The following is a 57,671-nucleotide window of genomic DNA, read 5'->3' on the forward strand; positions in this document are numbered from 1 at the left end:
CTGGCCCGTCTGCTTCACTGCCATCGCGATTCCCTCAGACCGTCCACCTCAGAGAATCACAATCAGCGAATTACGCAACAGGCCCCTTGTGGGAGAAGGTGGATCGGCGCGCAGCGCCGAGACGATTGAGGGGTGTTGGAAGGAACTCCAACGCCTCATTCCGTCTAGCACCTCTCATCTGACCGAGCTTCGCTCGGCCACCTTCTCCCGCAAGGGGAGAAGGAAGAGGGGCGCTACTTCATCACCTTGCCATCCGCTCCAAACCGATAGGTCTTTACCGGATCCGGCGTCGCATAGAGCGTGGTGCCGGGTTCGGCATTGTAGACGCCAAAAATGCGCACGGTGATCAAGCCGGCCTTCTCGCAGTCGAGATAGAGGTTGGTGTCGGCGCCGAGGTGCTCGGCATGCACGACCGTGCCTTTCCAGGCGCCGGATTTGGGATCGACGGTCAAATGTTCGGGCCGGACGCCGATGGTCTTTGCCGTTTCGCCAAGCCTGGTGCCGTCGACGAAATTCATCTTCGGTGAGCCGATGAAGCCGGCGACGAATTCATTTGCCGGCGAATTGTAAAGCTCCATCGGGCCGCCGATCTGCTCGATCTTGCCTGCGTTGAGGACCACAATCTTGTCGGCCAGCGTCATCGCCTCGACCTGGTCGTGGGTGACATAGATCATCGTCGCCTTCAGCCGACGGTGCAGCTGGGCGATCTCCAGCCTGGTGTTGACGCGCAGTGCGGCATCGAGGTTCGACAGCGGCTCGTCGAACAGAAAAAGCTTGGGTTCGCGCACCACGGCGCGGCCGATGGCGACGCGTTGACGCTGGCCGCCGGACAATTCGGCCGGGCGCCTTTCGAGGTAGGGCTCCAGCGACAGCATCGACGAGGCGATGCCGATGCGGCGGTCGATCTCGGCCGCCGGCGTGCCCGCCTGCTTGAGGCCGAGGCCCATATTGTTCTTCACCGTCAGATGCGGGTAGAGCGCATAGGTCTGGAACACCATGGCGATGCCGCGCTTGGCCGGCGGCGTGGCGGAAACGTCCGCCCCGTCGATGACCACGCGGCCCGAGGTCGAGTCCTCCAGCCCGGCAATGACCCTGAGCAGCGTCGACTTTCCGCAGCCGGATGGACCGACGAAGACGACGAACTCGCCATCCGTCACCTCGAGGTTGATGCCCTTCAGCACCTCGACCGGCCCAAAGGCCTTTTTCACGTTCTCGATGTTCAGCGAGCCCACGGCTTCGTCCCTGTTCTAGAGTTTCACGGCGAGGCCGCTGCGCACGCTCTCGTCGGCGGCAAGGCAGACGGCGAGCGACTTCACCGCGTCGTCCATGTGGCGGCCAAGATCGAGGTCCTCGCGGATCGCCTTCAGCACAAACGCCTGTTCGAGGTCACAGAGGTCCTGATGGCCGGGCTCGCCTTCCATCGACAGCATCTCGTCCGGTTTGGCGAACTTGCCGTCCGCGCCGGTTGCAGCACTGTGCAGGCGGATGGTCGAGGTCTTGGTGTGGGTGTCGATGTCGTCGGACCTGACGCCCTCCTTCATGACGATCGACACGCAGCCGTTGGGCGAGATCACGTCTTTGACGAAGAAAGCCGTCTCCGAAATCATCGGCCCCCAGCCGGCCTCGTACCAGCCGACCGAACCGTCGTCGAACAGCACCTGCAGGTGGCCGTAATTGTACATCGTGGGCGCAATCTCGTCGCTCAGCCGCAGCCCCATACCGCGCACCTCGACCGGCCTGGCGTCGGTGATCTGCAGCATCACGTCGAGATAATGCACGCCGCAGTCGACGATCGGCGACGTCGTTTGCATCAGCTGCTTGTGCGTCTCCCAGCTGTGTCCGGAGGATTGCTGGTTGAGATTCATGCGGAACACGTACGGGCCGCCGAGCTTCCGCGCCTCGGCGATCAGCCTGATCCAGGACGGGTGGTGGCGCAGGATGTAGCCGATCACCAGTTTCTTGCCGTTGGCCTTGGCCGCGGCTACGACGCGTTCTGCGTCCGCGACCGTCGTTGCCAGCGGCTTTTCGACAAAGACGTGGCAGCCAGCCTCGAATGCCTTGACCGCATAATCGGCATGGCTGTCGGAATAGGTGGCGATGCAGGCGACGTCAGGCCGTTCGTCACGCAGCGCCTCGTCGAATGAACGCAGGATGCCATAGCTCGAAAGCCCTTCCGGCAGCGGCACATCCGAGCGGTTGACCAGTGCGGTAATCTGGAAGCCCGGGTTGGTGTGATAGGCCAGCGCATGGCTGCGCCCCATATTGCCGAGCCCGGCGACGACGACGCGAAGGGGTGTTTGCGAACTCACTTGACCGCTCCCGAAGTGATGCCGCGGATCAGCTGCCGCGAGAAGATGACGTAGAGGATCAGCACCGGCATGATCGCCAGCGACAGTGCGGCCAGAATGGCGTTCCAGTTGGTGACAAACTGGCCGAGGAACAGCTGCGCGCCGAGCGTCACCGTCTTGGTCTCCTCCGACGGCGCCAGGATCAGCGGGAACCACAGGTCGTTCCAGATCGGGATCATGGTGAAGACCGCGACCGTCGCCATCGATGGCCGCACAAGCGGCAGCACCAGCCGGAAGAAGATGGTGTATTCGGACAGGCCGTCGATCCTGCCGGCATTCTTCAGATCGTCGGAGACTTGCTTCATGAATTCCGACAGGATGAAGACGGCGAGCGGCAGGCCTTGCGCCGTGTAGACCAGGATCAGCGCCGTCAGCGTGTTGACCAGCCCGCTCGCCACCATCAGCTGCAGGATGGCGACGGTGCCGAGGCGGATCGGGATCATGATGCCGAGCGCCAGGTAAAGCCCCATCAGCGAATTGCCGCGGAAGCGGTATTCCGACAGCGCGAAAGCCGCCATGGCGCCGAACAGAAGCACGAAGAACAGCGAGGCGACGGTGACGACAAGGCTATTCTGGAAATAGTGGATGAAGTCGCCCTGGCCGATCACCGTGGTGTAGCCGATCAAGTCGAAGGTCCCTGGCGTCGGCGGCGTCAGCGGCGCGCCGAAGATACCGGCACGTGATTTGAACGAATTCATGATCACGAGGATCACCGGAAACAGCGCGATCGCGGTGTAGGTCAGAAGGATCGCATGCGCGCCGATGGTGCGGGGCAGCGAACGGGTTGCGGTGCTCATGGTCACGCTCCCCTAAAACTGGTAGCGACGCAAGCGCGTCTGCACGAGGAATAGGTAGACGCAGACGCCGCCGAGGATGATCAGGAACATCATCGTGGCGATCGCCGCGCCCATATTGGGGTCGCCGACCTGCAGCTGGAAACCGAAGAAGGCGCGGTAGAGGAAGGTGCCGAGGATATCGGTCGAATAGTTCGGCCCGGCCAAGGCGCCTTGCGCCGTGTAGATCAGGTCGAAAGCGTTGAAATTGCCGACAAAGGTCAGGATCGAGATAATGCCGATCGACGGCAGGATGAGCGGCAGCTTGATCTTCCAGAATTGCGCCATGCCGGTGATGCCGTCGCATTCGGCGGCCTCGATCACCTCTTCGGGGATGGACAGCAGTGCCGCATAGATCAGCATCATCGGGATGCCGACGAACTGCCACACTGAGATCAGGCTGAGCGCGGTCAGTGCATATTGCGCCTTGCCGAGCCAGGGCGTGAACAGGCTTTTCAGGCCGACAAGGTCCATCATATGCGGCGCCACGCCCCATAGCGGCGACAGTATCAGCTTCCAGGCGAAGCCGACGATAACGAAGGACAGGATCGTCGGCACGAAGATTGCCGTGCGGTAGAAGGCGGAAAACCGCAATCGGGGGCTGGACAGAAGTGCTGCCAAAAGGACGCCGATCGGGTTCTGCACCAGCATGTGGATGATGAAGAACCAGACATTGTTCCGCAGCGCGTTCCAGAAATTGACCGACCAGTTGGGATCACCGAACAGCATGCGGAAATTTTCCAGTCCGACGAACACCTGCGACTGGTTGATGTTGCGGAACAGCGACAGCTGCAGCGTGCCGGCCAGCGGCAAGATCATGATCGCCGTGTAGACCAGCAACGCCGGTGCCAGGAAAACGCCGATATGCCAGCGGAACGGTCTTTTCGGTGCTGCGGCCATGCGTTCGGTCCCCGCCGATCAGGTCTTGCTATTGCCGTCAAAAGCCACGGCGCCTCCCTCCCCCTCGAGGGGAGGGTGCCTCGCGAAGCGAGGCGGGTGGGGTCGGCCGAGGCAGCGCGCCATCGTCGTTCGACCGTGCTTTCCAGCAACGATCAAGCTGCCGCCTGCCTCGACCGACCCCCTCTGTCGCCTTTGGCGACATCTCCCTTCAAGGGGGGAGATATCGCTTCGCCGCGCCTTACTTCGCCGGCTTGTACCAGCTGTCGAGGCCGTCCTGCAGCTTCTTGGCGGCAGCTTCCGGCGTGTCGGTGCCGTTGATGACGTTGGCCGATTCAACCCACGTCTCGTTTTCGAGGTTCGGCGTGCCGCGCGACAGGATCTGGTAGGTCGAGCGGATCGTCGACTTGCACTTGCCGCGCCAAGAGACGAATTCCTGGGCCAGCGGGTCTTCCATCTTCACCGGCGTGTTGTTCAGGCTGAAGAAGCCGGGCAGCGCGTTGGCGTAGATGGTAGCGAAATCCGGCGAGGCCACCCAGGACAGGAAGGTCTTGGCCGCATCCGCGTTCTTCGAGGCCGCATTGAGGCCCATGCCGATATCGGTGTGGTCGGAGATGTAGCAGGTGTCGCCGGCCTTCTGCACCGGCGGCGGGAAGGCGCCCATCTTGAATTGCGCCTGCGTGTTGAACAGGCCAATTTCCCACGAGCCGGCCGGGTAGATGGCGGCGCGGCCGAGCGTGAACAGGTTCTGGCTGTCCGGATAGGTCTGCGCCTCGAAGCCGTCGCCGAGATAGTCCTTCCACTTGGCCAGTTCCTTGTAGGGCTCGACCCACTGCGGATCGGTCAGCTTCTGCTCGCCCTTGATCAGCGCCAGGCGGCCTTCCTCGCCCTTCCAGTAATTCGGGCCGATGTTCTGGTAGCCCATGGTCGCGGCTTCCCAGAGATCCTTGGTGCCCATCGCCATCGGGATGTAGGTGCCGTCGGCCTTGATCTTGTCGAGCGCAGCGTAGAACTCCTCATTGGTCGTCGGCACCTTGATGCCGAGCTTGTCGAAGGCGTCCTTGTTGTAGATGAAGCCATGGATGACCGAGGCCATCGGCACGCAGAAGCTCGACTTGCCGTCGTCGGTCCGCCAGGCGGCCTTGGCAACATCGGAGAAGTTCTCCATGCCGGGCAGCGTCGAGATATCGGCGAGATTGCCCTTCTTGAAGAGTTCCAGCGATTTGTCGAACGGGCGGCAGGTGATCAGGTCGCCGGCCGAGCCGGCGGCGAGCTTGGCGCCGAGGGCGGCGTCATATTCGGTCGGCGCCGACGGTGCGAACACCACCTTGATGCCGGGGTTCTTGGCCTCGAAAGCCGGGATCAGCTTGTCCTTCCAGATGGCAAGGTCGTCGCCGCGCCAGCTTTCGATGTTGAGCGTTACGTCGTCGGCATAAGCCACCCCGGCGGTGCCGAGAATGCTGGTGCCGAGAAGAAGTGCCGTCAGTAGCTTCGTTGTCATGCTCAGTCTCCCTGTTGACCTTTTTCAGGTTCGGTTTTGATGAGAACGGAGGCATTGCGCCCCTTGCTCCCCTCGATCGCGGAAAGGGCTGGTCGCAGCTTGTGGCCGGTCCCTTCCAGTATCTTCTCGGCCGCATCGGCGCTGGCGGCGCCGGCGGCGAGCAGAATAGCGGTCTTGACGACGCCGCCGCTCTTATCGAGCAGGCGCGCCGCCTCGTCCTTGTCGCGCCCGCTGACGGCGGCAACGATGCGTGCGGCGCGGTCGCGCAGCTTGATGTTGTCGGCCGTGAGGTTGACCATGTAGCCATCATGGACATGGCCGAGATGGATGGCTGCCAGCGTCGACAGCATGTTGAGTGCGATCTTCTGGGCGGTGCCGGCGCCCATGCGCGTCGAGCCGGCAATCAGCTCGGGCGGCGTTTCGAGCAGGATGGCGATGTCGGCCAGCCGCAGCAGCAGCGCATCCCCGTTGTTGGCGACAGCAATGGTCGCCGCGCCGCGGCGCCTGGCATCCTCGATCGCCCTGACAGCATAAGGCGTCGAGCCGCTGGCCGAGACGGCGATCAGGCAGTCGCCCTTGCCAACGCCGGCGGCGGCGACCGCTGCCGAAGCTTCGTCAGTGTCATCCTCCGGCCCGCCGGCCAGTGTCTTGAAAGCTTCGTCGCCGCCAGCGATCAGGATGGCGATACGGTCGCGCTGGATGCCGAAAGTGCCCGGCAGCTCCAGCGCATCGGCCAATGCCATCAGGCCCGAGCTGCCGGCGGCCGCATAGGCGAGCTTGCCGCCGCTTTTCAGTCTGCTTGCGATGATTTCGGCTGCCGCGGCAATGGCAGGAATGGCGCCGTGAACGGCCTTGGCGGCCTCGATCTGCGCGTTGGCCAAAGAGGAAAGGACGGCTTCCGGGGCCTGGATATCCAGTCCCTCGGCATTGTGGTGAAGCGCTTCGGTGCGCGTTTCGGCCATCCGCTTTCCTCCAATCGAGAAAACCATACCAAAAAAATACCACTTGTCCACACGCATTAATCAAATCCTTGCGGTGGCGCAGGCTTGCGGACGAAATCAGCTGATTTTCCAACAAACTACGCCTTAACTTTTTTGAAACGGAAATTAATCCTTGGCTATTGGTATTTTATTGGTATTATCCGTCTGGAGGAGAAATCGCGTGAAATTCGTGCTCGGCATCGATGGCGGCGGCACCAGCTGCAGGGCGGCCCTTGCAACGGCCGATGGCAGCGTCCTCGGCCGCGCCAAAAGCGGCGCCGCCAACATCCGAACCGATCTCACCGGCGCCAGGGCCAACATCGTCGACGCGGCGCAGCAGGCCTTTGTCGCCGCGGGCAGAGATCCCGGACTGATCCCGCAAACTCCGGCCATTCTCGGCCTAGCCGGCGCCAATGTCGGCACCTACAGGCAGCAGCTCGAAGCGATCTTGCCGTTCCGCATCAGCCGTGTCGAGACCGACGCCGAGATCGCGCTGGAAGGCGCGGTCGGCTCCGGTGACGGCGCCATGGCCATACTCGGCACCGGCACCGCCTATATGGCGCGCAAGAACGGCCGATCGCGTGCCATCGGCGGCTGGGGGTTCCAGGTCGGCGACCAGGGCAGCGGCGCCCGCATCGGCCGCGACCTGCTCGAGCAGACGCTGCTCGCCTATGACGGCATCCGCGAAGGATCGCCACTGACGCAGGCCATGCTCGCCATCTTCCGCAACAATCCCGAGGATGTGGTCGAATTCACCACCAATGCCAAGCCCGGCGATTTCGGCGGCTTCGCACCCAAGGTGTTCGAACATGCCGAAAAAGGCGACGTCGTCGCTATCTGGATCCTCGACAAGGCGGTGGCCGATGTCGAGGCAGCACTTGGCGTGCTCGACCTTGGTGGCGACGATCCGCTCTGCCTGCTCGGCGGCCTGGCGCCGCTTTACGCGCCGCGCCTGTCGGCGCGCTACCGGGCGCTGCTGAAGCCGCCGCTCGACGACGCGCTGGGCGGCGCGGTTCAGATGGCGGTTCGGATTTTTACGAAGGCGGAGGCGGCGCGATGAGCGACGCCGCCGACCAGATTTTCGCGGCGCTGAGACAATCGTCGCAGAGTGGCGCGCCACTCTATCTGCAGCTGAGGAAAAGCATCGAGGACGCCGTCAAACGCGGGCTGATCGGACCGGGCGATGCGCTGCCTTCCGAGCGCGACATCGCCAGCAAGGCCGATATTTCGCGCGTCACCGTGCGCAAGGCGGTGCAGGACCTGGTCAAGGGCGGCATCCTCGTCCAGCGTCATGGTTCCGGCACCTTCGTTGCGCCGCGCATGGAGCGCGTCGAGCAGTCCCTGTCGATGCTGACCTCGTTTACCGAGGACATGGCACGGCGCGGCATGGCGGTGCGTTCGGCCTGGCTCGACCGCGGCCTCTATCCGCCATCGCCCGACGAGATGATGGTGCTCGGCCTAGCGTCGAACGAATTGGTGGCGCGCGTCGCGCGCCTGCGCATTGCCAACGACACGCCGCTGGCGATCGAGCGCGCCTCACTATCGACAAGCGTGCTGCCCGATCCGGCGGCGATCGGTTCGTCGCTCTACGCGGCGCTGGAAAAGACCGGCAACAGGCCGGTGCGGGCGGTGCAGCGCATTTCCGCCACCAATCTCGGCGATGGCGACGCGCATCTGCTGGAAGTGCCGCCGGGCATTGCCGGCCTGCACATCGAGCGTATCTCCTATCTGGCGAGCGGCAAGGTGATCGAGTTCACCCGCTCCATCTACAGGGGCGACGCTTATGATTTTGTCGCCGAACTCCGGCTGAGCGGGCCGGGCGAAGAGGGCAGGCCATGACCGCAACAATGACCCATATGCGGCGCGAGATCGAGGAGATCCCCGAGGCCACCGCCCGCCTGCTCGACGGCTCGGCCGCGGTGCTGACGGAAGCCGGGCGCGGCATTCGCGAGCGCGATCCGAATTTCATCGTCACAGTGGCGCGCGGCTCGTCCGACCATGCCGCGACCTTCATGAAATATGCCGTGGAGCTGACCGCCGGGCTGGCGGTCGCATCGGTCGGCCCGTCGATCGCCTCGATCTATGGCGCCAAGCTGAAGCTGGGCGGCTCGGCCTGCCTGGCGATCTCGCAGTCGGGCAAGAGCCCGGACATCGTTGCGATGGCGCGAGCGGCGCGGGCCGGCGGTTCGCTGACCGTCGCCATCACCAACACCGCCGATTCGCCGCTCGCGCGGGCTTCGGACTACGCGATCGACATCCTTGCCGGACCGGAGCGCAGCGTCGCAGCGACGAAGACCTTCGTCAATTCGGCGGTCGCAGGGCTCGCTCTGATGGCGCATTGCACCGGCGACGACAAACTTCTGGCAGCACTTGCCCGCTTGCCGGAGCATTTTCGGAAGGCGATTGCTTGCGACTGGATGGCGCTGGCCGGGGCACTCGAGACGCCGAACTCGCTGTTCATCCTTGGCCGGGGCCCGTCGGCGGCGATCGCCAACGAGGCGGCGCTGAAATTCAAGGAAACCTGCGCCATGCATGCGGAAGCCTATAGTGCCGCCGAAGTCATGCACGGCCCGCTGGCGCTAGTCGGTCCCGGCTTCCCAGTGCTGGCGCTGGCTGCCCGCGATGCGTCCGAACCATCCGTCGCCGAGGCCGCCGACAGCCTGGCCGGCAAGGGCGCCGCTGTCTTTGTGACTTCGGACAAGGCAAAGAAGGCGCAGCCTCTGCCGCATGTCGCCACCGGTCATCCGCTGACCGACCCGCTGACACTGATCGTGTCGTTCTATGGTTTCGTCGAGGCTTTTGCCCGCCATCGCGGCCTCGACCCAGACACGCCGCCCAATCTGCGCAAGGTGACGGAAACGCTATGAGCGATCGCTTTGCGCTGACCGGCGCCCGGATATTCGATGGCGATGACTGGCACGACAATGCGGCGCTTGTCGTGCGCGACGGCCTCGTCGAGGCCATCGTTGCCGCCGGCGCCGTCCCATCCGGTGTTGCGCCTATCGAGACCGGCGGCGGTATGCTGGTTCCGGGTTTCGTGGATTTGCAGGTCAATGGCGGTGGCGGCGTCATGCTCAACGACCATCCCGACGTCCCCTCGATCGAGACCATCTGCCGGGCGCACGCGCCCTTCGGCACGACGGCGCTATTGCCGACGCTGATCACCGACACGTCCGAGATCACCGCCGCGGCGGTTGCCGCCGGAGCAGAGGCCGCACAACGGAAGGTGCCGGGCTTCCTAGGCCTGCATCTCGAAGGCCCGCATCTGTCGATCGCCCGCAAGGGCGCACATGACCCGGCCTTGATCCGGCCGATGCTAGATCCCGACCAGGCGATGCTGATCGCGACGCGGAAAAACCTGCCGGTGCTGCTGACTACGGTGGCGCCCGAATCCGTCGAGCCCGACCAGGTATCGGCGCTCAGCAATGCCGGCGTCATCGTCAGCATCGGCCATTCCGATACCGACTATGCCACGGCCCGCACCTTTTCCGAGGCCGGCGCAACGGTGGTCACCCATCTTTTCAACGCGATGAGCCAGATCGGCAATCGCGAGCCGGGGCTGGCGGGCGCGGCAATCGATACCGGCACATTCTATGCCGGCATCATCGCCGACGGTATCCATGTCGATCCGGCCACCATGGCCATCGCCTTGCGCGCCAAGCAGGGGCCGGGCAAGATCCTGCTCGTCACCGACGCCATGGCGACGATCGGCACCGACATGACCTCGTTCACGCTGAACGGTCGCACCATCCACCGCAAGGATGGCAGGCTGACACTTGCCGACGGCACGCTGGCGGGCGCGGATCTCGACATGATTTCCGCGGTGCGCTTCGTGCATCGCGTGGTCGGTCTCGACCTCGACGAAGCCTTGCGCATGGCCTCGCTCTATCCGGCGCAGGCGATCGGCCAGTCGCACCGGCTCGGGCGCTTCGCCAGGGGAACCGCCGCCAACATCGTTTCGTTGTCGGACGATCTGGACATGAAAAGCGTCTGGATCGACGGCGCCAGGGTTTTTGCAGCCAGCCCTGCTTGTTAGGGTTAGCCGGCTTTGGACGTATAGAGGTCTTTGTAGGCTTCGCGCAGCAGGTTCTTCTGCACCTTGCCCATCGTGTTGCGCGGCAGTTCGTCGACGAAGATCACCTGTTTCGGATGCTTGTACCTGGCGAGGTGCCCAGCGATGGCCTCGATGATCGCGGCGGCGCTGATCGTCGAGCCCGGCGCCCTCACCACGATCGCCGTGACACCCTCGCCGAAATCCGGATGGACAACGCCGATGACAGCGCTTTCGGCAACACCGGCAAGAGCGTCGATCTCGCTCTCCACTTCCTTCGGGTAGATATTGTAGCCGCCGGAAATGATCAGGTCCTTGCCGCGGCCGACGATGTGGACATAGCCGTCGGCATCGATCAGCCCGAGATCGCCGGTGATGAAGTAGCCGTCGTCGCGGAATTCCGCCCTGGTCTTTTCCGGCATGCGCCAGTAGCCGCAAAAGACGTTCGGGCCCTTGACCTCGATCATGCCGACCTCGCCCCGGGCAAGTGTTTCGCCGCCATCGGGATCGGAGATGCGCAGGCAGACGCCGGGCAAAGGGAAGCCGACCGTGCCGGCACGCCGCTCGCCCTCGTACGGGTTCGACGTGTTCATGTTGGTCTCGGTCATGCCGTAGCGCTCGAGGATGGCGTGGCCGGTGCGCTCGCGCCACGCTCTGTGCGTCTCGGCCAAAAGCGGTGCCGAGCCGGAAATGAACACCCGGATGTTTTTCGCCGCTTGCCGGTTCAAACCGTCCTGCTGCAGCAGGCGGACGTAGAAGGTCGGCACGCCCATCAGCGCGGTGGCGCGCGGCAGTAGCGAGACGATGCGGGTCGGGTCGAATTTGGTTTCGAACAGCATCGAGGCGCCGGCCATCAGGACGACATTGGTGGCGACGAAAAGGCCATGCGTGTGGAAAACCGGCAGCGCGTGAATCAGCACGTCTGCGGCAGTGAAGCGCCAGAGGTCGACCAGCACCCGCGCATTCGAGGCGAGGTTTTCGTGGCTGAGCATGGCGCCTTTCGAACGGCCGGTGGTGCCGGACGTGTAGAGGATCGCGGCAAGGTCGTCCGGTCCGCGCGCCACATCGTGGAAGTCCACGGCCGCCTCAGAGGCTCGATCAGTCAACGAACCCTCGCCCTTGCTGCCGAGTGTCGCGACCGCAGCGCCCGAGGTCTGCGCCAAAGCGCCGATCTCGCCCGCTCGCGCCGGGTCGCAGACGACCAGTCGCGGCTCGGCATCCCTGAAGAAATAGTCGAGCTCGGTCAGCGTATAGGCGGTATTGAGCGGCAGGAAGATCGCGCCGGCACGCAGGCAGGCGAGATAAAGGAAAATGGCCTCCGGGCTCTTCTCGACCTGAACGGCGACGCGGTCGCCGGCTTCGACGCCCAGCTGCGACAGCGCATGCGCCAGTTGAGCGGAGCGCGCCAGCGTCTCGCCATAGCTGATCGAGCGCCCATCCTCTGTCTCCATCAAAAGGCGTTCGGGCGCGGGCATCCGGGCACGGAAAGCATCGAACAGATGGTTGCTCATATTTCCCCCCGAGCGGCTGGTCCGGCCGGACGGCAGCGGTCAGCCGGCCGCCTTGTCCGCCGCTGCCCTGATTGCCTCGATGTTTGCCCGGTAGGCGTCGACGCTGCCGCCCTTGAAGATAGCCGCGCCGGCGACCAGCACGCTGGCGCCGGCCGCGGTGACAAGGGGCGCAGTTTCAGGCGAAATGCCGCCGTCGATCTCGATCCGGATCGGCCGGTTGCCGATCAGCGCCTTCACCCGCTTCACCTTGTCGACGATCGCTGGAATGAAAGCCTGGCCGCCGAACCCCGGATTGACCGTCATGATCAGGACCAGATCAAGCCGGTCGAGCACGTATTCGATCATCGTTTCCGGTGTCGCCGGGTTGAGTGACACGCCGGCCTTCTTGCCAAGGTTTTTGATCGTCTGCAGCGAGCGGTCGAGATGTGGCCCGGCTTCGGCGTGCACCGTGATGCCGTCGCAGCCGGCCTCGGCGAAGGCGGCCAGATAGGGGTCGGCCGGCGCGATCATCAGATGGCAGTCGAAAAACGCCTCGGTGCGGTTGCGGATCGCCTTGATCACCGGTGGCCCAAACGTGATGTTCGGGACGAAATGCCCGTCCATGACGTCGAGGTGGATCCAGTCGGCGCCGGCGGCCGTCACCGCCTCGACCTCGTCGCCGAGCTTCGAGAAATCGGAAGCAAGCACCGATGGCGCGATCAGGGTTTTTTTGCTCATGATGCGGCCTTCCCGTACGCCCCGGTTTGCGGACCCTCTGTCTGTATCGACTGCCTAGACCATGAGTCCGGAAAGTGGAAGCCGGTTTGTCCTTCCGCCGATGCAGCGGCTTCAGGTTTGCGCTGCCTTCTCATCTGCCCGCTGAAGAAAAACCCCGCCGGATCGCTCCGGCGGGTATTGGGTGACGAGTACGGTCACTGTTTGAAGTTCTGGATTTCCCGCGCCGTATCCTATTGCTCCGGCTGCGGCTTGCGCCTTGGCACGACCTGCTGAGGAACATTCGGATTCAGCAGCAGGTTCGGCTCAAGCGTCGATTTCCTGCGGACCGGGACGCAGTCCGGATATCGTCCGACCGTTCCGATAGGGCAGCGCCGCTTGATGATCGGCTGGCACTGGCCATTGATCGGCCGCGCGCCCGGTGCGCATTCCAGCCGTGGTTTGCGGCAGGCGCCGTCGCGCAGCTCTGTCCCACGCGGACAGACGCAGGCGCCGCGCTTGTTGTGGATCTGGCCAGGTATCGGGCACTCCACCACAACCGGCTTCTTGCGCCTGCAGGCATTGCCCTGCAGTTCCGTGCCCCGGGGGCAGACGCAATCGCCGTTGGCGTCGTGGATCTGACCACGGATCGTGCACTGCTTGGGCTGCGGCCGAATTGGCCGGCAGGCATTGCCCCTGACTTCCGTGCCCCTCGGGCAGATGCAATCGCCAGCGGCGTTATGGATCTGGCCCCGAATGGTGCACTGTTCGGGCTTTGGCTGGATTGGCCGGCAGACATTACCCCTGACTTCCGTGCCCCGCGGGCAGACGCACTCGCCGTTGGCGTTGTGGATCTGACCACGAATGGTGCATTGCTCGGGCTGCGGCTTGTTGCCCACGCAAGCGCCGTTCTCCAGCTCGGTCCCGCGCGGGCAGACGCAGCGTCCGTCCTCGGTACGGATCTGGCCTTTGAGGAGAACGCAAGGTTTTGGCTTCGGCACGATGACCGTGCCGCCGCCGGATGAGCATTGGCCGTTACGGAAGGTCGTGCCTGGCGGGCAGACGCAGTTGCCGGCGTCGTTCATGACAAAGCCTTGCGAGCATTCCTTCTTCACCTCATGCGTGATGATGAAGGGATGGCAGGCATAGGCCTTGCCGCGATCGCCCTGCACATTGGCGGCACCACGAGACAACACGTCGCCACCGCCTTGCACCGACGTGTTCGGAGACAGCACGCCGACGCAGTTCTGGCCGTTGACAGTGCCCTGCAGATTGGTCAGACGGCCATCGTCGGGAATGATCACGGTCACATTGTGCACATGGCTTTCCCCGGCGCCGAGCGTCAGTTGGGCGATGCAGGACAGAGGCAAGGTTGCCGGCTCCGGCGAGCAGCCGAAGGGCGGATCGATCGAGGTGATCGCAACGCCTTCCAGCCGGCCGAGGCCTTCGACGCCGATCGCATCGCCGATGCGAACCGGACCGGAGAAGGCGCTCGTCCCATCGTTCGTGATGGTGATCTCGAACGAGCAGGGCTGGCCGGGCTTGCACTCGGCGTCGCCGGTCTTCTCGACCCGGATGGTCGAGGCACCGCCGCCCTTGGCGCAGGCCTGGCCGATCGGATAGACGATATCGTCTCCCGGAGCCGGGCCGTAGGAGCCGCGTGCGCAGTTCTCGAATTCGCCGTTCGCAGCAACCGTCACGTCGAAATGGCGGCTGGTTCCAGGCGTCATAACGGCGCCGGGAATCTGGCACGACAGCGCATTGGCCGGAACCGGTCCGCAAGCCCATTCCGCGCCGTCTGGGGTGACGCTCTGGATCTGGACCGGCGCTCCGCCGGCTATCAGCGTCGCGGCATCGTTGACCCGCACCGGACCGGTCGGGGCTGTGGCGCCGAGGCTGATGACGGTAATGCGGCAGGAAACGACCGCAGCACCGGCCAGCGAGCCATTGCACACCTTGGTGATGCGCATGGCCGGCTGCCCGCCATTCGGATGACGGATGCGTTCCTTGGCGCAGGCCCTGTTGTTGGTGATGTCGTTCTCACCGGGAATGGCCTTCACCTCGGCGCAGTTCTCGACACTACCGGGCCGGAAGTTGGCCGGCATCACCGCCCTGACGAAGATCGGCGTCGAGGCGCCCGGCATAAGCGCGATGCCGGGATTGTCGCAGCGGAACTTGCCGGAACCGTTCGGTCCGCACGTCCATGGCGGCGTCGGGCCGAAGGTCGAGGATGCCGGCGCGCCGCCCGGATAGCTATCGACGACCGTCAGCGGCCCATTGTAGGGGACGCTGCCATTGTTGATGATGTCGATCACGAAGGTGCAGACGCCATCGGCCGAACAGAATTCGGTGCGGGCGCGCTTCTTCAGGATCAGGTCGACCTTCTTCTCCACCGGTGGCCGGCAGTCGCGGTCACGATCGCCACGGCGGCAGACCGGGATCGACGCACAGCCGCGGTCGTTTAGCTGGCTGCCGAAAAGCGGCTTGCCGCTGGCGCCGTAATTGTAGGTGGCGCAGTTGCGCAAAACGCTGCCTTGCCAGCCTGCGGCCGGCTTGAAGCCAAGCTTGAGGTCGACTGAGGCGCCCGGATTGAGCGTGGTCACCGGATGAGTGCAAATCATCGGGGTGATTCCAGGCGCGCAGACCCAAGGCGGGTTCGGCCCTGAATCGAGGGTGGAGCCGGCCGGCAGGGTGACTTCGTCGAGCACGATCTTGCCGTGGTAGGGCGCATCGCCGACATTGGTGACCCTGATGGTGAAGTCGCAGCCGCCCGCCATCGTGCAACGTTGCACGTCGGCACGCTTTTCGACTTTCAGATCCGGTTCCTTGTCCTTCGGCGGGCACCTCTGGTCACGCGGGATGACGATGTCGACGGTCTGCGTGCAGCACAGGCCCCAGCCCTCCTTCGGGCCGGCATAGGTTTCGATACCGGTGACGATGATGTGGATAACGTCGCCGGGTGAAGCACCGACGATCTTCCAGTTGAGCACACCGCCGCCGGCCGGCACCAATTGGGTGTCGGGAATGATTGTGATGCCGGGTGTCGTCGTCGAAAGCTGCACCCATTTGCCAGCCATCTCTGGGCCGACCGGCATATGGTAGATGAAGGCGCCGCCGCCGGGCACGCAATCGACCGTGCCTCGCTCCACCTTGAAGCATTCACGATTGCCAGGAGGTGGAGGCGGTGGGTTGCACTCGGTGACGTCGATCTTGATCGACGTCTTTGCACCCGTGAGATAGTTGCCGTCGTCCGGCTTGCCCGGGTCCTGCGACGGAATTTCGACGCCAGCACCGCGGTCGCCGCGGCTCACCTTGATCAGCCCCTGGTTATCGACGATTGCCGGCGACGGAAACGCCGCATGGTCGATCTTGGCGGTGATCTGGAAGGTGATGGCGCGCTCGTTCGCAGCGCCGATGCCGTCGAGGTCGCTGGCGGAAATCCGGAAATCGGACACCGTCGCCGTATCGTCCGGGCCAGCCGAGCTGCTGATCGCAGCGCCGGGCAGCGGTCCGCCGGATGCGTCGGTGCCGTCGCCGGTCACATGCACGCCGACAATCCGCAGGCCGTGCGGGAGTTGGTCCCTGAAGTCGAGCCTGACCTTTTTCAGCATGGCCGCGAGGCCCGGGCCGGCAAAACCCTGCGGATTGCCGCGCAAGCCAAAGCTCAGCGAGTATACGACATAGTCGCAGCCTCTCTGGCCGCCTTTCTTGGTGAAGAAGGGCACGATCCGGCCCGGCTCCGGGTTGACGATGCGAGGATTGTCGAAATCGAGCTTGGGATCTGGAATGACAGTGCCTGCATCGGCAGGCTTGGCCTTGGCCGGAGCAAGGTCTTCAGCGAAGCCTTGCAGCGGGCTCAGCATGGCGACCGCGATACCGGCCGCCATCAGCCAGCGCGCGCCGCGCCTGGCGAGTGACAGGGGTTTCATGATGGTCTCCATGACGAATGATTGTTTGCCGGTTGATTGGCTGCTCGTCGCAAGCGGGGACTGTGCAAGATTGCTCATCTTCCCCTTCTCACGGTTCGCAGCTGACGGCTGGGGTTCTGAGCGGCAAGGTCATCTTGCAGCAAGGGTAGTAGCCACCCTTGTCGCGGTCGGACTGCCTGTAGAAGCAGAGCCCGACATCGACCCTGTCGCCAGGATAATGGCCGGTGATACCGATCGTGAATGGCGCGCCGGGCGCATGCGACAGGGGCGAAGTCACCCCGACGCCAGGCGTCCTGGACAGAGCCTTGATCGAATCGCCGCCGAAGCCGGTATGGTCATGAAGATAGAGATCGGCCTCGAGGCCGGAGGGCGTGCAGAAATACTCGACATCCTCGACATCAAGGCAAGGAGGCAGATTGCCGGGGGGCGGGAAGTCCGGCGGATAGAACGGTGGCAGATAGCCGCCCGGCACCTGCTCGTAATAGCCGGCACGGCCTTCGCAGGGGCGCCAGACCTCGACGTCGCCGACATGGCCTTCCACTTCCGGGTCTTCGAAATAAGTGTCGAAATCGACGAACCACGAGCCGAAAGGCGGCACGTTGGCCGGCCTGACCAGCGCCGTCGGCGTGATCTGCACGCCGTGCACGGCAAGCGGCCCCCCGGCTGCGAGCTGTTCGGCGAGCGCCGGGTTGTCGCGCAACTTGTCGCCGGTATCGACCAGCGTGTCGGTGCAGATGCCGGTATCGAGATTGCCTTCGGAATCGTAGCCATATTGCAGGTCGAGGCCGCCGGCCGACTGCCGGTTGTCTTGCGGGAAGCCGACCGCATATTCCTGCGGCACTTCCACCCAGACCGATTCCGTTGCCGGATCGTCCGGATTTTCGCGCCAGTAGCGGATGACCTCACCCTTGCCGGAATCGGCGAACTGGCTGTAGTCGTAGCGGTTTTCCACCGGGCCGCGCTGAGCCAGATACATGAAGCCCTTGTTGTCAAAGGCGATGTCGGTGACCGCGTAATCCTTGTCGGCCTTGACGGTCAGCTCCCAGCGCGGGTCGCCGAAGCTGCCGTCGCCGGCAATGCCCACCGACCAGATCTCCGCCTTTTCCCCGACCGAGTAATAGAGCCGGCCGCCACGATAGGCGACCGACCAGACGCGGCGCTCGTCCTGTGTGTAGCCCCAGCTATCGGGGTCCTCGCTGTCGAAGGCAGCACCCTGGATGTCCATCACCGAGCCGTCGTCGGCGACTGGGGGCAGCCCGTGCGCCGGGCGGCCGGCGACGCCGTGGTCGAACGTGTCGACTAGCGCGCCATTGGCGTCGATGCGGTGGATAAGGCCGGTGTCGAGATCGCTGGCGAAGAACTGGCGGTGGATATTGTCGAGAGTGACGTCGCCGATGCCGGGACCGCTATTGGCGTCGATATCGGCGAATTTCGAGACGGCGCCGGTGATGCCATCGATCTTCCAGATCGTTCCGGGGCCGCCGCCGTTTTCGGTGCCGAACTGGCCGTCCATGAAGACCGCGTCAGCCGTGCCGCGGCGCTGCCGCTCCGGCCGGCCGTCGGCATCGCCGTCTGGTGTGACGATGCGGATGCCGTGCAGCGAGGTGGCGCCGGCATAGAGGTTTGGAATGGCCGAGGGAACGCCGTCGCGCACGCCGTCGTCATAAGTGATGCCGAACACCTGGCCGATTTGCTCGGCCGTGACCTCGAAGGGTGGCGGGGTGAAGACCAATTGGCCAGACGCCGGCCCGCCCAGCCTTGAAACGTCGAAGACGCGCAAGGTTGCGCGCGCCGTGTCGATGAAGGTCTCGTCGACCGGATCGACGCCCGGCGGCAGGCCTTCCTCGAAATTGGGGATGATGGTGCCAGAGAATCCGGTCACTGCCATCGAGCCGGGATAGATGATCTGGGTTTCCTGGGCCTGTGCCGAGCCGCCGAGCCAGAGCCCAGCGGCGAGTGCCAAGGCCGATAATCCGCTGGCAGCCTGGATTGCGCGGCGCAAATGGCCGGCACGAGAGCGCACGGACGCGCCATGGTCGCAAGACATGGATCTCCCCCCACAGGTCATGGGAGAAACATCCGGTCTCGGCGCGCAAATCAGGGCAAGGCGCGGCGTTCCGGCACGTTCATCCCTGATCGAATTGTCTGCTTTCCTCACCGTCATGATACGCCGGCGTCCGCGCAGGGTCAACGGAACCAGCGGAAAGCCCAGCGCATCGACCCGGTCCCGAAGGCGACTGTCGCGCTGAGTTCCTGCTGTTCCCGGAGACCATCGAGCCTCTGGATCTGTGGTCATGGGGCTTTCCTTTCCGGGGCCGCACCACGCGGCACCTGAGCGTCAGTCGCGAGGTGAGGCGGAAAGGTTCATGGACCGGGGCCGGGCCGGCTGGATCACGGCCGGAAAATACGGGCCTGCCGGTCCCGAATCCGATCAACCGCGATGAATGGTGAACGCCTTGCGCAGGAATGCTTGCGCGCCACGCAGCCTGTTCTTATATACGCGCCAAGCCGTCCAGCGCCGAATGCCGGTTGCCGGAGCGGAATTTCTTGTGAACAGGGGCTTTCGTCGGAACGCCTGTACGGGTCCTGAGAGCCTGCTTAGCGGAGAGATTAGAGAAATGGCAAAAGTAATCGGTATCGATCTGGGAACAACCAACTCCTGTGTCGCCATCATGGACGGCAAGGAATCCAAGGTCATCGAGAATGCGGAAGGCGCGCGCACGACCCCTTCGATCGTCGCCATCAACAGCGACGGCGAGCGCCTCGTCGGCCAGCCGGCCAAGCGCCAGGCGGTCACCAATCCTGAAAACACCATTTTCGCGGTCAAGCGCCTGATCGGCCGCCGCTATGACGATCCGGTGACGGAGAAGGACAAGAAGCTTGTCCCCTACAAGATCGTCAAGGGCGACAATGGCGATGCCTGGGTCGAGGCCGGCGGCAAGAACCAGTCGCCCAGCCAGATCTCGGCGATGATCCTGCAGAAGATGAAGGAAACGGCGGAAGCCTATCTCGGCGAAAAGGTCGAGAAGGCGGTCATTACCGTTCCGGCCTATTTCAACGACGCCCAGCGCCAAGCCACCAAGGATGCAGGCAAGATCGCCGGCCTGGAAGTGCTGCGCATCATCAACGAGCCGACGGCGGCAGCACTTGCCTATGGCTTGGACAAGAAGGAAGGCAAGACGATTGCCGTCTATGACCTTGGCGGCGGCACGTTCGACATTTCGGTGCTCGAAATCGGCGACGGCGTGTTCGAAGTGAAGTCGACCAATGGCGACACCTTCCTCGGCGGCGAGGATTTCGACATGCGTTTGGTCGAATATCTGGCGGCCGAGTTCAAGAAGGAACAGGGTATCGACCTGCGGAACGACAAGCTCGCCCTGCAGCGCCTCAAGGAAGCGGCTGAAAAGGCCAAGATCGAGCTGTCGTCCACCACGCAGACCGAGATCAACCTGCCCTTCATCACCGCCGATGCCAGCGGCCCTAAGCACCTGACGCTAAAGCTGACGCGTGCGAAGTTCGAGAGCCTTGTCGAAGATCTCGTCCAGCGCACCATCGAGCCCTGCAAGGCGGCGCTCAAGGATGCCGGCCTCAAGGCCGCTGAGATCGACGAGGTCGTTCTGGTCGGCGGCATGACCCGTATGCCCAAGATACAGGAGATCGTGAAGCAGTTCTTCGGCAAGGAACCGCACAAGGGCGTCAACCCGGATGAGGTCGTCGCACTTGGCGCTGCCATCCAGGCCGGCGTGCTGCAGGGCGACGTCAAGGACGTGCTGTTGCTCGACGTGACGCCGCTGTCGCTCGGCATCGAGACGCTGGGCGGCGTATTCACGCGGCTGATCGAGCGCAACACGACGATTCCGACGAAGAAGAGCCAGGTGTTCTCGACGGCTGAGGATTCGCAGTCGGCGGTGACCATCCGCGTCTTCCAGGGTGAGCGTGAAATGGCCGCCGACAACAAGGCGCTCGGCCAGTTCGACCTGGTCGGCATCCCGCCTGCGCCGCGTGGCGTGCCGCAGATCGAGGTCACGTTCGACATCGACGCGAACGGCATCGTCAACGTTTCGGCCAAGGATAAGGGCACCGGCAAGGAGCACCAGATCCGCATCCAGGCGTCTGGCGGCCTTTCGGACGCTGACATCGAGAAGATGGTCAAGGATGCCGAGGCCAATGCCGAAGTCGACAAGAAACGTCGCGCACTGGTCGAGGCCCGCAACCAGGCCGAGGCTCTGGTGCATTCCTCGGAGAAGTCGCTGAAGGACTATGGCGATAAGGTCTCGGAGACCGACCGCACGGCGATTGCCGATGCGATCGCGGCGTTGAAGACCGCTGCCGAAGGCGATGATGTGACCGAGATCGAGGCCAAGACGCAGACGCTCGCCGAAGTCTCGATGAAGCTCGGCCAGGCGATGTACGAGGCTTCGCAGAAGGAAGCCGCCGAGGCCGACGCCAAGGCTGATGCCGCCAAGGACAGCGATGTGGTCGATGCCGATTTCGAGGAAATCGACGAAGACGACGAGAAGAAGAAGTCGGCCTGAACCGCCTGACGGTACAGGTAAGCAAAAAGCCCGGCGCACAGCCGGGCTTTTTTGCAACCCTTTGCCGGAAAAACGCCGAGCTACCCGAAAAAATGCGGACAAAGCCTCGTAGACACTGGCATCCCGGCTCCATCACACCTAAATCGGAACAGCGTGCCGGCAAACGACGCAACGATACTTCAAGACGTTGACTATCCGGACTGCGGGAAAACATGAAAGCTGATTTTTACGAAACGCTGGGCGTGCAAAAAGGCGCCGACGAGAAGGAGCTCAAGAGCGCTTTCCGCAAGCTGGCCATGCAGTTCCATCCCGACCGCAACCCAGGCGACCATGCCTGCGAGCACAAATTCAAGGAAATCAACGAAGCCTACGAAACGCTGAAGGACCCGCAGAAGCGCGCCGCCTACGATCGCTTCGGCCACGCCGCCTTCGAGCACGGCGGCATGAATGGCGGGGCGCAAGGCTTTGGCGCCGGCGGCTTCGCCGACATTTTCGAGGACATTTTCGGCGACATGATGGGCGGGCGCCAGCGTCGCTCGTCCGGCGGTCGCGAGCGCGGCGCCGACCTGCGCTATAATATGGAAATCACGCTGGAAGAGGCATTTTCCGGCAAGACCGCGCAGATCCGCGTGCCGGCATCGATCTCCTGCTCGGAATGCTCGGGCAGCGGCGCCAAGCCCGGCACCCAGCCCGTCACCTGCTCGATGTGCAACGGCCACGGCAAGGTGCGCGCCACGCAAGGGTTCTTCTCGATCGAGCGCACCTGCCCGCAATGCCAGGGGCGCGGCCAGACCATCAAGGATCCATGTCCGAAATGCGCCGGCCAGGGCCGCGTCACCGAGGAGCGCTCGCTGTCGGTCAACATCCCTGCCGGGATCGAGGACGGCACCCGCATCCGGCTTGCCAATGAGGGCGAGGCCGGCCTGCGCGGCGGCCCATCGGGCGATCTCTACATCTTCCTCGCGGTCAAGCCGCACGAGTTCTTCCAGCGCGACGGCGCCGATCTTTATTGCAAGGTGCCGATCTCGATGACGACGGCAGCACTTGGCGGCTCGTTCGAGGTGACGACATTGGACGGCACCCAGACGAAGGTGAAGGTGCCGGAAGGCACCCAGAACGGCCGCCAGTTCCGCCTCAAGGGCAAGGGCATGCCGGTGCTGCGCCAGCCCAATATCGGCGACCTCTACATCCAGACCGTGGTCGAGACGCCGCAGAACCTTTCGCGCCGCCAGCGCGAATTGCTGGAGGAATTCGAGCAGCTTTCCTCAAAGGACAATTCGCCCCAGTCGAGCGGATTTTTCGCCCGCATGAAGGACTTTTTCGAAACGTTCGGCGAGCATTGAAGCTGATCCCTGGAAACGCTTCCCGAGCGTCATCAACACCTTATCCGGGGATTCGCCTTGTCTTGCACCTCGTAGCTGCTAAGTAGCATGCGAGGGAGCGTTGAGGAGGACTTTCGATGACGCGTAGTCCCGGACTGCGAAAGACGCTGGCGGAAAAGTTCGACGACGAACTGAAGTTCTTCAAGGGCTGGATCGACAAGCCGAAGGCGGTCGGTTCGATCGTCCCGACCAGTTCCATCACCGCGCGCAAGATGGCCTCGATCGTCAATCCGAAATCCGGCCTGCCGGTGCTCGAGGTCGGGCCTGGCACAGGCGTCATCACGCGCGCCATCCTCGCTCAGGGCATAAAGCCTGAAAATCTCTACGCGGTCGAATATTCCACTGATTTCGTGCGCCATCTGCGCCAGCTTTATCCAGGCGTCAACGTCATCGAGGGCGACGCCTTCAATCTCGACGCGACGCTCGGTGACAAGCGCGATCTGGTCTTCGATTCGGTGATATCGGGCGTGCCGCTGCTCAACTTCCCGGTCGCCCAGCGCATCGCCTATGTCGAGAGCCTGCTCGACCGCATCCCGGCGGGCCGGCCGATCGTGCAGCTGACTTACGGGCCGCTGTCGCCGATCCCGCCGGGCCGCGGCGACTATACGGTCGAGCATTTCCATTTCGTCATCCGCAACATTCCGCCGACGCAGCTTTGGATCTACCGACGCGGGGCCGCCTGAATTGCAGCGTTGGGTTTTGAATAGCACTTGTCTTATACCCATCGGGTGACAAGGCAGACCCCATGGCTGTGATCCCGAAAATTCTCGTCGTCGCCGGTTCGGTGCGCAGCGGCGCCTATAGCGCCAGGACCGCCGACGTTGCGCAGAAGGAACTTGCCATGCAGGGCGCGGAGGTGACCCGCATCTCGCTCGCCGACTATCCGTTGCCGATCCTCGACCAGGATCTGGAAAAGGAAGAAGGCATTCCCGAAGACGCCGTCAAGCTCGGCCGGATGATCGCCGCCCATGACGGGCTGCTGATCGCGACGCCTGAATATAACGGCTCCATTCCACCGCTGCTCAAGAACACCATCGACTGGGTAAGCCAGCTGCGCAAGGATGGCGGCCGGACGTTCAGGCCGCTTGCCGGCAAGGTTGCCGGCCTCTGCTCGTCTTCCAACGGACCCTTCGGCGGGATACGCTGCATCAACCATCTGCGCGCCGTTCTGGTGCGCTGCCGGATGGAGGTGGTGACACCGGAATGCTCGGTGCCGGAGGGCGGCAACGCCTTCGACGACGAGGGCAACTTCAGGGACGAGAGACTACGCCAATCGATGGAGCACCTATGCCGAACGCTGATCGAAACCTCGCGCATGCTGTCGACGCGGATCGAGGCATGATCCCGGACGCCGCGCATGCCGACACGATGCAGGAAAGGCTGATCGTCGGCCTCGACCTGCCGACGCTGAAGGAAGCCGAGAAAGCGGTGCGCGAGCTCGACGGGATCGTCTCCTTCTACAAGATCGGTTACCAGCTCGCCTTTGCCGGCGGGCTCGACTTCGCCCGCGAGCTGGCCAGCGGCGGCACCAGGATCTTTCTCGACATGAAGCTGCTCGACATCGATAACACGGTGGCCAAGGGGATCGACAACATCGTCAGGATGGGCATGAGCATGCTGACCATCCATGCCTATCCGAAGACGATGAAGGCGGCGGTCGAGGCTGCGAAGGGCAGCGACCTTTGCCTGCTCGGGGTCACCGTGCTGACCTCGATGGACGAGCAGGACGTGATCGACGCCGGCTATGAATATGATCCGCATACGCTGGTGCTGAGGCGCTCCGAGCAGGCGCTACATGCCGGCATGGGCGGCATCGTCTGCTCGGCCGAGGAAGCGGAGGCGGTGCGCCGCATCGTCGGCCCCGACCTGGCCGTCGTGACGCCGGGGATCCGGCCCACGGGCAGCGACCATGGCGACCAGAAGCGGGTGGTGACGCCGGCGCAGGCGATCCGCAACGGCTCCAGCCACCTCGTGGTCGGCCGGCCGATCGTCGGCGCGGCCGACCGGCGGGCGGCAGCTGAAGCCATCCTCGATGAAATGCGCTCGGCATAAGGACCAAAAACCAGGAGAAACCGATGCCCAAGGGATACTGGATCGCTCGCGTCGACGTGCGCGATGCGGAAGGCTACAAGGACTATGTCGCAGCCGCCAAGCTGGCCTTCGACCGCTTCGGCGCCAAGTTCCTGGCGCGCGGCGGCGCGCATGAGAAGGCCGAGGGGCCGGGCCGCGACCGCAATGTGATCATCGAGTTTCCGTCGCTTGCGGCGGCGCATGACTGCTACCACTCGCCCGAATACCAGCGCGCGGTCGCGATCCGCCAGAAGGTGGCTGATGGTGAAATCGTGCTGGTCGAGGGGATTTAGGCGCGAAGTCGGTTCATCGCGGTCTCGGCCATCGCATTGGCGAGGCTCAGGCCCCATTGCTGGCGACAGTAATCGCGGAAATCGAAGCAGGGCAGGCCGGGGCAGACCTCGAACTCGATGAGGTGCACGCTGTCGTCGGCTTCGACCCGGAAGTCGATGGAAAACACATCCCGCAGGCCAAGCCCGACCATCAGGCTTTCGGCGATGCGACGAATTCTTGCATCGGCTCGAGGCTGGCTGGCGCCAACGGGAAGCAGCAACGGCTCAGCGTAATTTCCCGCGGCTTTCGCCGCTACACCGGTATCGCCGTAAAGCGCCAGGCTGTCCTGCATGGTCTGGAAATCGCTGCCCGAATCGACAAGGGCGATGCCGATCGCCTCGGCGCCGGTATCCGGCTTCAATCCGAGAAAACTGGCGCGCGCGTTGCGGCCGGCGACATAGGGCTGGACCACGACATCGTCGCGATAGGCGGCGAAGACGCGCCGGCTAAGCTCCAGCGCGTGGCCGAGATCGTGGCAGCGCGAATCCGGCCAGATGCCGATCTTGGCGCCGAGCCGGTTCGGCTTGACGAACCAGCCGGCGGGCGAGTCCGGCGGCGCGACCAGCCAGGCTCCGTCACGGGCAAGGCCCGCCCGCGGCACCGGCAAGCCAAGCGCGCCGAGCACGGCGCCGGAACGGAACTTATCCTGACAGAGCGCAAAAAGCGCATCGTCGGCGCCGATCGCCTTCAGGCCGTTCAGCCGTGCCAGAGCTGGTGCCGCGCCGCCGCGGAAATAGGCGATGCCGTCGGTCAGTGTCCAGACGAGCGTGGTCTTCGGGTCCTCGCCGGCGAGAACGCTTGCGGCGGCGTCGAGTGTCACCGGCGCAAACGACAAGCCGCGCTTCTGGCAAGCGGCGGCAAGTGCGTCGAATTCAGCAGCGATGTCGGTCGATTGCGCCAGATAGGAGGCGATTTCGACGGCACGCTCCGGCACGTGGTTATCGGCGACCAGCCGATCGAAGCAGGCCTTTTCCGGCTCGTAGACAAGGATCAGCTTCGGCTTGCGGCTTGACATGGGTGGAACGGCTCCTGGCAGCACGATTGCCTACCATCGCACGGGGAACGCATTCGGCTTGCGCGGAACCGACGTTGATCGGACGCCTGCACGACAGCAAGCGCACCATCTTCTTGTTTGACCATGATCTTTTCCGAACCAAAGGTTCGGGACCATGGTCTAGCCAATCAGCACGCGCGGCTCGAAGCGACCATTGACTGGAATGTCGAGCATAAACGTCATGCCGGCTTGCGGGTCGAGCAGGCGCTGCTTCTCGCTCTTGCCGGACCAGGCGGAGGTGACCGCGATCCGGTCGGCATTCCTGCCGACAAAAGCCGGACAGGACGGCTGCGTCGCCGGCATCGCCACCGAACGGACAAGCTTGCCGTCGGGTCCATAGGCTTCGACGACGCTGCCGCCCCAGCAAGCGTTCCACAATATGCCGTCGCGGTCGAGCACCGAACCATCGATATAGCCCTTGGCCGAACGGTGATCGACGAAGACCTTCGGTTCGCCAACCGGCAGGCCGGTCGCAGGATCGCAGCCGACGCGCATCAACAGCCCGGTGCTGGTGTCGGTATAATGGGCGATGGTCCCATCTTCGGAAAAGCAGATCGAATTGGGCACCGTGAGATCCGCATAGAGCCGGCGCAGCTCGCCCTTGAAGAACCAGTAGATAGAACCGGCGGCCTTCTCCTCGCCCTTACCCATGGTGCCGACCCAGAGGGCGCCGCAAGGGTGAACGCGGGAATCGTTCGAGCGGGTGACCGTATTATCGGCCTCGATCGGCGTGTGCAGCGTCAGCTTGCCGGTCGCGACATCGCGGACATGCAGGCCGGTCTCGGTGGCGATCAGCTGGCGTTGGTCGTCGACGATGGCGATGGCGCTGGCCATCTGACCGAGCTCGTGGATTTTGACCGCACCGCCGGACAAGCGCTGTTCCAGGAGCTGGCCGTTGACGATGTCGAACCAATAGAGCGTGTCCGTGGCAGGGTCATAGCTTGGCCCCTCGCCGAGTTGGCAGACATGGTCGGAAAAAACCGAAACGATGGTCTCGCTCATCATGCCGCTCCAAACGCCGCGTCCCAGGCCACGACCGCAGCCTTCGCCCGTGCTGCCACTTCGTCGATGCTCATGCCCGGCTTGAACAGGCTGGAGCCAAGACCGAAGACGGTGACGCCGGCCGCTTTGTAGCCGGCAAAGTCCTTGTCCGAAACGCCGCCGACGGCGCCGACCAGCACACTGGCTGGCAGCACCGCGCGCATCGCCGAAATGCCCGCCGCGCCAAGCACGCTCGCCGGGAAGAATTTCAATGCCGAGGCGCCGAGCCGGATTGCTTGAAATGCCTCGGTCGGCGTGAACACGCCGGGCATCGTCACCATGCCGTACTGCATGGCACGGCCCATGACCTCGGCATCGATATTGGGGCTGACCAGCAGCCGCCCGCCGGCCTTGTGCAGACCGTCGACATCGGCGGCGGTGAGCACCGTGCCGGCGCCGACCAGCGCCGTCGGAGGAAGCGCTTCGACAATACTGGCGATGGAAACAAAAGGCTCGGGCGAGTTGAGCGGCACCTCGATTGCTTCGATGCCGGCGCCGAAGATCGCCTGGCCGATCGCCACCGCCTCGCTTGGCTTGAGGCCACGCAGGATCGCGACCAGACCCCGCTTGAGCTTTGGAAAAGGTGCGGTTTCGGTCATGCGGCAACTCCATTTTTGGCGATCATGCCATTTTCGCCCGCGGCTTCGGCAAGGCCGGCACGCACCGCCTCATCGGCGTCGACCGCCCTGAAAGCGAGCCCGGCAAGGCCGAGCGCCTCGGCATAGAGCCTGCCGAGTGCGCCCGATGCGATCAGCACGACGGGCACGGCGCTTGCCCCATAGCGGCTATTTGCCGAAGCGATCTCGCCGCCGATCAGCAGGCCGGACAGAGAGGCTGCGGCATCTTCGGGCTTCAGGTCCTGCAACAGGCTGGCGGCGCGGATCGAGAACAGTCTTGAAACGATGTCACCGCCCTCGGCCAACGCCTTCAGGCACCAGTCCCGGAAAAACGGACTTTCGGCGGCAACCGGCTGCGGCGGCTCGCCCAGCGAATGGCGCAGGATCGAGTGCGCAGCCAGCACCGAAAACAGCTCGCCGGTCGGCCAGGTGCCGAAGCCGGCAATGGAACCGTCCTCGACCAGCACCCATTTCGAATGGGTGCCGGGCATGCAGACGAGGTGGCGTCCCTGTGCCGGCAAACCGGCGCCGGCAAGCTGCGTTTCCTCGCCGCGCATGACGTCAGGTGCATCGGCAAGGCGTTGGGCAAGGCCGGGCACGATGCGGATGTCGCGGCGCTGGCCGGGGATGCGGGCAGCGCCGGCGAGGATAGCGCCGATCGGCGCCGGCACGCTGACATAGGGCGCCTCCAGCCAGCCCTGGCGCGAACCGGCCATCCCGCAAATGATGACCGGCAGCGCCTCGGGGGCACCCATGGCAGCCAGATGCCCTTCGAGAACGGACGAAAATCCTTTAGCCTGGGCGGTGATCAGCCCGTCATCGCCGCGCCGCTCGGCGAGAACCTTGCCGGCGCCGTCGAGCAGCCACACCCTCATCCGGGTGGTGCCCCAGTCGACGGCCGCGACAGAAGGGGCCTTGCTCGATGAGATCACAGGAACCCCCCGTCGACGATCAGCATCTGCGCGGTCAGCATGCGTGAAGCATCCGACGCCAGGAACAGCACGGTGCCGACAACGTCTTCCGGCTGCATCACCTCTTTGACGCACTGCTTGGCGACGTGGGCGGCGAGCGCCTGTTCGGTGACCCAGAGCTTTCTCTGTCGCTCGGTGATCACCCAGCCGGGCGCGATTGCGTTGACGCGAATGCCGTCGACGCCGAGCTTGCCGGCAAGACCCTTGGTGAGGCCGACGATGCCGGCCTTGGCGGCGGTATAGGCCGGCATATCGGGATGGTTGATGAGAAACGAGGTCGAGGTGAAATTGATGATCGAGCCGCCACCGGCCCGCTTCATGCCCGGCGCCACCGCCTGTGCGCTGAAGAAATGCGGGCGCAGGTTGATGGCATGATTGTTGTCCCAGAACTCGACCGTGACGTCTTCGACGGTATGACGGTCATCCTGCGCGGCATTGTTGACCAGCACGGTCACGTCGCCATGCGCCTCGGCGGCTTTGGCAACTGATAACCGCAATGCCTCGATATCGCGTATATCGGTCTTGAGATAGAGCGGCCGCCGGCCGAGCTCCTTGTCTAACCGATCGGCCAGCGCCAGGCTCGGACGGTCGGCGATATCGATAAAGGCGACCTTTGCCCCCTGGCGGATAAATCCCTCGGTCAAGGCGGCTCCAATGCCCGAGCCGCCACCGGTGATCAGCACCGAAGCGCCTTCGAGGTCGGCAAAGCGTGCCGATGGCATCATGAATTCTCTCCCGGTCCAACGATCTCGGTCTGACCGGCGCGCATCCTATCCAGCCATGTCGGGCGGGCAAGGGCGAAAGAGTGGATAGTCGGGACTTATGTCCGACAAAAGGCCGCACGCGCCCCCGATCGATCAGCCGCCCAGCCGGACGTGGTACAATTCGACGGCGGCTCCGCTGGTCCCGGCAACCGGCTCAAGCCATTCCGGTACGCTGCCGCGCATCAACCCGGCGAGAAAACCTGCCGGCGCCTTGGCGGCGAGGAGCTTGCTTTCGGGGCTGCCGGGGCACAATGCGACGAGGCCGACGTGATGATCCGCCAGGATTGTCCTGGCATCGGCATCGGACCCAAGGAAGGCATCGAGCGCCAGCAGGTTGCCGGCGACGTTGCGATGATAAGGCCCGGCGAAGACGCGGTGTCCGGAATAGGCCAGGATCGGCGATCCGAGATTGGAAATTGCCAGCACCGTGGTGCCGGGCAGGCGGCCAAGCGCCGCAAAGGAGGCCATGCGCTGGCAAGCGACATCGGCGCCGTCGCCATTATCGGCGGCGGTATTGCTGTCCTCGAAGGCGACCGAGGTCGCCGCGGCAGCCCCAGTCCAGACGGCATTCACCGAAACCAGCCAGACGGCGGCCATGCGCAGCGCCACGCCGCGCGACGGGCTGGCCTCGGCCCGTTGACGCCATTTGGCAATCCAGGCAGCAAGCGGGATGACGGCGAAGGCGATCGAGAATGTCGAACCGCGCACCTGCCAGGCACTGACGATGAAGGCCACGACAAGCAGCGTGCCGACAAGGCTGTCCTGCCGCCGCCAGCCGCCACGGCCAAGGCGAAGCGCCATCAGCACGAGCGCGATGAGCGGCGTAGCATAGCGCGCCACCACCCCGGCCGGATCTTCAGCGAGAAGCTTGAACAGCGATTGCGCCTCGTCGATGTGATCAAGCCATAGCTCCTTGAGGCGCGGATCGAGGTTGGCATAGGGCGCTGCCAGGCATTGCGGGAACAAAAAGACGACGACTGCGGCCAATATCAGGGCAAGCAGGCCAAGCGAGGCGATGCGCCGTTGGCGCGTGCGGCCAGCGGGCTCGACCGACGCTATCGCCGCAAGGCCGGTTCCGGCAATCGCTGCGACGACGAACTGCACGGTCGAGAAGGCGTCGCATTGCGCCTGACCCCAGGCGGACGGTGCGATGGTGGCGACAAAGACGAGAGCGGACACGCCGGCAAAGCCGAGGCCGAAATCCCTGGCAATCGGCCTCTCGCCATCGGCGTCGAGGGCAAACAGCGTGGCGACAGAGGCGCCGATGGTGGCGACATAAGGCGCGGTTTCCATGCCGACGGCCAGCATCAATCCGGCGCACAGGCCGGAGAGTAGTGCCGCCGGCCTGCGCAACGGCGCTTCAAGCAGAAGGCTCAGGCTGGCCATGCTCAGCATCAGCTGGACATTGTGGTGATCGAGCGCGCCAGGCGAAAAAATGCCGAGGAAGTGCAGTGCGGCGGCGCCGACGACGACAGCGGGCAGCACGGCGCCGTCACCAGCAAAGCTGCGCGCGGTGCGAGCGGTGAAAAACACGGTCAGGCAAAAGAGCAGCGCCGGCCACAGCACTTGCGCAAAATTCTCGGCAAAGACCGTGCTCCCGGTCAGGGCCGACACGGCCGTGATGGCGGCGATCGGCGCATCGACCAGCCGCGACCAGTGCATGACGAAGCCGCCTTCCAGGCCCATCCTGTACTGGTGCAGATCGAACCAGCTTTGGCCGGCCAGCATGTCGCGAACTTCGACAAGGCGCAGCAGATTGTCGTTGTCGCCGCCGGCATTGGTCAGTTCCGGGAAACCGGCAAAGGCATTGACGGCAAGCGCCAGCAGCGTGGCAAGCAGCGCCAGCGCGATATCGGACCTCCAAATGGAGGCGCCATCGTCGGCTGTGCTCATATCAGGACCTTTGGAAGGAATACGGGGCGGTTTAAACCTAGCCTTAACAGCTTCAATAAATAGTAAAGCCGCCCCGAGCGAGGCCGGCGTTTGAGCGGTCAGGGACCTCACAGGGCATCCGGAGACGAAAATGCCACAAGAAGTGCGCCATGAGCCGAGCATCGCCGTGCTCCTGCCTTGCTACAATGAGGAGCTGACGATCGGCGAAGTGGTGCGGCGCTTTCGCGAGACGCTGCCTGCCGCCGCGATATATGTCTACGACAACAATTCGCGCGATCTGACGGCGCTCCGAGCCCGCGCCGCCGGCGCCATCGTGGTGCGCGAGCCGCGCCAGGGCAAAGGCAATGTCGTGCGCCGCATGTTCGCCGACATCGAGGCCGACATCTATCTGATGGCCGACGGCGACGGCACCTATGCGCCGGAGGACGCGCCGCAACTGATCAACACGCTGCTGACCGAGCGCTCCGACATGGTGGTGGGCACCAGGCGCGGCGTCGCCGACGATGCCGGCAGGACTGGCCATGCCTTCGGCAACCGCATCTTCAACAGCCTCTACAAGCGGCTGTTCGGCTCGGACTTTACCGATATCTTCTCGGGGTACCGCGCCTTCACCAGGCGCTTCGTCAAGAGCTTTCCCGCCGTTTCCGGCGGTTTCGAGATCGAGACCGAAATGTCGGTGCACGCCTCGCAGCTCAAATTGCCGGTGAGCGAGATCGGGCTCGACTATGGCCGCCGGCCGGAAGGCTCCTCGTCGAAGCTGTCGACCTTTCGCGACGGCGCGAAGATCCTGTGGATGTTCGCCATGCTGATGAAGGAGACACAGCCGCTGCGTTTCTTCGGCGCTTTTTCGGTGTTCTTCCTGGCATCGAGCCTGTTCCTGATGGCGCCGGTGCTGATCGAGTTCGCCGAAACCGGGCTTGTGCCGCGCATGCCGACCTGGGTGCTGTCGGTCGGGCTGCTGCTGCTGTCGATGCTGGCGGCGGTGACCGGGGTAATCCTCGATTCGGTGTCGCGCGGCCGGGCCGAGCAGAAGCGCATCTTCTATCTGTCGATGCCTTCCGGTCGCGTCGAACGTGAACGTGCAAGCGCCCTCGCGACTTTGAAGGCCGGACCGGGCAAGACCCCGCGCGCGGCCTAGAGCCTGAATGGGACGCCTCGCCCGCTTCATTTTCGCCGGCGGCGTCGGCTTCGTCGCCGATGCGGCGGCGCTTTGGCTGGTGCTGACGATAGCGCCGCTCGGACCATTCGCGGCTCGCATCATTTCGATCGGTTTTGCCCTGTCCGTCACCTGGTTGATCAACCGCCATCTGACGTTTTCGCCTTCCAGCCGCGGCATCGCGCAAGAGGGCGCACGCTATGGCGGCGTCGGCATTGCCACCAGCGTCGTCAATTATCTCGTCTATTGCGCCATCCTGTTCGCGCTGCCGACGGTGTCGCCGCTCATCGCCCTTGCGGTCGCCTCGCTGATTGCCATGGCGCTGTCCTTCCTCGGCTATTCCAAGCTGGTCTTCGATCGCTGACGGCACATCGCATTGGGATCTGCGCCAAACGAAGCGCAGCCTCATCATGACCTTGGCCGATTGGCAGAAGCCGCCGATTTCCTTATATCGCTGTCGTCGATGCATCGGCGCGAAAATCGGAATCGATTTTCGGACAGCACGATGCATGGATTCAAAAGTGTTGGAGCGTACTTTGTGCATCCAAGTGGATCGCTGCAAGTGCGCCGGAGAGCTGCCATGCCCCTGAAAGTCGCCGTCCAGATGGACCACATCTCCACCGTGTCGATTGCCGGCGACACGTCGTTTGCGCTGTCGCTGGAAGCGCAGCGGCGCGGCCACCAGCTGTTCCACTACACGCCCGACCGGCTGTCGCTGCGCGACGGCAAGGTGTTTGCCCGCATCGAGGCGATGCAGGTCCGCGACGAGAAGGGCAGCCATTATTCACTGGGCGAAGAAATCCGTACCGATCTTTCGGAGATGGACGTCATCCTTTTGCGGCAGGATCCGCCCTTCGACATGAACTACATCACCACCACGCATATCCTCGAGCGCATCCATCCGAAGACGCTGGTGGTCAACGACCCGGCCTGGGTGCGCAACAGCCCGGAAAAGATCTTCGTCACCGAATTTCCCGACCTGATGCCGGACACGCTGATCACCAAGGATCCGCTCGAAGTCGCCGCCTTCCGCAAGGAGTTTGGCGACATCATCGTCAAGCCGCTCTACGGCAATGGCGGCGCCGGCATCTTCCACCTGCACGAGGCCGACCGCAACCTCGCCTCGCTGCTCGAAATGTTCGGCCAGATGTTCCGCGAACCCTACATCGTGCAGCGCTACCTCAAGGAGGTGCGCGCCGGCGACAAACGCATCATCCTGATTGACGGCGAGCCGGTCGGCGCCATCAACCGCGTGCCGGCCGAGCACGATTCGCGCTCCAACATGCATGTCGGCGGCCGCGCCGAAAAGACCGAGCTGACAGAGCGCGAACGCGAGATCTGTGCCCGCATCGGCCCGTGGCTGAGGGAGCGCGGCTTCATCCTCGTCGGCATCGACGTCATCGGCGACTACATGACCGAGATCAACGTGACCTCACCGACCGGCATACGCGAAGTGAAGCGCTTCGGCGGCGCCGACATCGCCAGCCTGTTCTGGGATGCGGTGGAGGGCAAGCGTAACTAGTCTCGCTTCGGAGCGGCCGCGTTGCAACCCATTGGAGCCGCTGCGTTCAGCCGTTCCCCAAATGTTCTTGCCTTCGCCGGAAATCTGTGGTTGTCTCCGGTGACGCCGTTCGCGGCATGATCGCAAGGGCTTGGGGCAACCCTGCAGCCGGGGTGAAGACATGGTGGCGCGGGTTCGCACGGTTGCTTTCCAGGGCATCGAGGCCGTGCCGGTCGACGTGCAGGTGATGATCGCGCCGGGCAAGGTCAACATGCACATCGTCGGCCTGGCCGACAAGGCTGTAGCCGAAAGCCGCGAGCGGGTGCAGGCGGCGCTGCATGCATCCGGCCTGTCGATGCCGTCGAAGAAGGTCACCGTCAATCTGGCGCCTGCCGACCTGCCCAAGGAGGGCAGCCATTACGATCTGCCGATCGCGCTCGGTTTGATGGCGGCACTCGGCGCCATTCCGGGCGACATGCTGGCCGGCTATGTCGTGCTTGGCGAATTATCGCTCGACGGCACCATTGCCGCGGTGGCCGGCGCGCTGCCGGCGGCGATCGGCGCCAATGCCGAAGGCAAGGGCCTGATCTGCCCGTTCGCCTGCGGGCCGGAAGCGGCGTGGGCCGGCAAGGATTTCGACATATTGGCGCCGCGCAGCCTGATCGCCATCGCCAATCATTTTCGCGGCACGCAGGTCCTGTCGCGGCCGGAAGCCGGCATCCATGCTTCGGCGCGCGACCTGCCCGACCTTGCCGACATCAAGGGGCAAGAGACCGCCAAGCGGGCGCTGGAGGTGGCGGCAGCCGGCGGCCACAATCTGCTGATGGTCGGTCCGCCCGGGTCCGGCAAATCGATGCTGGCGCAGCGGCTGCCGTCGATCCTGCCGCCGCTTGCGCCGAAGGAATTGCTCGAAGTCTCGATGATCGCGTCGGTGGCCGGCGAACTCGGCGAAGGAAAGCTCACCGACCGGCGGCCGTTCCGCGCGCCGCATCATTCGGCCTCGATGGCGGCGATGGTCGGCGGCGGCTTGCGCGTGCGGCCGGGCGAGGCCTCGCTTGCCCATCACGGCGTGCTGTTCCTCGACGAGTTTCCCGAATTCTCGCCGCAGGCGCTCGATGCGCTGCGCCAGCCGCTGGAGACCGGCGACTGCATGGATCGCGCGCGCCAACCATCGCGTCACCTATCCGGCGCGCATCCAGCTGGTCGCGGCGATGAACCCGTGCCGCTGCGGCATGGCCGGCGAGCCAGGCTATCGCTGCCTGCGCGGCGACCGCTGCCGCACCGACTACCAGGCGCGCATTTCCGGCCCGCTGCTCGATCGCATCGATCTCAGGATCGAGGTACCGGCGGTTTCGGCCAGCGATCTGATCCGGCCGGACCGGGCGGAGAAGAGTGCAGCCGTGGCACTGCGCGTCGCTCGTGCCCGTATGATCCAGCGTGAGCGTTTCGAACGGCTCGGCGCGACCTCCGCCACCACCAACGCGCATTGCTCACCGTCGGTTATCGAGGAGATCGCCATGCCCGATGCCGCCGGCCTGTCGCTACTGAGGGACGCCAGCGAAAAGCTCGGCTTTTCGGCAAGAGCCTACCACCGCGTCTTGAAGGTGGCGCGGACGCTGGCCGATCTCGAGGCCAGCGAAACGGTCGGCCGCATCCATCTGGCCGAGGCGATTTCCTACCGCATGAGCTCGGAGCGGATGGCACAGGCGGCGTAGTGCTTCTGCTGCTCGCTGGAAGTACGGTTGCGGGTTCGCGCCCGATGATCGCATATGTTACGGTCATGCACCTAACCGGGGCTGAGGCGGGGATGATTTCTGTTTCGCCGGCACGCAGTGCCGAAGACTTCGAGACCATGGCCGGGCTTTGCCGCAAGCTTGCACAATGGGATGTCGACGCCGTGCAGCCTTACGGCGTCTCGGAGGAGGACGTGAGGACCATCTTCCACCCCGAAAGGAGCGGCAGTTCGCTGGCAGCGAAGTTCGGCGCGCCAGATGCCATGGCGTTTATCGCGCGATCGGAGAACCTACCGGCGGGCTGCCTCGCCTTGACCAGTTCGACGACCATACGGCGGAGATTCACAAGTTTTTTGTCGACGCGTCGTTTCGCGGAAAAGGAATCGGCCGGGCGCTGATGGGGGCCGCGCTGGCGGAGATCCGGAAAGGCCGAATCCGGACGGTATTGATCCACACGACGTTCTACATGAAAAACGCCATTGCCGTGTATGAGTCGTTCGGCTTCAGGCCCTGCCCGCCCTTCCGTGAAACCCCGGAGCCGGTCAGACATACCGATATTTTCATGTCGTGCTCGATCTCGCCCGCGTGAGGTTAGAGGCAGCCGCGGTGTGGAGGACGCGGCGTCCCTCGACTTGCCCTATTTTTGGAAATCGAACCTGGGCCCCGATGATCCTCTTCCTGAGGCGCATCGTCAGAATGGGCGTTGGCGCACTTCATGCAGGACCCCTCCCGGCCCTTCGGGTCACCCTGCCCTCAAGGGGAGGGGGACGCCGGCTCCCGCGCCTTCGCTTCAGGCGCCTTGCTTCGCCTTCAGTTCCAGCCGCCGCGCGTGCAGCACCGGCTCGGTGTAGCCGTTGGGCTGGACGCGGCCTTTGAAGACGAGGTCGCAGGCGGCGAGGAACGCGATTGAATTGTTGAAGTCCGGTGCCATCGGCCGGTAGAGTGGATCGCCTTCGTTCTGGCGGTCGACGATCGCCGCCATGCGTTTCATCGTTTCCATGACCTGATCGGGCGTGCAGACGCCGTGATGCAGCCAATTGGCGATGTGCTGCGAGGAGATGCGCAGCGTGGCGCGGTCCTCCATCAGGCCGACGTCGTTTATGTCAGGCACTTTCGAGCAGCCAACGCCCTGGTCGATCCAGCGCACGACATAGCCCAGAATGCCTTGCGCGTTGTTGTCTAGCTCCTTCTGGATGTCTTCAGGCGACCAGTTCGGCCGCCTTGCTACCGGCACCGACAAGATGTCGTCGAGCCTGGCCTTGGGCCGGCTTTTCAGCGCCTTCTGCACGGCCTGGACATCGACCTTGTGGTAGTGCGTGGCGTGCAGGGTTGCCGCCGTCGGCGACGGCACCCAGGCGGTGTTGGCGCCGGCCTTAAGGTGCGCGATTTTCTCGGCCAGCATCGCCGCCATCAGGTCGGGCATCGCCCACATGCCCTTGCCGATCTGGGCGTGGCCGGCCAGCCCGCATTCGAGCCCGGTATCGACGTTCCAGGCTTCATAGGCGGCAATCCAGGCGGCCTGCTTCATGTCGCCCTTGCGGATCATCGGGCCGGCTTCCATCGAGGTATGTATCTCGTCGCCGGTGCGGTCGAGGAAGCCGGTGTTGATGAAGACGACGCGGTCCCTGGCGGCGCGGATCGCCTCCTTGAGGTTGACGGTGGTGCGCCGCTCCTCGTCCATGATGCCCATCTTGATGGTGTTTTTCGCCATGCCGAGCAGCGCCTCGACGCGGTCGAAAATCTCGACGGCAAAGGCAATTTCCTCCGGCCCGTGCATCTTGGGTTTTACGATATACATCGAGCCGGCGCGAGAATTGGCGCGGCGCCCGTTGGGGCCAACATCGTGCAGCGCGATCAGCGCCGTCAGCGCCGCATCCATGATGCCTTCCGGCACCTCATTGCCGTCGCGGTCCGATATCGCCGGATTGGTCATGAGGTGGCCGACGTTCCTGACCAGCATCAGCGAGCGGCCGGGCACGGTCAGCGTGCCGCCATCGGGCGCGGTATAGGTGCGGTCGGGGTTGAGCCTTCGGACAAAGCTCTTGCCGGCCTTGGTGATCTCTTCAGCCAGGTCGCCCTTCATCAGGCCGAGCCAGTTGCGGTAGACCAGCACCTTATCCTCGGCATCGACGGCCGCCACCGAATCCTCGCAGTCCTGGATGGTTGTCAGCGCCGATTCCAGCACGACATCGGCAATGCCGGCCGGATCGGTGCGGCCGATCTGGTTGTTGCGGTCGATGGCGATTTCGATGTGCAAGCCATTCCTGACCAGCAAGACGGCTTCGGGGTCGGCGGCATCGCCGCGATAGCCGGCAAACTGCTTGGGGTCGGCAAGCGTGGTGGCGCCGCCGCCCTCGCCCAGCCGCAACATGCCGTTGGCGACCGAAAGCCCGTTCACGCCGGCCCATTTGCCTGTCGTGAGCGGCACCGCCTCGTCGAAGACGCTTTTCGCCCAGGCGACGACCTTGGCGCCGCGCGCCGGATTGAATTTGTTGCCTCGCTCGGCGCCGTCCGTCTCCGGGATGGCGTCGGTGCCGTAGAGCGCATCATACAGTGAGCCCCAGCGCGCATTGGCGGCATTCAGCGCATAACGCGCATTCATCACCGGCACCACCAACTGCGGCCCGGCGACCAGCGCGATTTCCGGGTCGACATTTTCGGTCGTCACGCTGAAGGCCGGCCCCTCGGGCAGGAGATAGCCGATCTCGCGGAGGAAGCTCTTGTAGGCCTCCATGTCGACGGGCGCGCCATTGTCGCGGTACCAGCGGTCGAGCTTGTCCTGCATGGCATCGCGTTTTTCGAGCAGCGCCCGGTTTTTTGGCGAGAGATCATGGACGATCGCCGAAAAACCGCTCCAGAATGCCTCCGCTTCAATGCCGGTGCCCGGCAACGCCTCGTTCACGACAAAATGATGAAGCTCGCGGGCAATCCGCAATCCGGCGATCTCGACGCGATCGGTCATCAGGGCTTCTCCAGACGAAAGGCTAGGCCGGGCCTTTGGCATGTCGCGGTTGCAGGGTCAATTCGGCATAGGTGAAGGTAGGGCGTTTTCGCCGTTGCAGGAGCTGCCAATCTCCCCACTTGTGGGTGAGATGCCCGGCAGGGCAGAGGGGGGCGTGAAGGATCGCCGACCTTGCCATTTACGACCAGCCGCAAGTCTGAGGTGTTACCGCGAAAGACTGAGACGTTGGCGGGACAGCGCCCCCCTCTGTCCTGCCGGACATCTCCCCCTCGAGGGGGGAGATCGGCTAATCACACCGCCATCCTTGGCCTGCCCGACGCGACCGCCACGACATGCGCCTCGATGAACATGCGCTGGCCCTCGACGGTGGAGACGCGGAACTCGCTGGCGATTTCGATCTCGGCGCTGTCGGTGCCGGCGTCCTTCGCCCGCCCGGCGGCAATAGCGCGCACATCTCTCTCCGCCGCGGCGATCGCCGCCGCCTCGTCGTTGAAATCGCGCACGCTTTCGCCTGAGGCGACACGGAACAGCCCTTCCTTGGGCTGGCTGACCCGCGCCTCGGCCGAAACCCGGACCTGGCCGACGACGGCGCCGAGCGCATTGGCCACATCGGTATCCTCAGGCACCACGCAGTCATTGCCGACCAGCTCGGCCAGGCCGGCATAGTGCAACGGCGCCGAGGCGCCGAGGCCGATGACCGGACGGTCGAGCGCGACGCTGAGCCGGGCGATGCCGGGATGGGCGTCGACGGCGCGCTGGACCAGCGCGTGGGCGACGGTCGCCGCGCCATCCAGCCCATCCTCGGCGAAGGCGGTCTCGAGGATGACTTCCGCCGACAGGCGGGTCAGCGTGGTCAGCACCCGTTCCGAGATCGCCTCCGGCGAGGCGGCGATGAACTGGCCGCGGCCGTCACGCCTGCGCGCGAACAGCTCGGCACCCAGACGCGCCGCAGCCAGATCCCAATTGGCCTGCCTGCCCAGCACATGCGCGGCATCCGACGGCGTGAAGCCGGCGACATGCACCAGCCCGCGCGACACCAGCCGGTTCAAGGTGGCGTTCTGGGCATTCGAAGTCAGCAATCTGTCGAGAGCCTGCGGCACGGCACCGATCAGCTCGTAAAGCTTGGCTTCGGCACCGGTCAGTCCGGCCGCGAGCCGCTCCGGCACGCCGGTGCGCACCGCGAGGCGGCCATCCATGCGGCCGGGATTGGGTGCGCGCAGCTGGCGTTCCAGTTCTGATGTGACCGCGTCGCCATGCATCATGCCGGCCAGCGCCAGCGGCACCAGGCGGCGCGGCCCGAGCAGGATCTTCGGGTTGAGCGCGCCGTCCTCCAGCGCCACTTCGGAATCGCCGCCGAGGCCAAAAGTGCGCATGGCGACGGCCTCGACCATGGTGCGGAAGCCGCCGACGGTGGCGCCTTCCGGATCGAGCCGCGGCCGGCCCTTGTCCAACACCGCGACGTCGGTGGTGGTGCCGCCGATATCGGAGACCACGGCATTGTCGAGGCCGGTCATGTGGCGGGCGCCGACAAGGCTGGCGGCCGGGCCGGACAGGATCGTCTCGATCGGCCGCTGGCGGGCAAAGGCGGCCGAGACCAGCGCGCCGTCGCCGCGCACCACCATCAGCGGGGCGGCGATCTTGCGCGCGGCCAAAAAACCTTCGGTTGCCGCGACCAGCCGGTCGATCATCGAGATCAGCCGGGCGTTGAGCAATGTCGTCAGTGCCCGGCGCGGGCCGCCGAGCTTGGCCGACAGCTCGTGGCTGGCGGTGACCGGCAGGCCGGTCCTGTCGCGGATCAGGTCGCGGGCGGCAAGCTCATGCGCCGGATTGCGGGTGGCGAAATAGGCGCAGACGGCAAAGCCGGACACCGATTTTTCCAGTTCCGGCAAAGCTGCCTCCAGCCCGGACAGATCGAGTTTTGCCGCATTGCCATGGACATCGTGGCCGCCGGGGCAGAACACCACCGGATCGGTGCCGAGCGCCGCCTTCAGCCCGTCGCGGGCCAGATCGCCTTCGGCAAAGCCGATCATCACCAACGCGACGCGCCCGCCCTGGCCCTCGACCAGCGCATTGGTGGCAAGCGTCGTCGACATCGACACCAGCTTGATCGCCGCCGGGTCGGTGCCGGCTTTTTGCAGCACCGCATCGACCGCGCCCGATATGCCGACCGCCAGGTCGTGACGGGTGGTCAGCGCCTTGGCCTTGGCCAGCACTTTTCCGCCGGGGCCGCCGGCTTCAGACCACAACACGGCGTCGGTGTAGGTGCCGCCGGTGTCTATTCCGAGGAACAGGGGGGAGGGTTTGGTCTTGGCAGTCATATTTTGGGTCCGGAGAATTCGTCTCCGCCCCTTAGCGGATACCGGCCGATCGATAAAGCCGCGATGGCTGGGCCACGGGCGAACACGCTGCAGGCTCGCCCAATGCCGGCGGGACAGCACCCCCCTCTGTCCTGCCGGACATCTCCCTCTCAAGGGGGGAGATTGGGTGTCACCCACGCTCTCGCAAATTTTCAACGCTGCAAACAGGGTGGCCGCCGGCGAAGCTGCCAATCTCCCCCCTTGAGGGGGAGATGTCCGGCAGGACAGAGGGGGGCGTGACGGATCGCAACCTTGGCAATTACCCGACAAACCCCACGCGCTTGTGGCTGCCATCGCAGAACGGCTTGTTGGCGGAGTGGCCGCAGCGGCAGAGGAAGGTGCGTTGTGTGCGGTCGACCGTGTGGCCGGTGCCGGTGACGATTTCGACATTGCCCTCCAGCTTGAGCGGGCCATTGGTGGTCGGCGTGACGGTCAGCGGGCCATCCCGCGCTTCCAGCGCCGGCGTATCCTTCAACGGCGGCTCGCCGGTGGCGGTGAAGCCTGCCTTGGCGTGGCTGCCGTCGCAGAACGGCTTGTTTTCCGAAGCGCCGCAGCGGCACAGCGTGGCGCGGAAAAACGTTTCGCCGCCCAGCACGATCTCGGCATGGACGGCCAGCGGGCCGTTTTCCCTGATGCGCACGGTGTTGACCACCGGCGGCTGTTCCTGCGGCCCGCCATCCTTGCGGACATAGGTGATGGCGCCGGACGGGCAGGCTTCGGCGAGCGCCACGATCTTCTCGACGCTGGCCGCCTCGGGGTGGATCCACTGCCCGGGCGCATTGGGCACGAAGACACGCGGATCGCCAAGCACGCAGTTGCGCGAATGGATGCAACGTTTTCCCGAAAAGCCGATCTCTATGTTTTCGCCTTCGACCACTGCCATGGGTGGGATCTCCTCTCGGACTACGCTATGGCGACGGCCAGGACGACGTCAAGGCAGCATTCTCCACCTCGTGAGGGCCGACCTCGGGCGCGGCGGGAAGGGAATTCGCATTTTTTGCTCGCAGCACTACATTTTGTTCTTGCTTTGTGCCGGCAGCTATGCTACTAATTTGACTATGGTGCCAATTGGCTCCAACGACCCGCCCCACCGAGGCGGGTTTTTTGTTTCAGCTTTGAATCCCGGCGTTGCCGGCCGACGCTGGCGGGACAGCGCTCCGCTGCTATGGCCTCTGTACGACCACCTGGCCCACAAGGGTGAGGCAATCGCATACAGGAGTCCCCCTCATCCGGCCGCTTCGCGGCCACCTTCTCCCCGAGGGGAGAAGAGGCTGGCACCAGTGCAGGCGACTCCTCTCCCCTCGGGGAGAGGTCGGATTGCCCCGAATTCCCCTTCGCAATTCGGTTGGCAATCCGGGTGAGGGGGCGCTTGCCGGTGTGCAATAGCCCTCGAACAAAAGGGAGACAGTTCACGGAACCAGATCGATTTCCTCGGTCTCGCCGCCACTGCAGGTGTAGCAGCAATCGTCGCATTTTTCCGCGTTGGCGGGGCCGACACCCCAATAGGTATTCTCGTCACCATCGACCCAGGCGCCGTAGCAGATCGATTCGCCGTCATTGCAGGACAGCGGGATCGACTTGGTCTCGCCGTCGTTGAGATAATAATCCTGATTGTTGCCCGGCCAGACGTGGTCGCGGTCCTGGCTGTACAGTTCGACGCGCATGGCGTTGGGATGGCTGTTCTTGATCTCGAACGTGACATCGCCGGCATGCGCGACGGGCGCAAACAATCCGACGATGAACAGCGCAGCGGCAACGCGGCGCGCGAAAGCGTAAGACAACATGATGATTCCCCCCGGAATGAAACGGCCTGCTCGGCCGCGCGGGGGAACATGGCATGGCGGGTTGAAGGGTGGAAGAGGTGATTGCGGCATTTGCGTCGCAAGACGCGCGAGGCTGCCAAGGAAGAACCCTCTCCGGTTTGCTTCGCAAACCACCTCTCCCCACTTCGTGGGGCGAGGAAACCGCCAATCGCCGAAGCCTCACAAGACCTGGGTTCCTCGCCCCCACATGGTGGGGGAGAGGTGGCCGCGAAGCTGCCGGAGAGGGGCGGTCCGACGGGCTCAACGATCGGGCTTCAGCAGGGTCCATATCCAGCCGATGAATGTGAGCACCAGGAAGGGATATCCGGCAGCGGGCAGCGGCGCCGAGGTCGGCAGCAAAGGGGTGCCCCAGAGGATCAGGCCCACTGAGACGACAAACAGCACAGCCGCCACGACAGCGGTGAGCCGCATCCACAGGGCGAAGGTTTTCGGCGCGCTGACCATGACCAGCGCCGCCGCCCAGAGCGAGATACCGCCGACATAGGAGGGCACGCTGGCCTCAAGCCCCGCCGCATTGCCGGCGAGCAGCAGGCTCTCGCCGGCGAGAAAGGTCAGAAATCCGGCCGCCACGCAGTCATTGCCCAGCCGCTGATATTTCATCGTCAGCAGCGCGGTTGCTACCACCAGTGCGACGCCGTCGATCGTCCAGAGTGTTTCGCGAAGGGACGCGCTCTCGACGAAGGTGCCGACGAGGCCCATCGCGCCGCCGATGGCAAGGCCGATCGCGGCGATCGTGTCGGAGATAGCAGGGCTGGCGGGACGCATCGGGACCTCCCTTCCAAGCTCAAGGATACTTCAAGACGGGACCTTCTCCAATGGCGGCCCGCTGCCTAAAGCGAAGGGCATTGGCCGGCGCATATTTAATCGCATCGGGAGGCGGTTCGGTCAGCTCGAAATTGGGAACAGCCCGGCCACGGGGGAAATGGGCGTAACCCCGTTCAATCGCCCATCTTCAGCGCCTGGATAAACGCCTCCTGCGGGATATCCACCTTGCCGAACTGGCGCATCCGCTTCTTGCCCTCTTTCTGCTTGTCGAGCAGCTTGCGCTTGCGCGAGACGTCGCCGCCGTAGCATTTGGCGGTGACGTCCTTGCGCAGCGCCGAGATCGTTTCGCGGGCGATGACCTTGCCGCCGATCGCCGCCTGGATCGGGATTTTGAACAGATGGTGCGGGATCAGCTCCTTCAGCTTCTCGCACATCTGGCGGCCGCGCTTTTCCGCCGCCGTGCGGTGGACCAGCATCGACAGCGCGTCGACCGGCTCCTCATTGACCAGGATCGACATTTTCACCAGGTCGCCTTCCTTGTAGTCGGTCAAATGATAGTCGAAGGAGGCGTAGCCCTTGGAGATCGACTTCAGACGATCGTAGAAGTCGAAGACCACCTCGTTGAGCGGCAAATCGTATATCAGCATGGCGCGCTTGCCGACATAGGACAGGTCGGCCTGGATGCCGCGCCGGTCCTGGCATAGCTTCAGGATGCCGCCGAGATAGTCGTCGGGGGTGAGGATGGTGGCGCGGATCCATGGCTCCTCGATGGCGGAGATCTTGACCACGTCGGGCATGTCGGCCGGGTTGTGGAGTTCCTTGACCGTGCCGTCGTTCAACAGCAGGCGGTAGACGACGCTGGGCGCGGTGGCGATGAGGTCGAGGTTGAACTCGCGCTCCAGCCGCTCCTGGATGATTTCGAGATGCAAGAGGCCGAGGAAGCCGCAGCGATACCCGAAGCCGAGCGCGGCGCTGGTTTCCATTTCAAAGGAGAAGGACGCGTCATTGAGGCGCAGTTTGCCGACGGCGGCGCGCAGGTCTTCGAAATCGGCGGCGTCGACGGGGAACAGGCCGCAGAACACCACCGGCTGCGCCGGCTTGAAGCCGGGCAGGGCTTGTGCCGTCGGGCGCTTGTCTTCGGTGATGGTGTCGCCGACGCGGGTATCGGCAACCTCCTTGATCGAGCCGGTGAAGAAACCGAACTCGCCGGGGCCGAGCTCATCGACATTGATGCGGGCGGGCGTGAAGACGCCGGTGCGCTCGACCAGGTATCTGGCGCCGGTGCCCATCATGCGGATGGTCTGGCCCTTCTTCAGCACGCCGTCGATGATGCGGACCAGCACGATGACGCCGAGATAGGCGTCGTACCAGGAGTCGACCAGCATCGCCTTCAATGGAGCCGTGATGTCGCCCTCGCGCGGCGGCGGCAGATCGTTGACGATCGCCTCGAGCACATCGGGAATGCCTAGCCCGGTCTTGGCCGAGATCAGCACGGCGTTGGAGGCGTCGATACCGATCACCTCCTCGACCTGCTCGCGGATGCGCTCGGGCTCGGCGGCGGGCAGGTCGACCTTGTTCAGCACCACGACGATCTCGTGGTTGTTGTCGATGGCCTGGTAGACATTGGCCAGCGTCTGCGCCTCGACCCCTTGCGAGGCATCGACGACCAGCAGCGAGCCCTCGCAGGCGGCAAGCGAGCGCGACACTTCATAAGCGAAGTCGACATGACCGGGCGTGTCGATCAGGTTGAGGATATAATCCTCGCCATTGTTGGCGCGGTATTTCAGCCGCACCGTCTGCGCCTTGATGGTGATGCCGCGCTCGCGCTCGATGTCCATCGAGTCCAGCACCTGCTCCTTCATGTCGCGCAGCTCCAGCCCGCCGGTCGACTGGATCAGCCGGTCGGCAAGCGTGGATTTGCCGTGGTCGATATGGGCAACGATGGAGAAATTGCGGATGTTTTTGATCGGCGTGGTCATGCGGCGCGCTTTAGCAGGGGCACGCTGCATGGGCAAGCGGCGGGGCGCGGGAGCGGCGGCGGGGCCAAAGTCGTTAAACTTTGATCCATGAGATTAGAGCATAGTTTGCGCCCGGCGTGATAGCCCACCGGTCTATCGCCGTTTCGGGGGATCGGAATGCCGCTGTCCGCACGCAAATTTCTCAACTCGGTGAGCGGCTCGTTCGCGCCAATGCTCGCCATCTTGCTTATGCCGATGGTTGCCGCATTGGGTTTTTCCATCGACTATACCTCGGCGGTTTCAACCAGGGCCTCGATGCAGAACGCGCTCGATGCCGCGTCGCTGTCGATCACGACGCTGGAGACGACCACGACGTTGGCGGACCGCCAGGTGAAGCTGCAGGAGGCATACCTGGCCAATGGCGGGCAAGGCACGGCCAAGCTCGACAGCTTCGTCGTCGCTACCGACGGCGCTGCCAGCATCAAGGCTTCGGCTGGCTTCGCCATGCCGACGAGTTTCATGCAGATCGTCAAGATCAACACGGTGCAGGTCGGCGTCGCGTCCGCGGTGACAAAGCGGCCGGCATTGGTGGAGGCCACGTTCAAAGTCGATAAGATCTCGGGCTATTGGAACAAAACGATGACGCTCTATGGCACCAAGTTTGGTGACACGCTGGCTAACAAGCTGATGAAGATCGACTACACATACAACGGTTATGGCGACCCTAAGGGCTACGGCACAGCCAGCGTGTATACGATCAACGGAACGACGACCACGCTGGTCCAGCAGCAAGTATGCACGACCGCCACGGTGCTCAGCTTCTACGGCTTGCCCAGCACCACGATCACCCAGACCGACTCATACGGCAGGAAATACGCAACCACCTGCGTCAGCACGATGTATCCCGCGACGAGTGCTGGTGCGGTGATCGACGTCAGCCAGATGGACCAGCTGTACCTGCGGATGGATGTGCCGTCCGGCAATCCATCCGTGCTCAAATCGAACGATCCGGCGACATCGAACCGGCTTTACGCCGACGGCGTCGAAATTGCGAACGGAGAAACCGTCGATATCTTCACGCTCGTGCCATGCGGCCAGAGCAGCAAACAGGCTTGGGAAGATGGCGGCAATCCCGTACCGGCAGCCATTTCGAATGCCGACTTCTTCTACACGGTGACCGGCAAGTGCGCCTTCAACAAGCGGCCTTCGGAGACCGTGCTTACACAATAGCCGGGCCAAGTGCCGATCTCCCCCCGTGTGGGGGAGATGGCCGGCAGGCCAGAGGGGGCGCTGTCCCGCGGCTCTCGTAATTTGCAAATCTGGCAACCTCCAATCCGCTTGGCCCATCCTAGCATCGAGTTGGCGTTACTCGGCGTCCACGTAGGATGACGCTCGGTGGCGCCCCCCTCTGTCCTGCCGGACATCTCCCCCACAAGGGGGGAGATCGGATGTCGCCTCGGCTCTCGCCAATCCCTAAGACGAAAAAACTTGGACTTCTCCTCAATCACGAAGCGGTGATGCTGTAACGAACCGTGCGTCGGCGGCGAAGTTTGGACATGGAACCGCACATGAGGACAGCGATGACCGGATCGAAACGCAGCACGGCCCTTGTCGGGCTTTCCCTGGCACTGTTTTCGGCAATCGGGTTTTCGGCAACCAGCGCGGCTGCCGGCCAGACGCTGACCGTCGTCGAGCTGTTCACCAGCCAGGGCTGCTCGTCCTGCCCGCCGGCCAACGCCAATCTGATCAAGGTCAAGGACCGGCCCGGCGTGCTGGCGCTGTCCTTCAACGTCACCTACTGGGATTATCTCGGTTGGAAGGACACATTCGGCAAAGAAGAATTCACGCAGCGCCAGGTCCGCTATGAACCGTCGCTCGGCCGTTCCGGCCCGTTCACGCCGCAAGTGGTGGTCAACGGCAAGGCCGATGCGGTCGGCGCCAGGCCGGGCGAGATCGAGCAGCTGATTTCGAGCGGCGGCCACGCCGATGGACCTTCGCTGTCGCTCGCCGGTGGAAAGGTCAGCATCGGCGCCGGTCCGGTGCCCGGCGGCAAGGCCGATGTCTGGCTGGTGCGTTACGGCAAGGGCGTCATCGAGGTGCCGGTGGCGCGCGGCGAAAACACCGGCCGCACGCTGCCGCACGCCAATGTCGTGCATTCGCTGACCAGGCTGGGCAGTTGGACCGGCGACGCCACCGCGCTGCCGCTGCCGGCGACGACGGGCGGCCTCAGCACCGCGGTGCTGGTCCAGGTGCCGGGCGGCGGGCCGATCCTCGGTGCCGCTGCGAATTAGAACCCGTTCCGAAATTTGCGCAATGCCGCAGCGGCGCCGCCGCATGCGATCAACCCTGCCATAACCCAAGGAGACCACCATGACCAATCACCTGACCCTGGCGGCACTCGCCCTCGCACTTTGCTCGACGGCGCTGTTCGCCGGAGGCGCGGCGCGGGCCGAAGATGCGATGAAGCCGGCGAACGCCATGGCGACAAACGCCATGAAGCCGGCAACCGATGCCATGAAGCCGGCCGGCGCCATGGCGCCTGATGCAATGGCCACAACTGCGATGAAGGCGGGCGATCCGATGAGGGCCGACTGCATGGACAAGGCCGCCGCCGAGACGGACGCCATGAAGAAGGCAGAGGCGACCAAGGCCTGCGATGCCATGGCTCCGGCCAAATAGGCGATGCGCACAGCAATGTGAGAGCCCGGCGGATCTATCCGTCGTATAATCCACACCAGCATCATGGGAGATCAGACATGACCGGAGCCCTGAAACGATCGTCGATTTTCGCAAAAACAGCACTTGCCGCGCTCATTCTCACGGCCGCCGCTGCCGTGTTCTGGCAGACGCCGGCAGTCTCGGCCGAAGACGCGGTGGTGATCCCGCCGCCGGCAATGGACGAGAAGGCCACCGCCGGGACCGAAAAGGCGGTCTTCGCCGGCGGCTGCTTCTGGGGCGTCCAAGGCGTGTTTCAGCACGTCAACGGCGTAACCAGCGCGGTCTCCGGCTATGCCGGCGGCGACAAGGACACGGCCGTCTATGAAATGGTCGGTACCAGCCGGACGGGCCACGCCGAATCCGTCGAGATCACCTATCAGCCGTCCAAAGTCACCTATGGCCAGCTGCTGCAAGTGTATTTCTCGGTCGCGCACAATCCGACGCAACTGAACTACCAGGGGCCGGACAGCGGCACCCAGTACCGCTCGACGATTTTTGCCGAAAACGACACGCAGAAAAAGATCGCCGAAAGCTACATCGCCCAGCTCGACAGGGCCAAGGTGTTTGCAAAGCCGATCGTGACGACGCTGGAGACCGGCAAGACCTTCTATCCGGCCGAGGACTATCACCAGGACTTCCTGACGCTCAACCCGACCTATCCCTATATCGTCTACAATGATCTGCCCAAGGTCGAGAATCTGGAGCGGCTGTTCCCCAATCTCTACAGCGAAAAGCCGGTGCTGGTGCTGGCCGCCAACAAGAGCTGATTTTTTGCGCCGGCGGGCGCGACGGAGAATAAGCGTCGGCGATCCTTCGCACCCCCCTCTGTCCTGCCGGACATCTCCCCCGCAAGGGGGAGATCGGCTATCACCTCGACCTTCGCCAAATCTCCAACGTTCAGGACGAGCGGAGCGCTGAAACTGCTAATCTCCCCCCTTGCGGGGGAGATGGCCGGCAGGCCAGAGGGGGGTGCTGTCCCGCCAACGTCTCGAAACTACCTCCCCTTTTTCCAGGGCAGGCTCCAACGCACTTTCTCCAGTGTCGCCTTTGCCTCGGCCGAGTCCGGGTCGGGCTCTGTCTCACGATAATGCGCCGAGCCCCGAGGCGGGTAGGCGAGCGTGTTGTTGAGGGCAAATTTGTCGATCTGGCTGAACTCGGGGAAAGGCAGGTTTTCCGCCTCGCGCCAATCGCTGACCCTTTTCTCCGCGGCGATGCGTTTTTCGTCGTCGACCGCAAGATCGGTGGCTCTGTATTCCAGTGACGAAGGGAAGGCGAACTGCGCGCCGGCATCATCCATGATGTTGATCATGGACAACAGGATGTCCTCGCGGATGGCTTGGAATTCGGCCACGTCGGCGGTTTTGACGTAGGTGAACACGTCGATGTCGAGCGAATAGGCGCCGAAGCCGGCAAAGCGCACGCGGCATGGCTCGTCGATGACGCGCGGATGGGCGATCAGCAGCTTGCGCAACTCGGCCAGGACGTAACGCAGCTGATCGGGCGTCGTCTCGTAGCGCAGCTGCAGCGTCGTCGCGAACCGGGTGCGGTCGCGATGCGCGTAGTTCTCGATCTGCATGCCGGCGAAATCCGAATTCGGCACCGAGATTATCGTGCGGTCGAGCGACCGGATGCGTGTCGAGCGCATGCCGATATGCTCGATCGTGCCGGACTGGTCGCCGAACTTGCAGAAGTCGCCGACGCTGACCGGCCGATCGGCATAGAGCGTCAGGCCGGAGAGGAAGTTCTGCAGCGTCGGCTGCGCCGCCAGCGCCACCGCCAGACCGCCGATGCCGAGACCAGCAATGACGCCTTCGTAGGGAATGGCGAGCACTTCGGCCAACAGCAGGAAGGCGACGACCAGCACGGCGACGCGCGCGACGCCGGTGGACAGCGAAATCAGCGTGTCGTGGTAGCCGGGCACTTGCCACAGTCCACGATAGTGTTCGGCGACCTTGCCGATCAGGTGCCAGACCACCGGCACGGCACCGATCACGATCAAGCTCCAGGCGATTGCCTTGACCGGGGCGGCGACCACTTGCGGCAGACCGAGCGGGCGCAGCGTCAACAGCAGGAAGAACCCAAGCACGATCGAACGCACCGCCCATTCGACGATGCGGAAGAAGGCCGAGCTGTCCGTCCTTCGCACAATCAAGGAAATCAGCGCATTGGCGATGAAGCCGAAAACGATGCCGGCCACTGCGGCAAGGCCGAGCATCCACCACTGCCAGTGCTCCATCGGTCCGGCGCGGGTGAGCAGGCCGGGGCTGATCTCGCGGGCGAGGCCACGGGCGATGAAGAACGGGTCGGTGCTGGCGAAGGCAGCGAACTCCGGCGCCACCGGCACGTCTTCCACGTCGGCGTAGAGCGCGCGGATGTGGGCGAGCGTCTCGGGCGTGAACTGCCAGATCTTGCCCTTCTCGGTCTCGACCGGGCCGATGACGATGTTGCCGGCGGGATGCTCGAAATAGATGAAGGGGGTGTTGCTCTTCGGGTCGTCGGGGATCTCCTGCCAGTAGACATAGCCGATGCGGTCGATGACCTTTTTGAGATAGCGCTCGAGCAGGAACGCCTCGTCGCCGCGCACCGCCTGACTGTAGTTGCGCAGGTCGAGCGCCGCCTGTGCCGGATCGCCGGCCTCGGTGAGGCCGCTCAACAGTACCTTGAACGTATCGCGTGGCGAGGCGAGCCTGCTCGGATCGTCGACCATGTCGACGGCTTCGCCACGCGCTTCCTGGAATTCGGCGAGCTTGGCCTGAAGCTGGCCAAGTGGCGGCCCGACGATAGACCACTCGCCATTCTTGCGGCGAAAGGTGAGATCGAAGGAAACCCTGGTGCCATATTGCGGGAGCGTCGCCGTCACCTCGTCGCCGGCAATCGTATCATGCGGCAGGCTCCACAGGCGGAACGTCGCGTTGTCGATGACGGTGAACAGGAGCTTGGTGTAATCGGGCATGTTGAGGCCGCCGCGGTCGGCCTCGGTGACGTCGACGAGGCCCGCTGCCAGACCGGCAAGACCCATGCCGCCGCCGGTCGCGCGCGGCACGTTGTCGGCGCCGCTCTCGTTCATCGTCTGCAGGAACGAGCGCATGGTGCTCATCGGGCTCGACTGGTCGACACGGACGTCCTCGACGGCGCTGACGCGCACGCCTGTCCACCATTCGGCGGTGGCGACATCGAAACGGCCCATGAAGCTTTCGCCGTCAGGCGACTGGACGAAGGTGAAGGCGCCCTGGCGGTCGCCTTCGAACCAGTGGCCGACAAGCTTGTCGCCTTCGGCCTTGGCCTCGATGCGGCCGTTGTAAAGCGGGTAGACGCCCTTTACGTCGGCGCCGGTCTGCTCGAACTTGATCTGGGCGCCGCCGCCGCGCCATTTCGTGTCCCACACGCCGGTCCAGCTGGCCGCGTCCTGCGCATGCGCCTGCGGCATGGCCGGCAGCAGGCCTGCAAGCGCGAGTGCGCCGACCAGCGCGACCGTCCGGATCAGCATCAGCAACAGCCGATCCTGTCTCGCCGCAAAAAAGGGGGTCATTCTGTTGCCCTTCTTCTGCCGGCGATTCTGCTGGGCCGGCCAGAGAAGGTTATTCCGCTTGAAGATGAATATTCTGTTTCGGGCGGCGCCGGCGAAGCCGGTCAGTCATAGGTCAGATCCGTCGCCTTGCCGCCGAACACGCGGTAGGCAAAGAACGAATAGAAGATGATGATCGGCAGCACGACGACTGTCCCGACCAGGATGACGGCCAGGCTTTCGGGTGCCGAAGCAGCCTGCCAGATGGTCAGCCGGTCGGGCACGACGAAGGGGTAGAACGACCAGGCGAGCCCGGCAAAGCCAAGCGTGAAGATCGCGGCCAATGTCAGGAACGGGAGCAGCGCGTGGCGATCGTCGGGCTTCGGCAGATGAAAGGTCTGGCGCCACAGCCACAGGAACAGCACTGCCGACAGGATCGGCAACGGCGACAAATAGACCATGGCCGGCCAGACGAACCATTTGTCGAAGATGCGCGCGCTGGCAAAGGGCGTGGCCAGTGATACTGCAACCATGCCGAGCGCGGTCAGCACCAGTGCCGTGCGCAGCCACAGCACCGCTTTCTTCTGCAAGTCGCCTTCCGTCTTGTAGATGACCCAGGCCGCGCCCATCGCCGCGTAGGCGGCGGCAAGGCAGAGCGCCACCAGCGCCCCGAAAGCCATGCCGCCAGGGCCGACGTCGAGGCCGAGCACATAGACGCCGAGCATATAGCCCTGCGCCAGCGACGCGATGACCGAACCGAGGAAGAAGATGCGGTTCCAGCGGTGCTTCCTGCCGGCCGGCACCTTGGCGCGGAAATCGAAGGCGACGCCGCGCAGGATCAAGCCGACCAGCAGCACGAAAACCGGAATGTAGAGCGCGGTCAGGATGGTGCCGTGCGCCAATGGGAAGGCGACCAGCAGCAGGCCGACCGCCAGCACCAGCCAGGTCTCGTTGGCGTCCCAGAACGGGCCGATGGCGGCGATCATCGTATCCTGTTCGGTGTCTTCGGCTGCGGCGAACAGGATGCCGATGCCGAGATCGAAGCCGTCGAGGATGACGTAGATCAGGATGGCTAGGCCCATCAGGCCGGCGAAGATCAGAGGCAACAGGGTCGGCCAGTCGAAGCTCATGATGTTTCTCCCGGTTGCGCAACCGGCTGCGACAGCGGCCTGTTCATGACGCCCGGCAGCGGCGAGGTGTCACCATCCTTCGCCGCCTTCAATGCCAGATGCACCAACACGCCGAGATAGGCGATCAGCAGCAGCACGTAGAGGATGAGATAGACCGCGAGCGACAGCGCGACATGGCTGCCGGCGACCGGGCCGACAGCATCGGCGGTACGCAGCACGCCGGTGACCAGCCAGGGCTGGCGGCCGATCTCGGTGGTGTACCAGCCGGCCAGCGTCGCCAGCCAGCCGGACAGTGCCATCGGCACCATGACCAGCGCCAGCGGCTTAGGCAGGCTGTGGCGACGCTTGAGGAAGAAGGCCGCCGACCAGGAGACGACGAGCATCAACAGGCCGGTGCCGACCATGATGCGAAAGCCCCAGAACACCGGAAACACCGGAGGATGGTTGCCGGCATAATCGTTCAGCCCCGGTACGATGCCGCCGGCGCTGTGCCTGAGGATGAGGCTGGCGCCGTCGGGAATGGTGAGCTCGAACCTGTTCTCCTTGGCCGCTTCGTCGGGAAGCGCAAACAGCACCAGCGGCACGTTGGGACCGGTGTTCCAGTTGGCCTCCATGGCGGCGATCTTCTGCGGCTGATGTTCAAGCGTGTTGAGGCCGTGCTGGTCGCCGGCAAAGATCTGGATCGGGATCAGGATCGCGGCGGCGAAGACACCGGTGCGCAGCGCCTTCCACATCGATTCCGAGCGATCGCCGTAGAGATAGCGCAGCGCCGACAGGCCAGCGATCAGGAACGAGACGGTCAGCCCCGAAGCAAGCAGCATATGAACGAGCCGGTAGGGCATGGACGGATTGAAGACAACGGCCCACCAGTCGGTGGCGTGCGCAACACCATCGCGAATTTCGAAGCCGGCCGGCGTCTGCATCCACGAATTGAGGGCGATGATCCAGAAGGCGGACAGAGTGGTGCCGCCGGCTACCAGCACCGTCGCCAGCGTGTGGACGCGGTTTGAGACGCGGCGGAAGCCGAACAGCATGATGCCGAGGAACGCCGCCTCGAGGAAAAAGGCCGTCAGGATCTCGTAAGCCAGCAGCGGGCCGGCGATGTTGCCGACCGTCTCCATATAGCCCGGCCAGTTGGTGCCGAACTGAAAACTCATGGTGACGCCGGAAACCACGCCCATGGCGAAGGACAGCGCGAATACCTTAACCCAGGTGAAATAAGCGCGCATCCAGGCGGAGTCGCCTGTCGCGTTGTAGCGGAGCTTGAAGAACAGCAGCACCCAGCCGAGCGCGATGGTGATCGCCGGGAACAGGATGTGGAACGAGATGTTCGCGCCGAACTGTATGCGCGACAGGATGAGCGGGTCCATGGCGGCTCCAGCTGCTGCTTGTTTGTACAAGGATAGGCTTCATGCGCCGGGCGGTCAAAGCGGCGTCCCGCCGCGAGGCGGAACGCCGCAGTGCCGGTTAATCTGCTTTTGCGTGGAATTTTGCTGGACGACCAGGCGGGTGTTGCCTATTCCGGCGAACCTCGATGTCCAGAACTGTCAGGAGCGCCATTGACATCCGGATTTGCGCACCGACATTCAGCGGATTAAATCAACAACTCTGTTTCAAGCAGCCGTTTTCAGCCATGCAGCCGATCATCTCGATTTCCGGGGTCACGAAGACCTACGCCACCGGCTTCAAGGCGTTGAAGGAGATCAATCTCGATATCGTGCGCGGCGAGATATTTGCGCTGCTGGGGCCGAACGGCGCCGGCAAGACGACGCTGATCTCGATCGTCTGCGGCATCGTCAACCGCTCGTCGGGCACCGTCACGGTCGACGGCCATGACATCAACCGCGACTACCGCGCTGCGCGCGGCCTGATCGGGCTGGTGCCGCAGGAACTGACCATCGATGCCTTCGAGAGCGTGTGGGCGACGGTCAATTACAGCCGCGGCCTGTTCGGCAAGCCGGCGGACAAGGCGTTCGTCGAAAAAGTGCTGCGCGACCTGTCGCTCTGGGACAAGAAGGACGCCAAGGCGATCACGCTGTCCGGCGGCATGAAACGCCGGCTGATGATCGCCAAGGCGTTGTCGCACGAGCCGCGAATCCTGTTCCTCGACGAACCGACCGCCGGCGTCGATGTCGAGCTGCGCCAGGACATGTGGGCGATGGTGCGCCGGCTGCGCGAAGACGGCGTCACCATCATCCTGACCACGCACTACATCGAAGAAGCCGAGGCGATGGCCGATCGCGTCGGCGTCATCAACCGCGGCGAGATCGTGCTGGTCGAGGACAAGGCCGAGCTGATGCGCAAGCTTGGCCGCAAACGGCTTGTGCTGGAACTGCGCAGCCCGTTGGCCACCGTTCCCGATGTTTTTTCGCACTACGCGCTGGAGCTTTCGCCCGATGGCGGGCAGCTGACCTATACCTATGACAACCAGAGCGAACGGCCGGGCGTCGCCTCGCTGATCCGCGAGCTCGAGGCGGCCGGCATCCAGTTCCGCGACATCGATACGGAAAACAGCTCGCTCGAGGAGATCTTCGTCAATCTGGTGAGGAAACAGGCATGAACCCGCGCGCGGCCATGAACCTTCATGCGGTATGGGCGATTTATCGGGTGGAGATGGCGCGCGCCCTTCGCACTGTGCTGCAGAGCATCGTTTCGCCGGTCATTTCGACGTCGCTCTATTTCGTCGTCTTCGGCTCGGCCATCGGCTCGCGCATCACCGAGATCGACGGCATCAGCTACGGCGCCTTCATCGTGCCGGGGCTGATCATGCTGTCGCTGCTGACGCAGTCGATCTCCAACGCCTCCTTCGCCATCTACTTTCCGAAATTCGTCGGCTCGATCTACGAATTGCTGTCGGCGCCGGTGTCCTATCTGGAGATCGTCATCGCCTATGTCGGAGGTGCGGCGACAAAGTCGATCGTGCTTGGCCTGATCATTTTGGCGACGGCCTCGCTGTTCGTGCCGCTGACGATCGAGCATCCGTTCTGGATGCTCGCTTTCCTGGTGCTGACGGCCGTGACCTTCAGCCTGTTCGGCTTCATCATCGGCATCTGGGCAAGAAGCTTCGAGCAACTGCAGCTGGTGCCGCTGCTGATCATCACACCGCTGACCTTCCTCGGCGGCAGCTTCTATTCGATCAACATGCTGCCCGGCATCTGGCGCACGGTGACGCTGTTCAACCCGGTGGTCTACCTGGTTAGCGGCTTCCGCTGGAGCTTCTACGGCAAATCCGACGTTTCGGTCGGCGTCAGCCTCGGCATGACGGTGGTCTTCCTGCTTGTCTGCATAGCGATCGTCGCCTGGATCTTCAGAACCGGCTACCGGCTGCGCAACTGATCGATTGGCCTTGCCAAGCAAAGCAGCCTTATCGATCAACGGAAACAGCACTGAGTGCAGCCCCTGCAACGATAGCCCCTTGACCTTCATGTTTTGTTATATATCATGTTATGATTTATCGCGAGGCGGATTGGCCTATGGAAGACGTCATACGATCGCTTGGCTTCCTGTGCCTGGGCAGCAGGATGAAGCGTATAGGCGAGCAACTGCAAGCGGAGGCGCAGCGCCTTCTCGACCGGCTGGATGTTCCGGTTCAGGCGAGCCAGTACCCACTGCTGGCCGCGCTCGACAGGCTAGGCCCCCTGCCTGTCGGGGAACTGGCGCAATCCCTTGGCATCGCGCAGCCAGGCGTAACGCGAAGCGTCTCGCTTCTCGCCGAGTTGGGATTGCTCGAGGTCAGTCCGTCGATCGATGACCAGCGGCGCAGGATCGTCTCCCTCACCAGGGACGGCCGGCGGCTGGTCGATGTCGCAAAGCGCGAGGTCTGGCCGCGCATCGAGAACGCCGTCGCGGATCTGTGCGCGGATCTTTCGGGGCCGCTTCTCGATCAGTTGGCCGCCATCGAGGACGGCCTCGCCGCGGCTCCTCTCGACCGTCGTGCACCAAAACCGAGAGATGCCGTGCAATGAAACACCTGCTTGACCGCCCGATCTGGAGCGCGCTTCAGACGCGACATCAGGCCTTCGCGCAAGGTGGCAACCTCGCCAGGCGACATCGGCCGTCGATTGTTCCTTTCGCCGCCACTGGCGCGGACGACGCGGAAAGCCTGCGGGCGCTCGAAAAGCTTGTCTCCCCGGGCGAGAGTGTGATCCTGCTTCAAGCGGACGCCATTGCTCTGCCCACGGGGCTTTCCGCGACTTCGACCGCGGCCGGGGTTCAGATGATTGCCGAGCAGCCATTGCAGATCGTGTCCGACGGGCGCGTGCAACGTCTGACGCGAGACGACGCCGCTGAGATGCTGGCTCTGGCGTTGGTCACCAAGCCTGGCCCATTCACGCTCGAAGCCTTGAGCCTGGGCGATTTTTGGGGTGTGAAAATCGAGGGCAGACTTGCAGCAATGGCCGGCGAGCGCATGAAGCAACCTGGCTATACCGAACTCAGCGGAGTGTGCTCACATCCGAAATTTCGCGGCGGTGGCCTGGGCAAGCTGTTGTCCATATTCGTGGCAAACCGGATAGTGGCGCGCGACGAAATTCCCTATCTCCACGCTTATGCCAGCAACGCCACGGCCATTAGACTTTACGAGTCCATTGGCTTCAGGTTGCGAAGCACAATGAATGTGGCCGTGGTTCAGCGCACCGAATGATTCGTCGGCGCATAATGC

The 57,671-nt window shown here is 64.0% G+C and carries 48 protein-coding genes and 1 pseudogene; 24 read left to right on the forward strand and 25 right to left on the reverse strand.

The features are described from left to right. Positions 1–233 precede the first annotated feature (233 nt). From NKI50_RS17430 to NKI50_RS17455, 6 genes are all read right to left on the reverse strand, one after another. Positions 234–1,232 (reverse strand): ABC transporter ATP-binding protein, encoded by a 999-nt coding sequence (locus tag NKI50_RS17430; protein ID WP_023718925.1) that lies wholly within the window; start codon positions 1,230–1,232, stop codon positions 234–236. 15 nt (positions 1,233–1,247) lie between these two features. Then, a complete protein-coding gene (locus NKI50_RS17435; RefSeq protein WP_352640344.1) occupies positions 1,248–2,309 on the reverse strand; it encodes a Gfo/Idh/MocA family protein in 1,062 nt (353 codons plus the stop codon). Further along, a complete protein-coding gene (locus NKI50_RS17440) occupies positions 2,306–3,145 on the reverse strand; it encodes a carbohydrate ABC transporter permease (RefSeq protein ID WP_023718923.1) in 840 nt (279 codons plus the stop codon). Before NKI50_RS17440 ends, NKI50_RS17435 begins: the two co-directional genes overlap by 4 nt. A 12-nt stretch (positions 3,146–3,157) precedes the next feature. After that, on the reverse strand, positions 3,158–4,081 hold the full coding sequence (locus NKI50_RS17445) for a carbohydrate ABC transporter permease (protein WP_023718922.1): 924 nt from the start codon (positions 4,079–4,081) through the stop codon (positions 3,158–3,160). Positions 4,082–4,319: 238 nt separating this feature from the next. After that, positions 4,320–5,579: an ABC transporter substrate-binding protein gene (locus NKI50_RS17450; protein WP_352640346.1), complete on the reverse strand. Its 1,260-nt coding sequence runs from the start codon at positions 5,577–5,579 to the stop codon at positions 4,320–4,322. Positions 5,580–5,581: 2 nt separating this feature from the next. Beyond that, positions 5,582–6,541: an N-acetylmuramic acid 6-phosphate etherase gene (locus tag NKI50_RS17455; RefSeq protein WP_023718920.1), complete on the reverse strand. Its 960-nt coding sequence runs from the start codon at positions 6,539–6,541 to the stop codon at positions 5,582–5,584. 199 nt (positions 6,542–6,740) lie between these two features. Here NKI50_RS17455 and NKI50_RS17460 point away from each other — a divergent pair, with 199 nt between their 5' ends. From NKI50_RS17460 to nagA, 4 genes are read left to right on the forward strand one after another with little or no spacing between them, the layout of a single operon-like run. Continuing rightward, the gene (locus NKI50_RS17460) at positions 6,741–7,619 is read left to right on the forward strand and encodes a glucosamine kinase nucleotide-binding domain-containing protein (protein WP_352640347.1); all 879 of its coding nucleotides are present in this window, start codon (positions 6,741–6,743) and stop codon (positions 7,617–7,619) included. Then, positions 7,616–8,398, forward strand: coding sequence for a GntR family transcriptional regulator (locus NKI50_RS17465; protein WP_023718918.1), 783 nt, complete (start codon positions 7,616–7,618; stop codon positions 8,396–8,398). The genes NKI50_RS17460 and NKI50_RS17465 overlap by 4 nt, the downstream gene beginning before the upstream one ends. Then, entirely contained in the window at positions 8,395–9,426 is a 1,032-nt protein-coding gene (locus NKI50_RS17470) for an SIS domain-containing protein (RefSeq protein WP_352495468.1), read from the forward strand. The genes NKI50_RS17465 and NKI50_RS17470 overlap by 4 nt, the downstream gene beginning before the upstream one ends. Next, a complete protein-coding gene (gene nagA / locus NKI50_RS17475) occupies positions 9,423–10,595 on the forward strand; it encodes an N-acetylglucosamine-6-phosphate deacetylase (protein ID WP_023718916.1) in 1,173 nt (390 codons plus the stop codon). Before NKI50_RS17470 ends, nagA begins: the two co-directional genes overlap by 4 nt. Positions 10,596–10,597: 2 nt before the next feature. Here nagA and NKI50_RS17480 read toward each other — a convergent pair whose 3' ends face one another. The 4 genes from NKI50_RS17480 to NKI50_RS17495 form a co-directional block, all read right to left on the reverse strand. Beyond that, the gene (locus tag NKI50_RS17480; protein WP_352549622.1) at positions 10,598–12,121 is read right to left on the reverse strand and encodes a malonate--CoA ligase; all 1,524 of its coding nucleotides are present in this window, start codon (positions 12,119–12,121) and stop codon (positions 10,598–10,600) included. Between the two features lie 39 nt (positions 12,122–12,160). Beyond that, a complete protein-coding gene (gene rpe / locus NKI50_RS17485) occupies positions 12,161–12,838 on the reverse strand; it encodes a ribulose-phosphate 3-epimerase (protein WP_023718915.1) in 678 nt (225 codons plus the stop codon). Positions 12,839–13,068: 230 nt separating this feature from the next. Further along, complete coding sequence (locus tag NKI50_RS17490; RefSeq protein ID WP_352717202.1) at positions 13,069–16,821, reverse strand: DUF7929 domain-containing protein; 3,753 nt, start codon at positions 16,819–16,821, stop codon at positions 13,069–13,071. A gap of 10 nt (positions 16,822–16,831) precedes the next feature. Beyond that, complete coding sequence (locus NKI50_RS17495) at positions 16,832–19,039, reverse strand: hypothetical protein (RefSeq protein WP_502897228.1); 2,208 nt, start codon at positions 19,037–19,039, stop codon at positions 16,832–16,834. 322 nt (positions 19,040–19,361) lie between these two features. Here NKI50_RS17495 and dnaK point away from each other — a divergent pair, with 322 nt between their 5' ends. The 6 genes from dnaK (at position 19,362) to NKI50_RS17525 (ending at position 25,023) form a co-directional block, all read left to right on the forward strand. Continuing rightward, the gene (gene dnaK, locus NKI50_RS17500; RefSeq protein WP_023718912.1) at positions 19,362–21,278 is read left to right on the forward strand and encodes a molecular chaperone DnaK; all 1,917 of its coding nucleotides are present in this window, start codon (positions 19,362–19,364) and stop codon (positions 21,276–21,278) included. A 212-nt stretch (positions 21,279–21,490) separates the two neighbouring features. Beyond that, positions 21,491–22,621 carry a molecular chaperone DnaJ gene (gene dnaJ / locus NKI50_RS17505; protein WP_023679852.1) on the forward strand — a complete coding sequence of 377 codons (1,131 nt, stop codon included), beginning with the start codon at positions 21,491–21,493 and terminating at the stop codon, positions 22,619–22,621. Positions 22,622–22,737: 116 nt separating this feature from the next. Then, positions 22,738–23,343, forward strand: coding sequence for a phospholipid N-methyltransferase PmtA (pmtA, locus tag NKI50_RS17510; protein ID WP_352481404.1), 606 nt, complete (start codon positions 22,738–22,740; stop codon positions 23,341–23,343). A gap of 62 nt (positions 23,344–23,405) precedes the next feature. Beyond that, positions 23,406–24,002, forward strand: a complete 597-nt coding sequence (locus NKI50_RS17515) for an NADPH-dependent FMN reductase (protein ID WP_352495461.1) — start codon at positions 23,406–23,408, stop codon at positions 24,000–24,002. After that, a complete protein-coding gene (pyrF, locus tag NKI50_RS17520) occupies positions 23,999–24,712 on the forward strand; it encodes an orotidine-5'-phosphate decarboxylase (protein WP_352640349.1) in 714 nt (237 codons plus the stop codon). The genes NKI50_RS17515 and pyrF overlap by 4 nt, the downstream gene beginning before the upstream one ends. A gap of 23 nt (positions 24,713–24,735) precedes the next feature. Next, positions 24,736–25,023, forward strand: a complete 288-nt coding sequence (locus NKI50_RS17525; protein WP_023718908.1) for a DUF1330 domain-containing protein — start codon at positions 24,736–24,738, stop codon at positions 25,021–25,023. On the opposite strand, the gene NKI50_RS17530 is transcribed toward NKI50_RS17525, so the two are convergent. The 6 genes from NKI50_RS17530 to NKI50_RS17555 form a co-directional block, all read right to left on the reverse strand. Further along, complete coding sequence (locus tag NKI50_RS17530; protein ID WP_352481402.1) at positions 25,020–26,078, reverse strand: D-alanine--D-alanine ligase family protein; 1,059 nt, start codon at positions 26,076–26,078, stop codon at positions 25,020–25,022. The two genes, NKI50_RS17525 and NKI50_RS17530, sit on opposite strands and share 4 nt — an antisense overlap. Positions 26,079–26,237: 159 nt before the next feature. Next, a complete protein-coding gene (locus NKI50_RS17535) occupies positions 26,238–27,119 on the reverse strand; it encodes an SMP-30/gluconolactonase/LRE family protein (protein ID WP_352481401.1) in 882 nt (293 codons plus the stop codon). Then, complete coding sequence (locus NKI50_RS17540) at positions 27,119–27,757, reverse strand: 2-dehydro-3-deoxy-6-phosphogalactonate aldolase (protein WP_023718905.1); 639 nt, start codon at positions 27,755–27,757, stop codon at positions 27,119–27,121. Before NKI50_RS17540 ends, NKI50_RS17535 begins: the two co-directional genes overlap by 1 nt. Then, positions 27,754–28,704, reverse strand: coding sequence for a 2-dehydro-3-deoxygalactonokinase (locus tag NKI50_RS17545; RefSeq protein WP_352640400.1), 951 nt, complete (start codon positions 28,702–28,704; stop codon positions 27,754–27,756). The genes NKI50_RS17540 and NKI50_RS17545 overlap by 4 nt, the downstream gene beginning before the upstream one ends. Continuing rightward, positions 28,704–29,471: an SDR family NAD(P)-dependent oxidoreductase gene (locus NKI50_RS17550; RefSeq protein WP_352640350.1), complete on the reverse strand. Its 768-nt coding sequence runs from the start codon at positions 29,469–29,471 to the stop codon at positions 28,704–28,706. Before NKI50_RS17550 ends, NKI50_RS17545 begins: the two co-directional genes overlap by 1 nt. A 132-nt stretch (positions 29,472–29,603) precedes the next feature. Beyond that, positions 29,604–31,403, reverse strand: a complete 1,800-nt coding sequence (locus NKI50_RS17555; RefSeq protein ID WP_352481399.1) for a GtrA family protein — start codon at positions 31,401–31,403, stop codon at positions 29,604–29,606. Positions 31,404–31,533: 130 nt separating this feature from the next. Here NKI50_RS17555 and NKI50_RS17560 point away from each other — a divergent pair, with 130 nt between their 5' ends. The 6 genes and pseudogenes from NKI50_RS17560 to NKI50_RS17585 all read left to right on the forward strand — a co-directional run bounded on the left by NKI50_RS17560 (position 31,534) and on the right by NKI50_RS17585 (position 36,382). Continuing rightward, positions 31,534–32,541 (forward strand): glycosyltransferase, encoded by a 1,008-nt coding sequence (locus NKI50_RS17560; RefSeq protein ID WP_023718901.1) that lies wholly within the window; start codon positions 31,534–31,536, stop codon positions 32,539–32,541. Between the two features lie 7 nt (positions 32,542–32,548). Beyond that, the gene (locus tag NKI50_RS17565; protein ID WP_352640351.1) at positions 32,549–32,923 is read left to right on the forward strand and encodes a GtrA family protein; all 375 of its coding nucleotides are present in this window, start codon (positions 32,549–32,551) and stop codon (positions 32,921–32,923) included. A gap of 216 nt (positions 32,924–33,139) precedes the next feature. Beyond that, entirely contained in the window at positions 33,140–34,081 is a 942-nt protein-coding gene (gene gshB / locus NKI50_RS17570; RefSeq protein WP_352640352.1) for a glutathione synthase, read from the forward strand. A 160-nt stretch (positions 34,082–34,241) separates the two neighbouring features. Further along, positions 34,242–35,775 (forward strand): annotated as a pseudogene (locus tag NKI50_RS17575) (YifB family Mg chelatase-like AAA ATPase). Positions 35,776–35,867: 92 nt separating this feature from the next. Further along, positions 35,868–36,191 carry a hypothetical protein gene (locus NKI50_RS17580; RefSeq protein WP_352495471.1) on the forward strand — a complete coding sequence of 108 codons (324 nt, stop codon included), beginning with the start codon at positions 35,868–35,870 and terminating at the stop codon, positions 36,189–36,191. Then, entirely contained in the window at positions 36,095–36,382 is a 288-nt protein-coding gene (locus NKI50_RS17585) for a GNAT family N-acetyltransferase (protein ID WP_352515833.1), read from the forward strand. The genes NKI50_RS17580 and NKI50_RS17585 overlap by 97 nt, the downstream gene beginning before the upstream one ends. A gap of 201 nt (positions 36,383–36,583) precedes the next feature. Here the strand turns inward: NKI50_RS17585 and NKI50_RS17590 are convergent, their stop codons facing one another. The 6 genes from NKI50_RS17590 to lepA all read right to left on the reverse strand — a co-directional run bounded on the left by NKI50_RS17590 (position 36,584) and on the right by lepA (position 45,679). Further along, positions 36,584–38,755 (reverse strand): malate synthase G, encoded by a 2,172-nt coding sequence (locus NKI50_RS17590; protein ID WP_352717207.1) that lies wholly within the window; start codon positions 38,753–38,755, stop codon positions 36,584–36,586. Between the two features lie 290 nt (positions 38,756–39,045). Then, positions 39,046–41,073, reverse strand: a complete 2,028-nt coding sequence (locus NKI50_RS17595; RefSeq protein ID WP_352640355.1) for a hydantoinase/oxoprolinase N-terminal domain-containing protein — start codon at positions 41,071–41,073, stop codon at positions 39,046–39,048. Between the two features lie 298 nt (positions 41,074–41,371). Beyond that, positions 41,372–41,995, reverse strand: a complete 624-nt coding sequence (locus NKI50_RS17600) for a CDGSH iron-sulfur domain-containing protein (protein WP_352640356.1) — start codon at positions 41,993–41,995, stop codon at positions 41,372–41,374. Positions 41,996–42,521: 526 nt separating this feature from the next. Beyond that, positions 42,522–42,896, reverse strand: coding sequence for a hypothetical protein (locus NKI50_RS17605; protein ID WP_502896353.1), 375 nt, complete (start codon positions 42,894–42,896; stop codon positions 42,522–42,524). Between the two features lie 279 nt (positions 42,897–43,175). Further along, complete coding sequence (locus tag NKI50_RS17610) at positions 43,176–43,700, reverse strand: hypothetical protein (protein ID WP_352481393.1); 525 nt, start codon at positions 43,698–43,700, stop codon at positions 43,176–43,178. A 173-nt stretch (positions 43,701–43,873) separates the two neighbouring features. Continuing rightward, complete coding sequence (gene lepA / locus NKI50_RS17615) at positions 43,874–45,679, reverse strand: translation elongation factor 4 (protein ID WP_352640357.1); 1,806 nt, start codon at positions 45,677–45,679, stop codon at positions 43,874–43,876. A gap of 156 nt (positions 45,680–45,835) precedes the next feature. On the opposite strand from lepA, the gene NKI50_RS17620 reads away from it, so the two are divergent. The 4 genes from NKI50_RS17620 (at position 45,836) to msrA (ending at position 49,143) form a co-directional block, all read left to right on the forward strand. Beyond that, entirely contained in the window at positions 45,836–46,888 is a 1,053-nt protein-coding gene (locus NKI50_RS17620; protein WP_352481391.1) for a TadE/TadG family type IV pilus assembly protein, read from the forward strand. A 350-nt stretch (positions 46,889–47,238) separates the two neighbouring features. After that, positions 47,239–47,949 (forward strand): DUF1223 domain-containing protein, encoded by a 711-nt coding sequence (locus NKI50_RS17625; protein ID WP_352640358.1) that lies wholly within the window; start codon positions 47,239–47,241, stop codon positions 47,947–47,949. A 79-nt stretch (positions 47,950–48,028) separates the two neighbouring features. Beyond that, positions 48,029–48,337, forward strand: coding sequence for a hypothetical protein (locus NKI50_RS17630; RefSeq protein WP_352640359.1), 309 nt, complete (start codon positions 48,029–48,031; stop codon positions 48,335–48,337). 77 nt (positions 48,338–48,414) lie between these two features. Continuing rightward, complete coding sequence (msrA, locus tag NKI50_RS17635; protein ID WP_352640360.1) at positions 48,415–49,143, forward strand: peptide-methionine (S)-S-oxide reductase MsrA; 729 nt, start codon at positions 48,415–48,417, stop codon at positions 49,141–49,143. A 227-nt stretch (positions 49,144–49,370) separates the two neighbouring features. Here msrA and NKI50_RS17640 read toward each other — a convergent pair whose 3' ends face one another. The 3 genes from NKI50_RS17640 to NKI50_RS17650 form a co-directional block, all read right to left on the reverse strand. Next, positions 49,371–51,905 (reverse strand): mechanosensitive ion channel family protein, encoded by a 2,535-nt coding sequence (locus NKI50_RS17640; RefSeq protein ID WP_352717211.1) that lies wholly within the window; start codon positions 51,903–51,905, stop codon positions 49,371–49,373. Between the two features lie 101 nt (positions 51,906–52,006). Next, positions 52,007–53,011 carry a cytochrome d ubiquinol oxidase subunit II gene (locus NKI50_RS17645; RefSeq protein ID WP_352717213.1) on the reverse strand — a complete coding sequence of 335 codons (1,005 nt, stop codon included), beginning with the start codon at positions 53,009–53,011 and terminating at the stop codon, positions 52,007–52,009. After that, positions 53,008–54,381, reverse strand: coding sequence for a cytochrome ubiquinol oxidase subunit I (locus NKI50_RS17650; protein ID WP_023718884.1), 1,374 nt, complete (start codon positions 54,379–54,381; stop codon positions 53,008–53,010). Before NKI50_RS17650 ends, NKI50_RS17645 begins: the two co-directional genes overlap by 4 nt. A 263-nt stretch (positions 54,382–54,644) precedes the next feature. Between NKI50_RS17650 and NKI50_RS17655 the strand changes: the two genes are divergently transcribed. From NKI50_RS17655 to NKI50_RS17670, 4 genes are all read left to right on the forward strand, one after another. Beyond that, on the forward strand, positions 54,645–55,571 hold the full coding sequence (locus tag NKI50_RS17655; protein ID WP_352640363.1) for an ABC transporter ATP-binding protein: 927 nt from the start codon (positions 54,645–54,647) through the stop codon (positions 55,569–55,571). A 14-nt stretch (positions 55,572–55,585) separates the two neighbouring features. Further along, entirely contained in the window at positions 55,586–56,347 is a 762-nt protein-coding gene (locus NKI50_RS17660; RefSeq protein WP_023718882.1) for an ABC transporter permease, read from the forward strand. A 137-nt stretch (positions 56,348–56,484) separates the two neighbouring features. Next, on the forward strand, positions 56,485–56,976 hold the full coding sequence (locus tag NKI50_RS17665; RefSeq protein ID WP_023718881.1) for a MarR family winged helix-turn-helix transcriptional regulator: 492 nt from the start codon (positions 56,485–56,487) through the stop codon (positions 56,974–56,976). Continuing rightward, positions 56,973–57,653 carry a GNAT family N-acetyltransferase gene (locus tag NKI50_RS17670; protein ID WP_352640364.1) on the forward strand — a complete coding sequence of 227 codons (681 nt, stop codon included), beginning with the start codon at positions 56,973–56,975 and terminating at the stop codon, positions 57,651–57,653. Before NKI50_RS17665 ends, NKI50_RS17670 begins: the two co-directional genes overlap by 4 nt. Positions 57,654–57,671 lie beyond the last annotated feature (18 nt).

The sequence above is a fragment of the Mesorhizobium sp. M0563 genome, from assembly GCF_040321065.1.
Taxonomy (GTDB): Bacteria; Pseudomonadota; Alphaproteobacteria; order Rhizobiales; family Rhizobiaceae; genus Mesorhizobium.

Excerpts from the sequence above, each read along its gene's own strand:
- dnaJ (WP_023679852.1), top strand. The coding sequence starts at position 21,491 with ATGAAAGCTGATTTTTACGAAACGCTGGGCGTGCAAAAAGGCGCCGAC.
- pyrF (WP_352640349.1), top strand. The coding sequence starts at position 23,999 with ATGATCCCGGACGCCGCGCATGCCGACACGATGCAGGAAAGGCTGATC.
- NKI50_RS17560 (WP_023718901.1), top strand. The coding sequence starts at position 31,534 with ATGCCACAAGAAGTGCGCCATGAGCCGAGCATCGCCGTGCTCCTGCCT.
- NKI50_RS17660 (WP_023718882.1), top strand. The coding sequence starts at position 55,586 with ATGAACCTTCATGCGGTATGGGCGATTTATCGGGTGGAGATGGCGCGC.
- NKI50_RS17590 (WP_352717207.1), bottom strand. The coding sequence starts at position 38,755 with ATGACCGATCGCGTCGAGATCGCCGGATTGCGGATTGCCCGCGAGCTT.
- NKI50_RS17455 (WP_023718920.1), bottom strand. The coding sequence starts at position 6,541 with ATGGCCGAAACGCGCACCGAAGCGCTTCACCACAATGCCGAGGGACTG.
- NKI50_RS17620 (WP_352481391.1), top strand. The coding sequence starts at position 45,836 with ATGCCGCTGTCCGCACGCAAATTTCTCAACTCGGTGAGCGGCTCGTTC.
- NKI50_RS17640 (WP_352717211.1), bottom strand. The coding sequence starts at position 51,905 with ATGACCCCCTTTTTTGCGGCGAGACAGGATCGGCTGTTGCTGATGCTG.
- NKI50_RS17595 (WP_352640355.1), bottom strand. The coding sequence starts at position 41,073 with ATGACTGCCAAGACCAAACCCTCCCCCCTGTTCCTCGGAATAGACACC.
- NKI50_RS17480 (WP_352549622.1), bottom strand. The coding sequence starts at position 12,121 with ATGAGCAACCATCTGTTCGATGCTTTCCGTGCCCGGATGCCCGCGCCC.
- msrA (WP_352640360.1), top strand. The coding sequence starts at position 48,415 with ATGACCGGAGCCCTGAAACGATCGTCGATTTTCGCAAAAACAGCACTT.
- NKI50_RS17515 (WP_352495461.1), top strand. The coding sequence starts at position 23,406 with ATGGCTGTGATCCCGAAAATTCTCGTCGTCGCCGGTTCGGTGCGCAGC.
- lepA (WP_352640357.1), bottom strand. The coding sequence starts at position 45,679 with ATGACCACGCCGATCAAAAACATCCGCAATTTCTCCATCGTTGCCCAT.
- NKI50_RS17525 (WP_023718908.1), top strand. The coding sequence starts at position 24,736 with ATGCCCAAGGGATACTGGATCGCTCGCGTCGACGTGCGCGATGCGGAA.
- NKI50_RS17625 (WP_352640358.1), top strand. The coding sequence starts at position 47,239 with ATGACCGGATCGAAACGCAGCACGGCCCTTGTCGGGCTTTCCCTGGCA.
- gshB (WP_352640352.1), top strand. The coding sequence starts at position 33,140 with ATGCCCCTGAAAGTCGCCGTCCAGATGGACCACATCTCCACCGTGTCG.
- NKI50_RS17580 (WP_352495471.1), top strand. The coding sequence starts at position 35,868 with ATGATTTCTGTTTCGCCGGCACGCAGTGCCGAAGACTTCGAGACCATG.
- rpe (WP_023718915.1), bottom strand. The coding sequence starts at position 12,838 with ATGAGCAAAAAAACCCTGATCGCGCCATCGGTGCTTGCTTCCGATTTC.
- NKI50_RS17600 (WP_352640356.1), bottom strand. The coding sequence starts at position 41,995 with ATGGCAGTGGTCGAAGGCGAAAACATAGAGATCGGCTTTTCGGGAAAA.
- nagA (WP_023718916.1), top strand. The coding sequence starts at position 9,423 with ATGAGCGATCGCTTTGCGCTGACCGGCGCCCGGATATTCGATGGCGAT.
- NKI50_RS17550 (WP_352640350.1), bottom strand. The coding sequence starts at position 29,471 with ATGATGCCATCGGCACGCTTTGCCGACCTCGAAGGCGCTTCGGTGCTG.
- dnaK (WP_023718912.1), top strand. The coding sequence starts at position 19,362 with ATGGCAAAAGTAATCGGTATCGATCTGGGAACAACCAACTCCTGTGTC.
- NKI50_RS17465 (WP_023718918.1), top strand. The coding sequence starts at position 7,616 with ATGAGCGACGCCGCCGACCAGATTTTCGCGGCGCTGAGACAATCGTCG.
- NKI50_RS17665 (WP_023718881.1), top strand. The coding sequence starts at position 56,485 with ATGGAAGACGTCATACGATCGCTTGGCTTCCTGTGCCTGGGCAGCAGG.
- NKI50_RS17495 (WP_502897228.1), bottom strand. The coding sequence starts at position 19,039 with ATGACCACAGATCCAGAGGCTCGATGGTCTCCGGGAACAGCAGGAACT.
- NKI50_RS17650 (WP_023718884.1), bottom strand. The coding sequence starts at position 54,381 with ATGGACCCGCTCATCCTGTCGCGCATACAGTTCGGCGCGAACATCTCG.
- NKI50_RS17555 (WP_352481399.1), bottom strand. The coding sequence starts at position 31,403 with ATGAGCACAGCCGACGATGGCGCCTCCATTTGGAGGTCCGATATCGCG.
- NKI50_RS17565 (WP_352640351.1), top strand. The coding sequence starts at position 32,549 with ATGGGACGCCTCGCCCGCTTCATTTTCGCCGGCGGCGTCGGCTTCGTC.
- NKI50_RS17470 (WP_352495468.1), top strand. The coding sequence starts at position 8,395 with ATGACCGCAACAATGACCCATATGCGGCGCGAGATCGAGGAGATCCCC.
- NKI50_RS17535 (WP_352481401.1), bottom strand. The coding sequence starts at position 27,119 with ATGAGCGAGACCATCGTTTCGGTTTTTTCCGACCATGTCTGCCAACTC.
- NKI50_RS17610 (WP_352481393.1), bottom strand. The coding sequence starts at position 43,700 with ATGCGTCCCGCCAGCCCTGCTATCTCCGACACGATCGCCGCGATCGGC.
- NKI50_RS17450 (WP_352640346.1), bottom strand. The coding sequence starts at position 5,579 with ATGACAACGAAGCTACTGACGGCACTTCTTCTCGGCACCAGCATTCTC.
- NKI50_RS17540 (WP_023718905.1), bottom strand. The coding sequence starts at position 27,757 with ATGACCGAAACCGCACCTTTTCCAAAGCTCAAGCGGGGTCTGGTCGCG.
- NKI50_RS17440 (WP_023718923.1), bottom strand. The coding sequence starts at position 3,145 with ATGAGCACCGCAACCCGTTCGCTGCCCCGCACCATCGGCGCGCATGCG.
- NKI50_RS17655 (WP_352640363.1), top strand. The coding sequence starts at position 54,645 with ATGCAGCCGATCATCTCGATTTCCGGGGTCACGAAGACCTACGCCACC.
- NKI50_RS17490 (WP_352717202.1), bottom strand. The coding sequence starts at position 16,821 with ATGAGCAATCTTGCACAGTCCCCGCTTGCGACGAGCAGCCAATCAACC.
- NKI50_RS17530 (WP_352481402.1), bottom strand. The coding sequence starts at position 26,078 with ATGTCAAGCCGCAAGCCGAAGCTGATCCTTGTCTACGAGCCGGAAAAG.
- NKI50_RS17445 (WP_023718922.1), bottom strand. The coding sequence starts at position 4,081 with ATGGCCGCAGCACCGAAAAGACCGTTCCGCTGGCATATCGGCGTTTTC.
- NKI50_RS17630 (WP_352640359.1), top strand. The coding sequence starts at position 48,029 with ATGACCAATCACCTGACCCTGGCGGCACTCGCCCTCGCACTTTGCTCG.
- NKI50_RS17645 (WP_352717213.1), bottom strand. The coding sequence starts at position 53,011 with ATGAGCTTCGACTGGCCGACCCTGTTGCCTCTGATCTTCGCCGGCCTG.
- NKI50_RS17605 (WP_502896353.1), bottom strand. The coding sequence starts at position 42,896 with ATGTTGTCTTACGCTTTCGCGCGCCGCGTTGCCGCTGCGCTGTTCATC.
- NKI50_RS17670 (WP_352640364.1), top strand. The coding sequence starts at position 56,973 with ATGAAACACCTGCTTGACCGCCCGATCTGGAGCGCGCTTCAGACGCGA.
- pmtA (WP_352481404.1), top strand. The coding sequence starts at position 22,738 with ATGACGCGTAGTCCCGGACTGCGAAAGACGCTGGCGGAAAAGTTCGAC.